At 43.0% G+C, this 57,671-nt stretch carries 55 protein-coding genes (2 of these 55 cut by a window edge); 26 read left to right on the forward strand and 29 right to left on the reverse strand.

All coding sequences use genetic code 11. The annotated features are described in order from the left end of the window. Positions 1–282: the final stretch of a SulP family inorganic anion transporter gene (locus H571_RS14890; RefSeq protein WP_051168279.1), read on the forward strand. Its footprint begins 1,530 nt before the window's first position; the window shows 282 of its 1,812 coding nt (coding positions 1,531–1,812); its start codon lies beyond the left edge, outside the window; the stop codon is at positions 280–282. 5 nt (positions 283–287) lie between these two features. Here H571_RS14890 and H571_RS16210 read toward each other — a convergent pair whose 3' ends face one another. From H571_RS16210 to ettA, 4 genes are all read right to left on the reverse strand, one after another. Further along, on the reverse strand, positions 288–419 hold the full coding sequence (locus H571_RS16210; protein ID WP_281167281.1) for a hypothetical protein: 132 nt from the start codon (positions 417–419) through the stop codon (positions 288–290). Between the two features lie 89 nt (positions 420–508). Next, a complete protein-coding gene (trxA, locus tag H571_RS0110085) occupies positions 509–1,357 on the reverse strand; it encodes a thioredoxin (RefSeq protein ID WP_027849196.1) in 849 nt (282 codons plus the stop codon). Positions 1,358–1,446: 89 nt separating this feature from the next. Beyond that, positions 1,447–1,965 (reverse strand): hypothetical protein, encoded by a 519-nt coding sequence (locus H571_RS0110090; RefSeq protein ID WP_027849197.1) that lies wholly within the window; start codon positions 1,963–1,965, stop codon positions 1,447–1,449. Between the two features lie 122 nt (positions 1,966–2,087). After that, on the reverse strand, positions 2,088–3,749 hold the full coding sequence (gene ettA, locus H571_RS0110095) for an energy-dependent translational throttle protein EttA (protein WP_027849198.1): 1,662 nt from the start codon (positions 3,747–3,749) through the stop codon (positions 2,088–2,090). A 200-nt stretch (positions 3,750–3,949) separates the two neighbouring features. Between ettA and glyA the strand changes: the two genes are divergently transcribed. The 9 genes from glyA (at position 3,950) to H571_RS0110140 (ending at position 11,875) form a co-directional block, all read left to right on the forward strand. Beyond that, entirely contained in the window at positions 3,950–5,209 is a 1,260-nt protein-coding gene (glyA, locus tag H571_RS0110100) for a serine hydroxymethyltransferase (RefSeq protein WP_027849199.1), read from the forward strand. A 164-nt stretch (positions 5,210–5,373) separates the two neighbouring features. Further along, a complete protein-coding gene (nrdR, locus tag H571_RS0110105) occupies positions 5,374–5,850 on the forward strand; it encodes a transcriptional regulator NrdR (protein ID WP_027849200.1) in 477 nt (158 codons plus the stop codon). A 20-nt stretch (positions 5,851–5,870) separates the two neighbouring features. Continuing rightward, positions 5,871–7,007, forward strand: a complete 1,137-nt coding sequence (ribD, locus tag H571_RS0110110; RefSeq protein ID WP_027849201.1) for a bifunctional diaminohydroxyphosphoribosylaminopyrimidine deaminase/5-amino-6-(5-phosphoribosylamino)uracil reductase RibD — start codon at positions 5,871–5,873, stop codon at positions 7,005–7,007. Positions 7,008–7,041: 34 nt separating this feature from the next. Continuing rightward, on the forward strand, positions 7,042–8,160 hold the full coding sequence (gene ribBA, locus H571_RS0110115; RefSeq protein WP_027849202.1) for a bifunctional 3,4-dihydroxy-2-butanone-4-phosphate synthase/GTP cyclohydrolase II: 1,119 nt from the start codon (positions 7,042–7,044) through the stop codon (positions 8,158–8,160). A gap of 26 nt (positions 8,161–8,186) precedes the next feature. Next, a complete protein-coding gene (gene ribH / locus H571_RS0110120; RefSeq protein ID WP_027849203.1) occupies positions 8,187–8,663 on the forward strand; it encodes a 6,7-dimethyl-8-ribityllumazine synthase in 477 nt (158 codons plus the stop codon). Position 8,664: 1 nt separating this feature from the next. After that, positions 8,665–9,174: a transcription antitermination factor NusB gene (nusB, locus tag H571_RS0110125; RefSeq protein WP_027849204.1), complete on the forward strand. Its 510-nt coding sequence runs from the start codon at positions 8,665–8,667 to the stop codon at positions 9,172–9,174. 5 nt (positions 9,175–9,179) lie between these two features. Next, positions 9,180–10,148 (forward strand): thiamine-phosphate kinase, encoded by a 969-nt coding sequence (thiL, locus tag H571_RS0110130; protein WP_027849205.1) that lies wholly within the window; start codon positions 9,180–9,182, stop codon positions 10,146–10,148. Then, positions 10,141–10,617, forward strand: coding sequence for a phosphatidylglycerophosphatase A family protein (locus tag H571_RS0110135; protein WP_027849206.1), 477 nt, complete (start codon positions 10,141–10,143; stop codon positions 10,615–10,617). Before thiL ends, H571_RS0110135 begins: the two co-directional genes overlap by 8 nt. A 13-nt stretch (positions 10,618–10,630) precedes the next feature. After that, positions 10,631–11,875, forward strand: a complete 1,245-nt coding sequence (locus H571_RS0110140) for a DUF945 family protein (RefSeq protein WP_027849207.1) — start codon at positions 10,631–10,633, stop codon at positions 11,873–11,875. Positions 11,876–11,949: 74 nt separating this feature from the next. On the opposite strand, the gene H571_RS0110145 is transcribed toward H571_RS0110140, so the two are convergent. From H571_RS0110145 to H571_RS0110160, 4 genes are all read right to left on the reverse strand, one after another. Next, the gene (locus H571_RS0110145; RefSeq protein WP_027849208.1) at positions 11,950–12,168 is read right to left on the reverse strand and encodes a PA3496 family putative envelope integrity protein; all 219 of its coding nucleotides are present in this window, start codon (positions 12,166–12,168) and stop codon (positions 11,950–11,952) included. A gap of 174 nt (positions 12,169–12,342) precedes the next feature. Beyond that, positions 12,343–12,810 (reverse strand): RrF2 family transcriptional regulator, encoded by a 468-nt coding sequence (locus H571_RS0110150; protein WP_027849209.1) that lies wholly within the window; start codon positions 12,808–12,810, stop codon positions 12,343–12,345. A 234-nt stretch (positions 12,811–13,044) separates the two neighbouring features. Further along, complete coding sequence (ppk2, locus tag H571_RS14895; protein ID WP_036218099.1) at positions 13,045–13,926, reverse strand: polyphosphate kinase 2; 882 nt, start codon at positions 13,924–13,926, stop codon at positions 13,045–13,047. 35 nt (positions 13,927–13,961) lie between these two features. Then, positions 13,962–14,600, reverse strand: a complete 639-nt coding sequence (locus H571_RS0110160; RefSeq protein ID WP_036218102.1) for an arylesterase — start codon at positions 14,598–14,600, stop codon at positions 13,962–13,964. Here H571_RS0110160 and H571_RS0110165 point away from each other — a divergent pair. The 4 genes from H571_RS0110165 (at position 14,599) to H571_RS0110180 (ending at position 19,610) form a co-directional block, all read left to right on the forward strand. Then, a complete protein-coding gene (locus tag H571_RS0110165; RefSeq protein ID WP_027849211.1) occupies positions 14,599–15,333 on the forward strand; it encodes an ABC transporter ATP-binding protein in 735 nt (244 codons plus the stop codon). The genes H571_RS0110160 and H571_RS0110165 overlap by 2 nt on opposite strands. After that, a complete protein-coding gene (locus H571_RS0110170; RefSeq protein WP_027849212.1) occupies positions 15,330–17,831 on the forward strand; it encodes an ABC transporter permease in 2,502 nt (833 codons plus the stop codon). Before H571_RS0110165 ends, H571_RS0110170 begins: the two co-directional genes overlap by 4 nt. Before the next feature lie 105 nt (positions 17,832–17,936). Further along, the gene (locus H571_RS14900; protein WP_036218104.1) at positions 17,937–19,289 is read left to right on the forward strand and encodes a DUF3422 family protein; all 1,353 of its coding nucleotides are present in this window, start codon (positions 17,937–17,939) and stop codon (positions 19,287–19,289) included. A 6-nt stretch (positions 19,290–19,295) separates the two neighbouring features. Then, positions 19,296–19,610 (forward strand): BolA family protein, encoded by a 315-nt coding sequence (locus H571_RS0110180; RefSeq protein ID WP_027849213.1) that lies wholly within the window; start codon positions 19,296–19,298, stop codon positions 19,608–19,610. Positions 19,611–19,636: 26 nt separating this feature from the next. Here the strand turns inward: H571_RS0110180 and H571_RS0110185 are convergent, their stop codons facing one another. After that, the gene (locus tag H571_RS0110185) at positions 19,637–19,861 is read right to left on the reverse strand and encodes a SlyX family protein (RefSeq protein WP_027849214.1); all 225 of its coding nucleotides are present in this window, start codon (positions 19,859–19,861) and stop codon (positions 19,637–19,639) included. Positions 19,862–19,978: 117 nt separating this feature from the next. On the opposite strand from H571_RS0110185, the gene H571_RS16215 reads away from it, so the two are divergent. Genes H571_RS16215 through H571_RS0110200 form a run of 3 tightly spaced genes read left to right on the forward strand, consistent with a single transcriptional unit; the run spans position 19,979 to position 21,846 of the window. Then, entirely contained in the window at positions 19,979–20,440 is a 462-nt protein-coding gene (locus H571_RS16215) for a cold-shock protein (protein ID WP_027849215.1), read from the forward strand. Between the two features lie 23 nt (positions 20,441–20,463). Then, entirely contained in the window at positions 20,464–21,213 is a 750-nt protein-coding gene (locus tag H571_RS0110195; RefSeq protein WP_027849216.1) for a hypothetical protein, read from the forward strand. Positions 21,214–21,240: 27 nt separating this feature from the next. Further along, on the forward strand, positions 21,241–21,846 hold the full coding sequence (locus H571_RS0110200; protein ID WP_169445773.1) for a hypothetical protein: 606 nt from the start codon (positions 21,241–21,243) through the stop codon (positions 21,844–21,846). A 1-nt stretch (position 21,847) separates the two neighbouring features. Here H571_RS0110200 and H571_RS0110205 read toward each other — a convergent pair whose 3' ends face one another. Together H571_RS0110205 and H571_RS0110210 are read right to left on the reverse strand one after the other, a co-directional pair. Then, positions 21,848–22,318, reverse strand: a complete 471-nt coding sequence (locus H571_RS0110205) for a hypothetical protein (protein ID WP_027849218.1) — start codon at positions 22,316–22,318, stop codon at positions 21,848–21,850. Next, entirely contained in the window at positions 22,318–23,133 is an 816-nt protein-coding gene (locus H571_RS0110210; protein ID WP_027849219.1) for a hypothetical protein, read from the reverse strand. Before H571_RS0110210 ends, H571_RS0110205 begins: the two co-directional genes overlap by 1 nt. Before the next feature lie 144 nt (positions 23,134–23,277). On the opposite strand from H571_RS0110210, the gene prfB reads away from it, so the two are divergent. Together prfB and lysS are read left to right on the forward strand one after the other, a co-directional pair. Next, positions 23,278–24,376, forward strand: a protein-coding gene (gene prfB, locus H571_RS0110215; RefSeq protein WP_156887865.1) for a peptide chain release factor 2 whose coding sequence is annotated in 2 segments (ribosomal slippage) — positions 23,278–23,352 and positions 23,354–24,376 — 1,098 coding nt in all. Because the reading frame shifts where the segments join, the coding sequence is not laid out codon by codon here. A 4-nt stretch (positions 24,377–24,380) separates the two neighbouring features. Further along, entirely contained in the window at positions 24,381–25,877 is a 1,497-nt protein-coding gene (gene lysS, locus H571_RS0110220; protein ID WP_027849221.1) for a lysine--tRNA ligase, read from the forward strand. Positions 25,878–25,909: 32 nt separating this feature from the next. On the opposite strand, the gene H571_RS0110225 is transcribed toward lysS, so the two are convergent. Further along, positions 25,910–27,439, reverse strand: coding sequence for a Ppx/GppA phosphatase family protein (locus H571_RS0110225; RefSeq protein WP_051168281.1), 1,530 nt, complete (start codon positions 27,437–27,439; stop codon positions 25,910–25,912). 157 nt (positions 27,440–27,596) lie between these two features. Here H571_RS0110225 and trxA (H571_RS0110230) point away from each other — a divergent pair, with 157 nt between their 5' ends. From trxA (H571_RS0110230) to H571_RS0110260, 7 genes are all read left to right on the forward strand, one after another. Beyond that, on the forward strand, positions 27,597–27,923 hold the full coding sequence (gene trxA, locus H571_RS0110230) for a thioredoxin TrxA (protein WP_027849223.1): 327 nt from the start codon (positions 27,597–27,599) through the stop codon (positions 27,921–27,923). A gap of 314 nt (positions 27,924–28,237) precedes the next feature. Continuing rightward, positions 28,238–29,497 (forward strand): transcription termination factor Rho, encoded by a 1,260-nt coding sequence (rho, locus tag H571_RS0110235; protein ID WP_027849224.1) that lies wholly within the window; start codon positions 28,238–28,240, stop codon positions 29,495–29,497. Between the two features lie 242 nt (positions 29,498–29,739). After that, positions 29,740–31,209, forward strand: a complete 1,470-nt coding sequence (gene ubiD, locus H571_RS0110240) for a 4-hydroxy-3-polyprenylbenzoate decarboxylase (RefSeq protein ID WP_027849225.1) — start codon at positions 29,740–29,742, stop codon at positions 31,207–31,209. 35 nt (positions 31,210–31,244) lie between these two features. Beyond that, entirely contained in the window at positions 31,245–31,967 is a 723-nt protein-coding gene (locus H571_RS0110245) for a ferredoxin reductase domain-containing protein (RefSeq protein ID WP_027849226.1), read from the forward strand. After that, on the forward strand, positions 31,939–32,691 hold the full coding sequence (gene folM, locus H571_RS0110250) for a dihydromonapterin reductase (protein WP_245562343.1): 753 nt from the start codon (positions 31,939–31,941) through the stop codon (positions 32,689–32,691). Before H571_RS0110245 ends, folM begins: the two co-directional genes overlap by 29 nt. 84 nt (positions 32,692–32,775) lie before the next feature. After that, the gene (locus H571_RS16220; protein WP_156887866.1) at positions 32,776–33,474 is read left to right on the forward strand and encodes a methyl-accepting chemotaxis protein; all 699 of its coding nucleotides are present in this window, start codon (positions 32,776–32,778) and stop codon (positions 33,472–33,474) included. A gap of 65 nt (positions 33,475–33,539) precedes the next feature. Further along, on the forward strand, positions 33,540–35,675 hold the full coding sequence (locus H571_RS0110260) for a SulP family inorganic anion transporter (protein ID WP_027849229.1): 2,136 nt from the start codon (positions 33,540–33,542) through the stop codon (positions 35,673–35,675). Between the two features lie 5 nt (positions 35,676–35,680). On the opposite strand, the gene H571_RS0110265 is transcribed toward H571_RS0110260, so the two are convergent. The 17 genes in view from H571_RS0110265 to tssC are tightly spaced (at most 42 nt apart) and all read right to left on the reverse strand, a layout consistent with a single transcriptional unit that may run on beyond the window. After that, complete coding sequence (locus tag H571_RS0110265; RefSeq protein ID WP_027849230.1) at positions 35,681–36,082, reverse strand: DUF4150 domain-containing protein; 402 nt, start codon at positions 36,080–36,082, stop codon at positions 35,681–35,683. A 10-nt stretch (positions 36,083–36,092) separates the two neighbouring features. After that, on the reverse strand, positions 36,093–36,725 hold the full coding sequence (locus H571_RS0110270; RefSeq protein WP_027849231.1) for a DUF3540 domain-containing protein: 633 nt from the start codon (positions 36,723–36,725) through the stop codon (positions 36,093–36,095). 18 nt (positions 36,726–36,743) lie between these two features. Then, the gene (locus H571_RS0110275; RefSeq protein WP_084482790.1) at positions 36,744–37,922 is read right to left on the reverse strand and encodes a pentapeptide repeat-containing protein; all 1,179 of its coding nucleotides are present in this window, start codon (positions 37,920–37,922) and stop codon (positions 36,744–36,746) included. Beyond that, complete coding sequence (locus H571_RS15565) at positions 37,919–40,702, reverse strand: DUF2169 domain-containing protein (protein ID WP_051168282.1); 2,784 nt, start codon at positions 40,700–40,702, stop codon at positions 37,919–37,921. The genes H571_RS0110275 and H571_RS15565 overlap by 4 nt, the downstream gene beginning before the upstream one ends. A gap of 2 nt (positions 40,703–40,704) precedes the next feature. Beyond that, positions 40,705–43,533 carry a type VI secretion system Vgr family protein gene (locus H571_RS0110285; protein ID WP_027849233.1) on the reverse strand — a complete coding sequence of 943 codons (2,829 nt, stop codon included), beginning with the start codon at positions 43,531–43,533 and terminating at the stop codon, positions 40,705–40,707. 18 nt (positions 43,534–43,551) lie between these two features. Next, positions 43,552–44,895 carry a TAXI family TRAP transporter solute-binding subunit gene (locus tag H571_RS0110290; protein WP_027849234.1) on the reverse strand — a complete coding sequence of 448 codons (1,344 nt, stop codon included), beginning with the start codon at positions 44,893–44,895 and terminating at the stop codon, positions 43,552–43,554. Between the two features lie 42 nt (positions 44,896–44,937). After that, positions 44,938–45,906, reverse strand: coding sequence for a type VI secretion system baseplate subunit TssG (gene tssG, locus H571_RS0110295; RefSeq protein ID WP_027849235.1), 969 nt, complete (start codon positions 45,904–45,906; stop codon positions 44,938–44,940). After that, a complete protein-coding gene (gene tssF, locus H571_RS0110300; protein ID WP_027849236.1) occupies positions 45,870–47,579 on the reverse strand; it encodes a type VI secretion system baseplate subunit TssF in 1,710 nt (569 codons plus the stop codon). The genes tssG and tssF overlap by 37 nt, the downstream gene beginning before the upstream one ends. Continuing rightward, positions 47,572–47,958 (reverse strand): GPW/gp25 family protein, encoded by a 387-nt coding sequence (locus H571_RS0110305; protein WP_027849237.1) that lies wholly within the window; start codon positions 47,956–47,958, stop codon positions 47,572–47,574. Before H571_RS0110305 ends, tssF begins: the two co-directional genes overlap by 8 nt. A gap of 2 nt (positions 47,959–47,960) precedes the next feature. Next, complete coding sequence (gene tssD / locus H571_RS0110310; RefSeq protein ID WP_027849238.1) at positions 47,961–48,452, reverse strand: type VI secretion system tube protein TssD; 492 nt, start codon at positions 48,450–48,452, stop codon at positions 47,961–47,963. Beyond that, positions 48,445–49,986 (reverse strand): type VI secretion system contractile sheath domain-containing protein, encoded by a 1,542-nt coding sequence (locus tag H571_RS0110315; protein WP_027849239.1) that lies wholly within the window; start codon positions 49,984–49,986, stop codon positions 48,445–48,447. Before H571_RS0110315 ends, tssD (H571_RS0110310) begins: the two co-directional genes overlap by 8 nt. After that, entirely contained in the window at positions 49,986–53,390 is a 3,405-nt protein-coding gene (locus tag H571_RS0110320; RefSeq protein WP_027849240.1) for a type VI secretion protein IcmF/TssM N-terminal domain-containing protein, read from the reverse strand. Before H571_RS0110320 ends, H571_RS0110315 begins: the two co-directional genes overlap by 1 nt. 35 nt (positions 53,391–53,425) lie before the next feature. Beyond that, positions 53,426–54,103, reverse strand: a complete 678-nt coding sequence (icmH, locus tag H571_RS14910) for a type IVB secretion system protein IcmH/DotU (protein ID WP_051168283.1) — start codon at positions 54,101–54,103, stop codon at positions 53,426–53,428. 4 nt (positions 54,104–54,107) lie between these two features. Beyond that, the gene (gene tssK / locus H571_RS0110330; protein WP_027849241.1) at positions 54,108–55,493 is read right to left on the reverse strand and encodes a type VI secretion system baseplate subunit TssK; all 1,386 of its coding nucleotides are present in this window, start codon (positions 55,491–55,493) and stop codon (positions 54,108–54,110) included. A 36-nt stretch (positions 55,494–55,529) separates the two neighbouring features. Next, a complete protein-coding gene (gene tssJ / locus H571_RS0110335; RefSeq protein WP_027849242.1) occupies positions 55,530–56,252 on the reverse strand; it encodes a type VI secretion system lipoprotein TssJ in 723 nt (240 codons plus the stop codon). Positions 56,253–56,259: 7 nt separating this feature from the next. Next, positions 56,260–56,775, reverse strand: a complete 516-nt coding sequence (gene tssD / locus H571_RS0110340) for a type VI secretion system tube protein TssD (RefSeq protein WP_036218109.1) — start codon at positions 56,773–56,775, stop codon at positions 56,260–56,262. Between the two features lie 42 nt (positions 56,776–56,817). Continuing rightward, positions 56,818–57,671 carry the 3' portion of a type VI secretion system contractile sheath large subunit gene (gene tssC / locus H571_RS0110345; RefSeq protein ID WP_036218112.1) on the reverse strand. It continues 595 nt past the right edge of the window, so the window shows 854 of its 1,449 coding nt (coding positions 596–1,449); its start codon lies off the right edge, out of view; the stop codon is at positions 56,818–56,820.

Consider the following 57,671-nt stretch of genomic DNA (forward strand, 5'->3'; position numbering starts at 1 on the left):
CGTCATGTTGTGCTTATGGGATCGGGGATTAATCATATTGATGCTAGTGGAGTACAAATGCTAGCTCAGTTAAATAGCCTGTTAAGCGAACAGGGAATTTATTTGCACTTGTCTGAAATTAAAGGCCCTGTGTTAGATAAGCTCAAGCTAGTGGAATTCATTGAAGCTTTGTCAGGCGAGGTGTTTTTAACTCAGCACCAAGCAATGAAAACCTTGGAAAGAGTTGAAGATGAAGGAAAAAAAAGCCTGAACTTGGTTCAGGCAAATAAAGCGGAAAACTAAAAAGTTTAATAAACAAAAAGTACGTGATACCAACCAACAACGGCAGTTAAGGCAGGCATGGCTAGAAGAACAACCAAGCCAGTTGGAATCCATAAAGGGCTGCTAGTGTCTTTAAAAACTTCGTTAGATGATGACATTTCCGTTACCTCTTAAAATATTAAAAAATTGATCTAGGTCACAATTATTTCATTCTAAGACTTATTGCAGGATTTGTCACCCACCTATATTAGTACATTAAGGTATACAGCTTGCGACGTGCTTTAACAACCAGTGGATTACCTTCACCTAGCATGGCAAAAACTTCGAGTAGGGTTTTATGTGCTACGCCTTCTTGATAGGCTCTATCATCACGTAAAAGGTTGAGCAAGCGCTCTAAGGCTTGCTCATGATCGCCTTGAAGCAAAGCAGCCATGGCTTTTAAATAATTGGCCTCACTATCTTCACGCTCACCTAGGGCGGCTAGTTGCTCTGCTGAAGGGGCAACCTCTGCAAATTTCAATCCAGCCATTAAGCCTTTCACCTGAGGTCTGGCTTTTTCAGCTTCTGGCAAGTTTTCTAATACAGCCTTAGCTTCAGTTGCTAGGTTTTTTTGTAACAACACTCGGGCTAGATCAATTTGTAAATCAGTGTCTTCTGGAAGCTGAGTAATTGCTTGCTGCAACATTTCCTGTGCTTGGTCTAATTCACCTTCGCCAATCAGCAGTTTAATCTGTTCTTTAAAAGCATCGACAGGGTTAGTTAGGTGCTGTTTTAAGAAGGCGCGTATTTCGCTTTCTGGTTTAACACCATTAAATTGATCTAGCAGCTGCCCTTCACCAACCAGCATAAGGGTAGGAACGCTTTTAACTTGAAATTGTTGGGCTAGTTCAGGCTGTTCTTCAATATTAACCTTGGCAAGAATAAATTGCCCTTGAAACTCTTCTGCCAGCTTGTGCAAGGTTGGCATGAGTGCTTTGCAAGGGGCGCACCAGTCAGCCCAAAAATCAACCAGTACTGGCTGTTGCATTGAACCTTCTAAAATAACTTGCTGAAAGTTTTCAAGGGTTACATCAATAATATACGGGGAGTTACTCATAAAGAACTTGGCTCCAGCCACTTAAAAAGGATTTGTAATAAACATGGGGCTAGAAGTTACCAATATCAAGCCCGAGTTATATAGCTGTCTTAACGCCGCTTCCAGGGTTTGGCATTAAATTCACGTGGTGGGGGCTGATTAGAGTTAGGGGCTGCGTTATCGCGAATATCGCGAAAATCTTTGCCAAAGGTGGCAGCAGGGCGAGGTGCTGTATCTTTTTGTGTGGCTGCTGGCTTGTGCCTTTCTTCATCTCGCTTAGCTGCCGCTATGGCTTTGCTGGCACTACCGGCAGTAATTCGCTTAGTTAGGGCATAGCCTTGATTTTCTAGCCTGTCACAAACCCACTGCTGGCCTTGCATACCTGCCCATAAAGGAAGCACGGCAACACCAGCAATGGCGCTAAGTGATAGCAGCGGAAACTTAAGCACTACACCACCTGCGGCAGCTGCACCCATGACAATAAAGCCAAAGAACAACAAAAAGGCTTTACCCCATAAGCTGTTAGAAGCTGCCCAGATAAAGCTTGTAATAAAAGCACTTAGGCTGAAACCCATAGGAACAGCTTTGTAGCCTTTAATTTTATGATAATAAACTCGAAAAACCTGCATCCTTTGCCTTTACGCTCTACAGTTGTAAGGGCGCAATTATCTATAATTGCAGTCTAGTTGTGCCAGTGGACTTAAGTAACATCTTGTTGCTAGCAACGTCCTTGTTGCAAAACGCACTATTTTTAAGCATCAATACGCTTATATTTCATGCGTTTAGGGGTATCGCTACCGACACGTTTTTTATAGTCTTCTTCGTATTCTTGGTAGTTACCTTCAAAGAATACAACCTTTGAATCGCCTTCAAAAGCCATAATATGGGTTGCAATTCGGTCTAAGAACCAACGGTCATGCGAAATAACCAGAGCGCAACCTGGGAAGGCTAGTAGTGCTTCTTCTAAGGCGCGGAGAGTTTCTATGTCTAGGTCGTTAGAAGGTTCATCTAACAATAAAACGTTAGCGCCTTGTTTTAGAGTTAAGGCTAGGTGCAAACGCCCTCTTTCACCACCCGATAAGTCACCGACACGCTTTTGCTGATCGTTACCCTTAAAATTAAAACGGCCAACATACGCACGTGATGGTGTTTCTACATTGCCAACTTTCAGTATATCAGAGCCATCAGAAACGGCTTCCCATACGGTTTTGTTGTCTTCTAGGCCTTCACGCGATTGATCAACCGTTGCTAAGTGTACTGTTTCACCAATAACAACTTCACCGCTATCGGGTTGTTCTTTGCCGCTAATCAATTTAAAGAGGGTTGATTTACCTGCACCGTTACCACCCACTACACCAACAATAGCGCCTTTTGGGATAACAAAGTCTAAATTTTCAAAAAGAACCTTGTCGCCAAAAGCTTTGCTGACCTGATGAAACTCAATAACCTTGTCACCTAGGCGTGGGCCAGGCGGAATGTAAATTTCGTTGGTTTCATTACGCTGCTGAAACTCTTGGCTGGACAGCTCTTCAAACTGCTTTAAGCGAGCTTTAGATTTAGATTGACGACCTTTAGTGCCTTGGCGTACCCACTCAAGCTCGTGTTGAACTGCTTTTTGGTGGGCACTTTCTTGTTTGGATTCTTGGGCAAGACGAGCTTCTTTAGCTTCTAACCAGTCTGAGTAGTTGCCTTCGAAGGGAATACCCATGCCTCGGTCAAGCTCTAAAATCCAACCAGCGACGTTATCTAAGAAATAGCGGTCGTGCGTAATGGCAACCACTGTGCCTGGGTAGTCATGTAAAAAGCGCTCTAGCCAAGCAACCGACTCGGCATCCAAGTGGTTGGTGGGTTCGTCTAGTAGCAGCATATCTGGGTTAGCTAGTAATAAACGGCAAAGTGCAACACGGCGTTTTTCACCACCCGATAAATTACCAACTAGGGCATCCCATTCAGGTAAACGCAAAGCTTCAGCAGCCACTTCTAGTTTACGCTCTAGATTATGTGCATCGGCGGCTTGAATAATGTTTTCTAAACGGCCTTGCTCAGCAGCTAGGGCATCAAAGTCGGCATCGGGTTCAGCATAGGCAGCATAAACCGCTTCTAGTTTTTCTTGCGCCTCTTTAACAACAGCTAAAGATTCTTCGACAACTTCTCTTACTGTTTTGCTAGCGTCTAATTCAGGCTCTTGAGGTAGATAGCCAATGTTAATGCCGGGCATGGGACGCGCTTCGCCATTAATTTCGGTATCGACACTCGCCATAATACGAAGAAGCGTTGATTTACCTGAACCATTTAAACCTAAAACACCAATTTTTGCGCCAGGAAAAAAAGACAAGGAAATATCTTTTAATATTTCACGCTTGGGGGGAACAATTTTGCCTACCCGGTGCATACTGTATACATATTGTGCCATGGCGAGCAAAGACTCCTAAACTAGTTTGAAAAGACATAAAATAGTCTTGCATGATAGAAGTAGCAGGCTTGGAAAGCTAGCCTGAAAAAATCTCTGTTCTGTCAGGTGTTTTTTTCATGTGAAGAGATTGGTTTACTAAGGTAGAATGGTTAACTTAAATTTAGTTTTTTCCAATTCCCTCTCACCTTGCCGGGGTAACCATGTTTAGCCGTAAAACCAAACTTGCTCAATTTGATGCCGATATCTGGTCTGCTATGCAAGCTGAAGATCAGCGCCAGGAAGACCACATTGAACTGATTGCTTCTGAAAACTACGCCAGTCCAGCGGTGATGGAGGCGCAGGGTTCACAGCTAACCAATAAGTACGCTGAAGGTTATCCTGGTAAGCGCTACTATGGTGGTTGTGAACACGTTGATATTATTGAACAGCTTGCCATAGATCGTGCTTGCGAGCTTTTCGGTGCTACCTATGCCAATGTTCAGCCTCATTCGGGTTCGCAGGCTAATGCTGCCGTGTTTTTAGCGCTAGTAGAGCCAGGTGCTACCGTTCTAGGTATGAGCCTAGCCGAAGGTGGTCACCTAACTCACGGTGCTAAGCCTAACTTCTCAGGTAAGCTTTACAACGCTGTTCAATATGGTCTTAACCCTGATACAGGTGAAATTGACTATGCAGAAGTTGAGCGCCTAGCAGTAGAGCATAAACCACAAATGATCATTGCAGGTTTCTCTGCCTATTCAAAAATTATTGATTGGGCTAAATTCCGTGAAATCGCTGACAAGGTAGGTGCTTACCTCTTTGTTGATATGGCGCACGTAGCAGGTTTGGTTGCAGCAGGTGTTTACCCTAACCCAATGCAACACGCGCACGTAGTAACCACAACGACCCACAAAACCTTGCGTGGCCCTCGTGGCGGTTTAATTCTTTCTGCTTGTAATGATGAAGCCATTTACAAAAAGCTAAACTCAGCAGTTTTCCCTGGTGGTCAGGGTGGTCCTTTAATGCACGTAATAGCCGCTAAAGCTGTTTGCTTTAAAGAAGCCATGTTGCCAGAGTTTAAAGAATACCAAGCGCAGGTTGTTAAAAATGCGCAGGCTATGGCTAAAGTGGTGATGGATCGTGGCTATGATGTAGTTTCTAATGGTACGGAAGATCATTTAATTTTAATTAGTTTAATTAGCAAAGGCTTAACGGGTAAAGATGCTGATGCCGCTTTAGGTGCTGCCAATATTACTGTTAATAAAAATGCTGTACCTAAAGACCCACAAAGCCCTTTTGTTACTTCCGGTTTACGTGTAGGTACACCTGCAGTAACAACGCGTGGTTTTAAAGAAGCAGAGTGTATTGAATTAGCTGGCTGGATTTGTGACATTCTTGATGATATGAACAACCCAGCAGTTATTGAAGAAGTGAAACAAAAAGCCACTGCCCTTTGTGCACGCTTCCCTGTTTACCGAGACTAAAACACAAGCTCTAGTCTTAACTAACCGGAGTAAGAATCTTGCTCCGGTTTTTTATTTTACTTAGCCTAGTAAAATGTGCTTTGCAACTAGAGAAGTTAGCGCCTTAGCTGTTTTGCAGGTAGAATGGCGCATTATTAGACTAAAGAGCAGGTTCGGTTGCGATTATGCATTGTCCCTTCTGTAATGCCCAGGAAACAAAAGTAAATGACTCGCGCTTGGTTGCCAATGGTGATCAGGTAAGGCGACGCCGTGAATGTTTAACCTGTGGTGAGCGTTTTACTACCTACGAAACGGTTGAACTGGTTATGCCAAGGGTAGTTAAACGTGATGGCTCTCGTGAGGTTTTTGAAGACGATAAGTTGCGTGCAGGCTTGCAGCGAGCCTTGCAGAAGCGACCCGTCGATACCGAAGCCTTAGAGGCAGCTTTAGCAAGAATTAGACAGCAATGCCGTGCCAGTGGAGAAAGGGAAGTGCCCTCCTTACGTATTGGCGAGCTGGTGATGCAGCAGTTAAAACAGTTAGATCAAGTTGCTTATATACGTTTTGCTTCCGTTTATCGTCAGTTTAAAGATTTGGAAGAGTTCCGAGCTGAAATTGATCAGCTAGCAGGTGACCCTGCGACAACTAAAAAATCAGTTTAAGATTTTATCAGGAGTTTTTCTTGACTCTTCTTGCTACTCCAAGCTCTGCAACAGAACACATGGCACGAGCGATTCAGCTTGCTAAGCAAGGTTGGTACACCACGCGTACTAATCCTCGTGTTGGTTGTGTGCTGGTGCGTGAAGGGTTGCGGGTTGGAGAAGGTGCTCATTTAAAACCGGGTGAACCCCATGCTGAAATTCATGCCCTTAACCAAGCGGGTGAATTAGCCAGCGGTGCTGATGCTTACGTTACCCTAGAACCTTGCAGTCATTATGGTCGAACCCCACCTTGTGCTGATGCACTGATTAAGGCAGGGGTAAAGCGTGTATTTATTGCTCAGCTAGATGCCAACCCTCAGGTAGCGGGACAGGGTGTTAAAAAGCTTCAAGCAGCAGGTATTGAAGTTTTTCAAGGCATATTAGAAGACCAAGCCAAAGCACTTAACCTAGGTTTTACTCAGCGCATGATGACTGGCTTGCCTTACGTCACTGTAAAACTTGCCATGAGTATAGATGGTCGTACCGCTATGGCTTCAGGCGAATCACAATGGATAACGGGTCCTGAAGCACGTACTGATGTACAAAAATTACGCGCTGCTAGCTGTGCCATTATTACTGGGGTCGATACTGTACTAATGGATAACAGCCGTTTAACCGTACGCAACCCAGACTTAACTGGTTTGTATGGTTTTCAGCAGCCACTAAGGGTAATAACCGATTCACGCTTAAGAATTGAATTAACGGCAGCTATTTTGCAGCAAGAAGGGCAAACCCTTATAGCCACTAGCCAAGTAGCAGTTTCAGCTAATCCTGCAAAGGTTCAGGCTTTGCAAGCTTTGGGTGTTGAAGTGTTGGAACTGCCCTTAAAAGAAGAACACTTAGACTTAACCCAGCTACTTAAAAAACTAGCTGAAAAGGGCTGTAATCAAGTAATGGTAGAAGCAGGTGCAACACTTGCCGGTGCTTTTATTCAAGCCGGTTTAGTACAGTTATTACAGCTTTATATCGCACCTTTATTATTAGGAGATGCTGCTAAGGGGTTAGTAACTTTACCTAACCTAACCCAGCTAGCCGCAGCACCTCATTTGCAAGTTAATGATGTACGCGCAGTCGGTAAAGATTGGCGCTTTCTACTTGAGCCACTAGCCAACAGCTAGCGGCAAACTTTATCGAGATTGAGCAGAGGACACTATGGCTTTAAATAGTATTGAAGAAATTATTGAAGATATACGTCAGGGTAAAATGGTTATTCTGATGGATGATGAAGACCGTGAAAATGAAGGTGATTTAATTATTGCGGCGGAAAAAGTTCGTCCTGAAGACATTAACTTTATGGCGCGTCATGCTTGCGGTTTAATTTGCCTAACGCTTACCTCAGAGCGTTGTGATCAATTAGATTTACCTCTAATGGTTGATAAAAACGGTGCTCAGTTTTCCACCAACTTTACGTTATCCATTGAAGCGACTGAAGGTGTAACTACTGGTATTTCTGCTGCCGACCGTGCGCGTACTGTACATGCCGCTGTCGCTCGTAATGCTAAGTCAACAGACATCGTTCAGCCTGGGCATATTTTCCCCTTGCGTGCTTTAAGTGGTGGCGTTCTTCAGCGGGCAGGTCATACCGAAGCAGGGTGTGATTTAGCTTGGCTAGCAGGTTATGAGCCAGCCTCGGTGATAGTCGAAATCATGAATGAAGATGGCACTATGGCACGCCGTCCCGATTTAGAAAAGTTTGCCAAAAAACACCAAATTAAAATAGGCACTATTGCCGACCTTATTCACTACCGCGTTGTTAATGAAGCAACAGTGCGTCGTGGTGAAAGCTACCAGCTACAAACAGACGCTGGTGAGTTTACTGCGGTTTCTTTCCATGATGATGTTCAGGGTGGTACGCACCTAGCGCTAGTGATGGGACAACCCAAAAAAGAAACACCCACCCTCGTTCGAGTGCATCAGGCCGATACCTTCCGTGACTTAATGGATGCTCGCTCAGAAGACAAAACCAGCTGGAGTCTTCGCAAAGCTATGCAAAAAATAGCTGAAGCAGGCGAAGGCGTGGTAGTTTTCTTGGATAACACCCAAGCTAAACCCAATTTAGATACTCAAATTCGTCATTTCCTTGGTTTAGAACGTGAAGTGCGTACTAATGCAACGGATGGTTCAGGTACTTATTTAACCATAGGTACGGGTGCACAAATTTTACGTGATGTGGGCGTAGGTAAAATGCGTCTACTATCCTCACCCTTAAAATTTGGTGCTTTATCAGGTTTTGATTTAGAAATTGTTGAAACCCTAAGTGCCGAAGACTAATTAACAGAATAAAGAGACAAGTAAATATGCAAGCAATTAAACAAACCGAAGGGCAACTTCACGCAGCTAAGGGTCAATTTGTACTGGTTGTTGGCCGCTTTAATAGTTTTGTTGTAGAAAGCCTGGTTGCTGGCGCGATAGACACTTTGCGTCGCCACGGCATTAGCGCTGAACAAATTGAAATAGTGCGTGCACCCGGGGCATGGGAATTACCTCTAGCGGTACAAAAAGTGCTTAAAACACGTCAGCCCGCGGCAGTTATAGTGCTAGGTGCTGTTATTCGTGGTGGCACACCTCACTTTGAATACATTTCTGGTGAATGTAATTCGGCACTTAGCCGTTTAATGATGGAATATGAAACACCCATCGCTAATGGCGTATTAACAGTGAATAGTATTGAACAAGCTGTTGAGCGCTCAGGTACTAAGATGGGCAATAAGGGTGTTGAAGCAGCTGATGCGGCACTAGAAATGGTAAACCTGCTGACTACTCTGGGGAATTAAAATGAGTTCTGGTCGAACTGGCAAACCTTCTCGAAGTGTTGCCCGCAGTGCTGCACGTCAACTTACCATGCAAGCACTTTATCAATGGCAAGTGAGTGGCAACGATATGCTGCAAGTTGAAACGCACATACGCGCTGCTTTGCCTGATGATAATTTAGAGCCCTATGAAGACATTACCGAAGTTTTGAAATTGGCAGACCTAGCTTACTTCCATGAAATAACTCAGGCTGTTCCTCGTCAAGCAGAAGCCTTAGACGCTAGCTTTGCCCCCTTTTTAGATAGGCGTGTAAATGAGTTAGACCCTATAGAGTTAGCTATTTTACGCCTAGGTGCTTATGAGCTAAGTCAGCGTTTAGATGTGCCCTACAGGGTTATTATTAACGAAGCAGTGGAGCTAGCTAAACGCTTCGGTGGTACTGCTAGCCATAAGTACATTAATGGTATTTTAGACAAGCTAGCACAAAGAGCACGCATCGTAGAAATACAAGCCAGACGTGAAAAACGGAACTAATACCCATGGATGAATTTGCAATTATAAACAGCTACTTCACTGGTCTAGGACCAGAGTTACCCGAAGTGCTTGAAGCCCAGGGTGATGACTGTGCACTTTTGCAAATTAAACATGGAGAACTGCTAGCTTTATCGGTTGATACCTCAGTAGTTGATCGTCATTTCCCTGCCCAAGCAGACCCTTGGGCTATAGGTTGGCGCTGTTTGGCTATCGCCTTGTCCGATTTAGCAGCCATGGCAGCAAGACCTCTAGGTTTTACTTTAGCAATTACCCTGCCAGAAGCCGATGAAGCTTGGTTGTCCGAGTTTAGTCGCGGTATGCGAGCACTTGCCGATAAAGCTGCTTGTCCACTGATTGGTGGTGATACTACCCGTGGGCCTTTAAGCATGAGTGTACAGGTTCAGGGTGCAGTTAAATCACAACACCATTGGCGTCGCTCAGGTGCTAGACCTGGGCAAATTATTGTTCTATTAGGTGAGCTAGGTTTAGCACATTTGGGCTTACTTTCTATGCTGAATGACCCAGTTAAAGCTAAAGACAGTAAAGCTTGGAACAAAGCTGAAAGAGCTTACATGCTACCTCAACCACTGATTACAGAAGCTTTACGCCTAGCTCAAGGTGTCAATATTCATGCAGCAATTGATGTGTCCGACGGTTTGCTAGCCGATTTACAGCACCTCTTAGCTTCTTCTGCTGTGGGTGCACAAATAGATTTAAAACGTCTACCTATTCAGCCAGAAGTGTTAAAAGCCTTGGGTAGAGAAGCAGCTTTAAAAGCAACCCTTCAAGGGGGTGATGATTACGCTTTATTACTGACCCTTGATGAAGAGGATTTTGAACTAGCAAGAAGCCTTTGCCCTAACCTTATAAGTATTGGTCGCTGTGTAGCAGGTGCCGGTATTCGAACCTTAGAAGGCAAAGTACTCGACCCGCAAGGTTTTAACCACTTCTTACCCCAGGCCTTTAATGAATAAAGCTCCTGCCAGTATTTGGCGTAATCCCGTTCATTTTTTAGCTTTTGGTTTAGGCAGTGGCGCTTCACCTTGGGCTCCTGGTACTGCCGGAACCTTGGCAGCCGTTCCACTGTATTTTTTGTTAGCCCAATTACCCTTACCCTATTATTTAGCCATGCTATTAATAACCTTTGTTATAGGGTGTTGGTTATGCGGTAAAACCTCTGCTGACCTGGGTGTGCATGACCATGGCGGTATAGTTTGGGATGAATTTGTTGGCTACTGGCTAACTATGTTGGCTTTGCCTGTTAGCTGGGTTTGGGCCTTGGCTGGCTTTGTGTTGTTTCGATTTTTTGACATTCTCAAGCCCTGGCCTATTCGTTGGATAGATAAAAAAGTAGAGGGTGGCTTTGGCATAATGCTAGATGATGTGTTGGCGGCAATTTATGCTGGTGGACTACTTCATTTAGCCTACTATTGGTTAAACTAAAGGAAGCGTTTGGATGAAAAAACTATTAATAATTGGCCTAGTTGTTTTACTTGCTGCGGCAGGCGCAAGTGTTATGACGGGTCGTGTATTTCAAGAACAACTAGCCAACCTAGAAGCAGAGATCAATAAAGATCCACGTTTAGAAGCTGTTAGTAGCAGCCTTAATAAAGGTTTGTTTAGTTCATCAGGTTCCATGACTATTTCTATGTATTTAGAAGACGATCAACGATTGATTATTCAGAACCCTTGGCAAGCAAGTCATCTACCTGGTTGGGTTAACTATCAAGGGCAAACCCTGCTAACCTTAGAAGCAGGTGATGAAGAGGTTATTAATCTTTTAGAAAAGCTTAATTTAGGCAACCTTGAATACCAAGGAAAAGCAGGATGGAAAAAAGCCACCTTTCTAATGGCTGTAGAGCCTTTCTTGTTTGAAGATGCCTATGCAAAGGTAGAAATGTCAGGTGTAGATCTTTCAGGCACTTATCATTATTCGGGTCGCCAAGAGGGTAGCCTAGTTGCCAAAAACCTAGCTGTATTAGAAAAAGGTTATGCGACTACTGAATTAAAATTTGAAGAAGTAGCCTTAAACTGGGATCAAAAAGGTAGTTATCCTTTTGTTCAGGGTGATGCCAACTTACAAGTCGGTAAGCTGTATTTTTCTAGCCCACAAGGAAAGATAGAGCTAGAAAATCCGAGTTGGAACCAAGCGTTAGTATTTAACGAGCAGAAGTTTGATTACCTAATGGCGTTAGATTTAGGTGAAATAAAAAGTCAGGGTGAAAACCTAGGTACAGGTAAATTTAGCTTAAAAACAGCCAACTTTAATGGTCGAGCTGTCGCAGATTTGCTAGAGCTTATTGCAGCTAACTCTAACTATGAACAGATAGAAGAAGATACTACGCAAGCAATTATGGCGGCTTTAGATAAACTGCTAGGTGGTTCTCCTGCCTTGCTACTAGAAGAATTTAAAGTGGATGTAAAAACCCCTTTTACTTTTGAACAGCAGGCAACGGGCGAGTTAAGTTTTGATGGTACTAATCTTCCTATTAACTACCTACAGCAGCTAGAAGAAGGACGTTTAGATTCTGATGATGCGCTAGGTCGTACACGCTTAGAGTTAAACTTTAGTAAGATTGAACCAGGTTTATTAATGTTGGTTGGCATTCCACCTTCTATGCTTAATCCAGAAGCAGACGAGCAGAAGTTAGTATTTGAAGCTGGGGAGCTGAAACTAAATGGCAACCTAATCCCCTTTTAACTAGCTGCCTTTAATAAAATGCAAAAAGCCGCTCAGCTACAAAAGTTGAGCGGCTTTTTTTATAAAGAAAAGGCTTAAAAGTCCTCATCGTCTATGTAGTCGAAGTCATCTTCAATTTGTTTGCGTAAACGACGCTCTTCCAGCTTTGCTTCAATCATACGACGCTTAGCAATAGGCGAACCATCACGGTTGGTCATGCTATCGTTCGTAATCAAATCTTCCTCAAAATCATCGTCATTACTAGCAACATCAAAGACATCGTCATCATCGTAAGTTGATTCTTCACGACTCATATATAAGGCAACTCCAATCAGTTAATAACTACAGTTGCTATATAGGACTTTTTTGAAGCTGAGACAAGGACTTTTTGAAAAATTTAGCTTTTAGCAGCTAATTTTACTGAATCTAAGCATAAAAAAAGAACAGCAGTACTAAACTGCTGTTCTTTAGTGTTAGTCACTGGCTAGTTAAGAAACAGCCATAACCTGCAAAGGCAGCTCGTTAGATTCATCTATCCCGAGTAGGGACCTTAAATCGGCCGGGTTGTTAAGAAGGTTTTGTAGTGTGTACTCATCTATTACAGCCAAAAAAGCTTCTTGTGCTTTTTGCATAATAGGTTTTAAGTCACAAGAACCAGTAATAGGGCAGGTTAGCTTTTTGCAATCGACTACATCTAGCGTGGTTTCAAAGTCCCTTACTAGCTCACCCAGCTTTATACTGTTTGGATCACGCTCTAAGCGTAGCCCACCATATTTTCCTCGAACCGTTTGGATGTATTCTTTTTGTCCAAGCCGGTGAACAATTTTCATAAGATGATTACGAGAAATGTCGAAGTGGTAAGCAATATCGCTGATTGTAACTAGACGGTCATCTTTTTGAATGCCTAGAAACATCATAACTCTGATTGCGTAATCAGTTTGACGGGTTAGCTGCATTTTACTTCCTCCGTGGATAAACAGACCCAAAACCTAGGTTCCTTTGGTTTTTAGATCAAAATACAGTTGCATGTTCGAACAACATAATAGCAAGTTAATTACATTTTCTTGTTAGGAATTAGGGTTAAAAGGTTCTAACTTTTAACGTCTTGTAAGTAACTCGCCATTTTCTCTTTCTAAAGTTGATCTAGGTAGGTAACTTATTTTTAGTAAGTTACAAAACCTGTTTTTCTGCTAAATATTTGGGTTGCTCAACACTTCAGCTGCACTGCTTACTAGGAGTGGATCAGGCTGAGTAACCACATCAGTATTTTTGTTAGTGTAGGGCATAGAGTTAAGTATTAGCTGCATAGAAGCTAAGCGTGCTCTTTTTTTGTCATCAGACTTAATAACTGTCCAAGGTGTTAAGCTTTTATGCGTGTGCATCAGCATTGCTTCTTTAGCACGGCTGTAATCTTCCCATTTATCTAGGGAAGCCAAGTCAACAGGTGAAAGTTTCCATTGTTTAAGTGGGTCATCTTGCCTTGAAGTAAAACGGTGAAACTGTTCTTTACGTGAAACAGAGAACCAAAATTTGAATAGGCGTATACCGCTATCAACTAGCATTTGTTCAAAGACAGGTGTTTGATGCAAAAACTGCACGTATTCTTCTTGGCTACAAAAACCCATAACCCGCTCTACACCGGCACGGTTATACCAAGAACGGTCAAAAAGAACGATTTCACCCGCTGAAGGTAGGTGTTGAATGTAGCGTTGAAAATACCACTGGGTACGCTCTCTTTCCGAAGGTTTTTCTAGTGCAACAACATGAGCACCACGTGGGTTAAGGTGTTCCATCATGCGTTTAATTGCACCACCCTTACCTGCTGCATCACGCCCTTCAAAAATAATGATTATTCGCTCACCTTCATCTTTTATCCAGCGCTGCAATTTAAGCAGTTCTATCTGCAACAGGCGCTTTTGCGACTCGTATTCACGACGAGTCATTTTTTTATCATAAGGATAGTTAGGGTCGCTGAAGGCATCAGCTGATTTATCTAGGGGGTTTTTAATGCTGGGGCTTACTGTTTCTGCTGGGTTTGAGCTGTTGTTTTCAATACTGCTCTCTTGTTTCATATTGACCTCCAAATGTCATAGATATTTAATACACCTTAATTCAATAGGGCTTTTAACTCAAGCCATACCGTTTCAAGAATTATTGGTTGGGCTTCGGCTGTTGGATGCAGCCCATCAGCCTGCATTAAGCTGGGTTTATCTGCTACACCTTCAAGTAAAAACGGAACTAAAGGTAGCTGGTGTTTTTTAGCCAAGTTAGGGTAGGTTTGTTCAAACTGAGCTAAATAAGCAGGGCCATAATTAGGTGGTAGCAAGATGCCAATTAGCATAACCTTAGCACCACTTTCTTGACTTAAAGTTAACATTTTTTCTAGGTTGTTAGAAATAAGTTTAGGTGGTAGCCCTCGCAAACCATCATTTGCTCCTAGTTCTAAAAGAACCAAGTCTGGCTGGTGTTGTCTTAGTAGCCCAGGTAGACGCGTGAGTCCACCACTGGTAGTTTCACCACTAATAGAAGCATTAACCACCTGCCAGTTAGTTTGGTTTTTTAATCGTTCTTCTAGCAAGCTTACCCAGCCAGCAGAGGCAGGAAGGTTATAGGCAGCACTTAAGCTGTCCCCCATTACTAAAATGACGGGTCGTTCGGCTGCTTGCAAGGAGCCAGAATTCATTAATAAGAGAAGCAAAAATGCAGCCAACCAGCTGATAACTTTGTTTTTCCATGGATAGAACATGACATCAAACCCCTTAGCAACAAACGTAACAAATAAAAGCACTGAAACAGCAAGTTTACTTCAAGCTAAAAACTTAGGTTACAGCGTGGCGCAAGATGAGTCACCACTGGTTATTCTTCATAACCTAAATTTAAACATTCATTCGGGTGAACAACTAGCCATTTTAGGCCCTTCAGGTGCAGGAAAATCGACCCTCTTAGCACTCTTGGCAGGTTTAGACACACCCACCCAAGGTGAGCTTTTGTGGCGTGGCAAGCCGTTTAGTTCCCTAGATGAAGATGCCCGTGCAGCGGTAAGGGCCAAAGAGGTGGGCTTTATTTTTCAATCCTTCCAATTATTGCCTGAACTAAGCGCGTTAGAAAACGTGATGCTGCCTTTGGAATTAAAAGGTGACCCTAAGGCCAAAGAGCAGGCGGCAGAATGGTTGGCTAAGGTGGGTTTAAGTCAGCGCATAAAACACCGCCCCAGCCAGCTTTCGGGTGGCGAACAACAAAGGGTCGCCATTGCCCGTGCTTTTGTTGCCCAGCCACAAGTGCTGTTTGCTGATGAACCCACGGGTAACCTAGATGTGGACAATGGCCGTAAGGTCGCCAATTTATTGTTTGAACTAAAAGCCAGCACAGCCCAAGCCATGACACTGATTCTAGTAACTCATGATCGTCAACTAGCTCAACGCTGCCAGCGCATCTTGCAGCTAGAGGCAGGTCAGCTAGTTGCAGAGACAAGCACATGATGGGCGATTTAAAATTTACCGCCCACCAAACCTGGCGCAGCGTTAAAGCAGGTGAATACCGTGTTTTATTAGCGTCACTTATTTTAGCCGTTGCCTGTGCCACACTTTTAGGGGTGGTGGGTGAACGCATTCAAGGTGCGCTAGGCGAAGAAACTGCCCGAATTGCCGGCGGTGATTTAATTATTTCTGGCCGCAAACCTGCCAGTTTAGAACTTAAACAAAGCTTTACAGCAGCTAATTTAAACTGGTCAGAAAAAGTACAACTTACCAGCATGGCCAGTTTTGGTAATGAATTTTTATTGGTCAGTCTGAATGGTGTCGACAGCCATTACCCCTTGCTGGGTGAAGTGCGTTTGCAGGGCCAAGACAATAAAACGTGGAAGCAAAGCCAGCCACCTGCCTTGGGTGAAATTTGGATGGAGCCCGGCCTAGCTTTGCGCTTAGGTGCTCAGCTGGGTGAAGCAGTAAATGTGGGTGGGGTTAGTTTTCAGTTAACGGCGCTGTTACTTGAAACACCCGACCAAAGTGGTGGTTTTTCTAGTTTTTCGCCTAAAGCTTTGGTGCATTTAGACAGCCTAGAAGGTAGCCCTTTGTTGGGCAGTTTAAGCCGTGCTAGCTGGCGTTTGGGTGTGACAGGCGATGCAACCCTGCTTAGTAAGTTGGCGCTTATCCTGCCAGAAAAGTTAGAAGGCCATCAGCAGTTAAGGGATTTTGAAGAAAGCCAACCGGGCATTGCCCGTGCCATGAATGAAGGGCAGCGCTACTTGGCTATGGCTGGTTTGGTCGCGGTTTTATTAGCAGCACTGGCGGTTGCTTTAGCAACCCAGCGTCAAACCAAACGCCAAGCAAAAGAAGTAGCTCTACTACGCTGCCTTGGGCAAACAAGAGCAAGGGTACAAAAGCTACTACTGCTACAACTTTTTTGGTTAGGTTTAGCAGCAGGAGGTATAGGTGGCCTGTTAGGTTATTTAGGTCACTGGGGATTAATTGAATTGCTTAGCCCAGTGCTGCCGTTAGCTTTACCTGCTGCCAGCTTTAAGCCGATGTTTGCTGCCATAATTTTAGCCTTATGGTTGTTGTTGGGTTTCTCTTTAGCCCCTTTATTAAGCTTGGGGCAGGTCAGCCCCTTGGCCGTTTTGCAGTCTCGCCCTTGGCAATTAAGTTATTCCGCTTGGCTTACCTACGGTTTGGCAGGCGTGGCAACCTTAGGCTTGGGCTGGTGGTTATCCGGCGACTGGTTGTTAACCTTGTGGACTTTGGCAGGTCTTGCGGCGGTTGGTTTATTGGTGGCAGGTTTGGGTTGGTTATTGCTGCGTTTACTGATGAGCCAGCTAGAAAACCTGCCTTGGTATTGGCGGCAAGGTTTACGCCGTTTAGGGCGCAATTCAGCAGAAACCCTGTTGCAGTTGAGCACTTTTACCCTAGCTTTTACTGCGGTTTTATTAGTGGCAAGGGGTGGTGATCAGTTGATGAATGATTGGCAAAACCAATTGCCAGCCGAGCGCCCTAACCAGTTTGCGGTAGACATCCAGCCCTATGAAAAACAAGCCTTTGCCGCAGTATTAGATGAACAAGGCTTAGCCCACAGCCAACTTTACCCTTTATTAAGGGCACGCTTAACTCATATTAATGGTAAAGAAGCAGTAGAAGCAGTGCCCGATTCAGCGGCCAGCGACAATGCACTTAGGCGTGAATTAAACCTAACTTGGAGCGAAGCCCTGCCTGAAGGCAACACCCTTAAAGCCGGAGTTTGGTGGCCTAATTTACCAGCAGCTAAAGCTGATATTTTACCTGTGTCGGTTGAAGCCGATGTTGCCAAGCGTTTGAACTTAACACTCGGCGATAAGCTCACCTTTAATATGGCTGGCAGCCCTGTGCAAACCAGCATTGCCAGTATTCGTGAAGTGAAGTGGGAAAGCTTTAACCCTAACTTTTATGTTATTTTTCCGCCCAAGGTGCTGGAAGACCAAGCGCATACCTTTTTGGCTAGCTTTGTGTTGCCAGAAGACGAAGCCGGTTTTATGCGCAGCTTAACCCAGCAGTTCCCGGGTGTGGCATTTTTAGATGTAAGAGCCATGCTAGCGCAGGCCGAAGGCATATTACGCCAGCTGAGTTTAGGCGTGCAGTATTTGCTGGGTTTTGTGTTGTTGGCCGGTTTATTAGTCACTTGGGCGCTAATGATGGCCAGCCTAGATGCACGCAAACGTGAGCAGGTATTGCTTAAAGTGCTGGGGGCTTCACGGCGCAATTTAGCCTCTCGCCAGGCCTTAGAGTTTTTACTATTAGGCGCTTTGGCTGGTACTTTGGCGGCGCTGTTAGGTGAGCTACTTTACAGCTTAATTGCTGGCAAACTGCTTAACTTGCCTTGGTCAGCTGCGCCGCTATTTTGGGTTTTACCACCGCTGGTGGGCGCTTTACTGCTGGCTGGTTTTGCGCATTTAGCCTTGCGTAAGTCGTTGCAAACAGCGCCGCACCAGCTTCTAAAAGAGCTAAGTTAGTCATTAATAAAACAAGCTAAGCCTGTGGTTTAGCGTCTCAGCTACTTGCGGTTCACCTTAGAGCCTTGCATTATGCACTACTACTAATGCAACTAAGGTGAGCCCTTGTCTGTTACTACTTCGCCCAATCGTTTAGCACTACCTAAGCTTCATCCAGCGCGTGATTCCCTTTATCACGAGCTGCATGCTAGGCCTTTTCCTGTTATTGGTAGCCCAGTGCGTGTTTCTCACCTTGCACTCTTATTAGATGAAGACGATAAACAGGCAGACTTTGACCACCTTTGTGAGCTTTGTCACCGTTATGGCGTTAACCCACCTTCGTCACAAGAAAATAGTTTTTACCAGCAGTTAGGTGATTTAAAAGTACGTTGGGAAAGGCACCTAGAGTTTGTAACCTATACTTTTATTCGTTCTGGCAAAAGTGAAGAAGCCTTTGCGCAACCCGCTTTATCGCTTCTTCCAGCCGATTGGTTAGAAAACATTCCTGGGCAACTGGTCGCAGGCTTACACCTAGAGGTTCAAGCTGCTGAAGACAAACCCCTAGATAGAGAAGAACTGGCAGACTGCTTTGAAGGTCAACGCTTGGTGAGTGGTCGATTAATGGAAGGTGCGGCAACCCTATGGAGTGCTTTTCGCTTACATGGCGACGGTTGCGGTCGCATCTTACTGCACAATCATGAGTTAAATGATAATCAAGCAGGTCGGTTGATTTTGCGTGTTTTAGAACTAGAAACCTACCGCCTAATGGCTTTATTAGGTGCGCGACCAGCAAGGGATTTAGCACCCATTTTACGTCAGTTAGATCAACAACTTGCCAATATTATAACGCGCCTGTCGGTTACAGAAGGTTTGGAAGATGAGCGCAGGTTGTTAGGTGAGCTAACCATTATGGCAGCACAAATTGAGCGACATAGCGCAGATACCATTTCCCGCTTTTCAGCCACTCAAGCCTATTATCAGCTGGTAATGCGCCGATTAGACGAGCTGAAAGAAAGTGAGAATGTTCCTAATTTCACACTTAAAGCATTTTTTGCACGCCGCTTAACACCCGCAGCCAACACTTGTGAGTCTACTAGTCGCCGTTTAGAAGATTTAGCTGCACGCATAGAGCGTGCTGGCGACCTTATTCGTACGCGAGTTGATCTTAAGTTAGAAGAACAAAACCGCCGCTTACTTGCATCTATGAATCGTCGCTCTAGAGTACAGCTACGTATGCAAGAAACCGTTGAAGGTTTGTCTATTGCAGCAATCAGTTACTATGGCGTTAGTTTGTTAGGTTATTTGTTTGGAGCATTAGAGCCGCTAGGCTTACCCATTAATGTTAATGTTGCTAAAGCAGCAGCTGTACCACTAGTGGTGGGCAGTGTTTGGTGGGTAACAAGACGCATTAAAAAATTTATAGTAGAAGCCAGTGACCCAGAAAGAGAAGGTCACCGCTCAGGATCAGAAGAAAGGTAAAAGACAATGGCAAAAGTAGAAGCAGCAATACGTAGTAAGTTAGAAACAGCCTTGCAGCTAGAATTTATAGCAATAGAAAATGAAAGTGACCAACATGCTGGCCCACCGGGTCGCGAAAGCCATTTTAAGCTGACTTTAGTTAGCGAAGACTTTAATGGACTACTAGCGGTAAAACGCCATCAAAAAATTTATGGGCTACTTGCAGAAGAAATGGCAGGACCTGTTCACGCTTTAGCGCTGCACCTGCATACACCTAAAGAATGGTTAGCCAAGGGTGAACAGCGTCCAGATTCACCCAATTGCTTAGGGGTAGGGAGTTAGTATTTTATAGCACTGGGTCAAGTGGTTTAATAATGCGGTGGCCTTTCATCGGCAGCCGTGGGCTGGTCGCCTTGCTGTTCATTTGCTTGTTGTATTTCTTTAAAGCGCTGCGCCATTAGTTGCAGTTGCTCTTGCAACACTAGGATGTCACGTTGCTGCAAAATTACCTGCTGGTTTAGCTGCTCAATTAGGTCATCTTGGAAAGCAAGTTGTGATTCTAAGCCTATGAGACGTTTTTCGTATTGCTTCATATCACTTTACCTCTTACCTTGTATAAGCATTTGTCGTCAGACGTGGTTATAATGTGTACCGGTTAATTAATGCCGTTTACTTTTTTTTCCCTAGTACCTTGGATTTAGAGAAACTATATGTTGAATAATACACTGATAAGAAATGTTCTGGTGAGCCTTCTAGTTGCTTTGCTTGCCCCTGTTTTGCTACCTCTGCTACTCGCTTCCCCAGACTTTGCTTTTGATGCTTCTGCTGCAATTAAAGTCTACCTAATGGTTTTTGCTCTTCTCTTTTTAGCAGCAACGCTTAACGAATTATTACGCGCTAAAGCGAGTCAAATTAACTACGAATCCGCCTATGCCGATAACGAAGAGCAGGATAACGATGCAAGTCGTGAAGAAGGCATAGTGAAATGGTTCAATATCAATAAGGGTTATGGCTTTATCATACGCGACAGTGGTGGAGAGGTTTTTGTCCATTTTCGTTCTATCCGTGGCACAGGTCATCGTACGCTACGTGAAGGCCAGAAAGTTAAATTCTCTTCTGTAGAAGGAGAAAAAGGCTTACAGGCTGAAGATGTTTCTATTCTTAGCCGTTAAGTCTTAAGAAAGGTCACTTTAAGTTGAATAAACTATTACTCGCTTTAGCAGCCAGCTTTTTGTTGGCAGCTGAAGCTGCTTATGCAAAGCAAGACCAGTCAGCCTTATTTTTAACGCCTTCTTTGGGTTACACCTATATCTCACAAGAAGCGAGTGATGCCGATTATGACTTAAACGGTAATATTTATATGCTTAATGTTGACTTAGAAATCATTAGCAATGGCATGGCCTACCACCGTTTAAGCCTAGGTCACAACTTTGCAGGCAGTGCTACGCAAGAATATGCAAAGGTTAAGGAAGACACAGAAATAGACCAAGCCCAAGCTTCTTATCATGTTGGAGTGATGAACTTATCCAGCTTTACGGGTGATTTTTCTTTATGGACAGGCTTAGGTTGGCAAGCAACAAAAATGACCAGCAAGGCCCTAACGGGTTTAGAACCTGAAATCACGCGTATGCATTATATGTATGTGCCTTTTGGTATTGAGCTAGCTCTGCACCATGCAGCAAGTAGTTATTGGGTTATAGGCAGTGAATACCGTTTGGTAATGCGTGGTTGGGAGAAATATCAAACGTTAGATGCCAGTCACCCGCAGCAAACCGATATGCTTGCTTATTCTGCTTGGGTTGGAATGGACTATATAACAACGAATAAACGCGCTTTAACAACCCGGTTAAGCTTTGATCAGTGGAAAGTTGATTCTGCCATGGAAGATGAGATTGCAGACAGCAACTTAAAGCTGATTAATTTTGAACTAGGCGTAAGATTCTAATTTAACTACTTGGTGTTGGAGATGGGCGTGCGTCTAGTTGCTTTTTTTAGCTTGTTTTTACTGGTTAGCCCTAGTGTGCTAGCTGAAACAGAAATGCTTAGCCGTTTTGGTGTAACCCTTTATTTACCCGACAACTGGCGCTTACTAAGCCTAGATGAGTTAAATGCTGTAGATGAAGCAGATAGCTTAAGTAAAGAGTCGGTCGATGTGCAGCTAAAAGGGCGGGAAAAGCTATCCAAAACTATGCAAGCTGGTAACTTAGAGCTTATTTTTAATACTGAAAAGGTTAAAAATACTGGCGGCTTCTATGACAATATCACCTTAATAGAAACCCAAGACCAAGTACCTGAAGCCGCAGCACAAATAAAATCAACCTGTGCCGCCTTACCAAGCCTGCTGAGTCGTACACTAGGGCGAGAAGTTAAGCTAGATACTTGTGAAGGTCGTAGTGTGCAAGACTACCCAGCATTTGTGCTTTCTTATGCTGGCGATACCGCCAACACTCGCATTATTCAATATATGTTGCAGCTAGAACAAAACCGAAGCCTTGTGCTGACGCTGACCTATCATAATGAAAGCTTGGCAGCAGTTGAAGATTTTGAATCCGCTGTACAAGGCTTAAGGTTTAACTAATCTAAAAATAAGTGCCCTTAGGGTCTTGTAGCTTAATTTTGCCCTCTTGTACTTGCTTGTCTAAATGATTAAAAAAAGGTGCTAGTACCTGTGCAAGTTCTTCTGTTGCAGAAAGCTTAGATTGTAAATAAAGCGCTTCTTCTTCTACTTGGCTAATACGGCGTTGTGATAAGTTTTCTCTTAAAGCTTTAGCAAGGGGTTTGCCTCTAAACCTGCGTAACAAACAAGCCAAGGCTTCTAAAGAAGCTTCATTTAAAAGTAATTGCCGCTCCCTGATACCTAATAACATAAGGCTTTCAAGCAGCGTAAGATAAAAGCTGTTAATGAGTTTTTGTGTTTCTTGTTCAGCTACACCTAACTGTTCATTTAGAGTTGCTGTTAGCAATAAGCCTTCATGTAAATTCATTTGTAGTGTTAAAGACTGGTCTTGCAGCTCTAGCTGACCATTGTTAACCCTAGGGACAAGGCTCATCATTTCTTCCTGTTTTTAAGTAGTTTCTTTAAATCTTTTAACTCTTGATTCAACTTAGCCAGTAGGCTTCTTAACTCTGCTTCATCTACCCTTGCTTGGCTTTTACTTTCTAGTTGTTGGTAATTTTTTTCAGGCAGAATGCTTTGTAGCTGAGTAAAGAAGCTGGTGATCTCTAGCATTCTACAAGCTGAAAATACTAAAACTAACTCTTTGCCACCTAGCCCTTTCAAAATAAGCCTTAAATTGGAGCGGGGCAGTTCACTTAGGTTGGTAAGGAAGGTGGTTGCGCGGGTGTTAAAGCTAGAACTGCTAGCAAGCGAATTAGTTGTTTCGGTTTCTTCATCAAGCGGTGTTGGGTTAAGGGCTTGGATAAGTGGCTGCAAAGCTTCTAACGCTGTAACAACTTCGGCAATAGATGAAGCAGGTTCAGTGTTTAGCTGATTAGTAAACTCCTCAAGGCTAGTAAAAATAGGCGACTGAATTTGACCTATAGCTTTTAACAGGCGTTTAGCTAATTCAGGTTGTTCTTTTTTAGTAAAACGAACCAAGGCTAACCAGTGAGGTTGGTGGCTGGCCTGAATAACTTGCATTAGTTGTTCGTTATCCAGCTCTAAAAGGTTGGCAAGAACACTTTTTAACTTTTCTAGCTTAGTTGTTAAATCTTGCCAGTAGTTAGGCTGCTCGTAGAGGGCATTTAATAACACCTCGGCAAGCTCATCTTTTAAGGCCGTGACTTGAGAAGAATTGAGCGAGGCACGGCAAGCACCAAGATTTAATTCAAACTTATCGGCTGAAGCGTTAACACTGATATCCATAGGTAACTCTTAAGTTAGTAACAACAAATCTACCACTAGTCTAACGGCTTGGTTATAGGATGCTAGCCGCTAGCAGGGGATTTGGGTAAAATAGCACGTTTATTTATATAAATTCATCTTACCCTGTTGGAGCAAGCCTTCCTTATGTTGGAAATTAACCCGCTAGTCTCCCTAATCAAAAACCTGCAAGAACGCACCCAAGTTCTTAGGGGGTATCTTTGACTATGCCGAGAAAAAAGATCGATTAGAAGAAGTCACTCGTGAATTAGAGCAGCCAGACGTTTGGAATGCACCAGAACGTGCTCAGGCACTAGGTAAAGAGCGCTCTGATTTAGAAAGCCTTGTTAATATTTTTGAAAACTTAGCTACTGGCCTAGTTGATGCTAAAGATCTGTTAGAGTTGGCTGGCGCTGAAGACGATGAGGAAACTTATCAAGCCGTTGAAGCCGATTTAAACGAATTGCAAAAACAGTTGGAAGGCTTAGAGTTTCGCCGTATGTTTTCGGGTGAAATGGACGCTAATTCAGCTTTCTTGGAAATTCAAGCAGGCTCAGGTGGTACAGAAGCCCAAGACTGGGCAGAAATGCTCTTGCGTATGTATTTGCGCTGGGCTGATGACCATGAGTTTAAGGCTGAAATAGTCGAGATTTCAGCAGGTGATGTTGCGGGTATTAAGTCTGCCACTATTAGTGTAGAAGGAAGTTATGCTTATGGTTGGTTAAGAACGGAAACCGGCGTGCACCGTTTAGTGCGTAAAAGCCCATTTGACTCAGGCGGTCGCAGGCACACTTCGTTTACTTCTGTGTTTGTTTCGCCTGAGGTAGACGACAGCTTTGAAATAGATATTAACCCAGCCGATTTACGCATTGATGTTTACCGTGCCTCGGGTGCAGGTGGACAGCACGTTAACCGAACCGAATCAGCGGTGCGTATTACTCACCTGCCCACCAATACCGTAGTGGCTTGTCAGGCTGGGCGATCGCAGCACCAAAACAAAGACTTTGCTATGAAACAGCTAAAGTCACGTTTATTTGAACTAGAAATGCACAAGCGTAATGCTGAAAAGCAAAAGCTTGAAGATTCAAAATCAGACATAGGTTGGGGCAGCCAAATCCGCTCCTATGTTTTAGATGATTCACGTATTAAGGACTTGCGTACCAATATAGAAACACGCAATACCCAGGCCGTGTTAGATGGTGACCTGGATAAATTCATTGAAGCCAGTTTAAAGCAAGGTCTATAAAGCTATGACAACCCCGACTACCCCTGATTTAGAAGAAGAGAATAAGCTAGTAGCAGAACGCCGCACTAAGTTAGCGGCGCGACGCGAACAGGGTAATGCTTTTCCTAACACTTTTCGCCGTGATGCCTACGCTGGTGACTTACAGCGCGAGCTAGGTGAGAAAACCAAAGAAGAATTAGCCGAACTAAATAAGCGCGTTAAGGTTGCTGGCCGCATTATGCGGATGCGTGGCCCTTTTATTGTTATTCAAGATGCCAGTGGTCAAATTCAGCTTTATGTTAATAAAAAAGGCTTAGCAGAAGAACAGCAGCAAGACATTAAAACTTGGGATATTGGTGATTTAGTTGCTGCTGAAGGTGTTATGCACCTTTCAGGTAAAGGCGATTTGTACGTCTTTATTGAAGAAAGCCAGCTACTCACTAAAAGCTTGCGTCCGCTGCCCGATAAGTTTCATGGTTTGTCCGATACCGAAATTCGCTATCGCCAGCGCTATGTTGATTTAATCGTTAACCCAGAATCACGTGCTACTTTCAAAGCCCGTTCTAAAATTATTAGCGGTATTCGCCGCTTTATGGAAGACCACGAGTTTATGGAAGTAGAAACGCCCATGCTGCAAGCCATTCCTGGTGGTGCTACGGCACGTCCTTTTGTAACTCACCATAATGCGCTAGACCAAGATATGTACCTACGTATTGCACCAGAGCTTTATTTGAAGCGTTTGGTGGTGGGTGGCTTTGAAAGGGTTTATGAAATTAACCGCAACTTCCGTAACGAGGGGCTTTCAACCCGCCATAACCCAGAATTCACCATGATAGAGTTCTATTGGGCTTATGCCGATTACCAAGAGTTAATGACCTTTACCGAACAGCTATTAAAAGCGCTAGCAGAAGAAGTGTTAGGTACTACGCAAGTACCTTATCAGGGTGAAGTTTATGACTTTGGCAAACCCTTTGAGCGCCTAACCATGAAAGAAGCCATTATTAAACATGGTAAAGGCATTAGTGAAGCAGATTTAGCGACCCGTGAAGCAGCAGCGGCAGTAGCAAAAAGCCTGAAAATTGAAGTGCAAGCCATTTGGGGCTTGGGCCGTATTATTACCGAAATTTTTGAAGAAGTAGCGGAAACTCAGTTGCGACAGCCAACCTTTATTACTGCCTACCCAGCTGAAGTATCGCCCTTGGCACGCCGTAATGATGAAGACCCAGAAGTAACCGATCGCTTTGAATTCTTTATTGGTGGCCGTGAAATTGCCAATGGTTTCTCGGAATTAAACGATGCAGAAGACCAGCGAGACCGTTTCTTAGAACAGGTAGCCGAAAAAGAAGCGGGTGACGATGAAGCCATGTTCTACGATGCCGACTATATACGCGCCCTAGAATACGGTATGCCGCCGACAGCAGGTGAAGGGATAGGTATTGACAGGCTAGTGATGATTTTCACTGATAGCCCGTCGATTCGTGATGTATTGCTTTTCCCTGCCATGCGCCCAGAAGTTGATTAGGTGTTAGCTTTAAGTAGCAAATAAGAAGCAGGCTAGCTAAAACCTAGCTCAAAGCCTGCTTCTTCTAAATAAGCTGCTTCTGCTTCTAAATCATTTCTTAATAAAGGTTGTTCTTCCAGCCAGCCCTCAGCAAAGGTTAGCTGCATGGCTTCCTTAGAATTACTGTTATCGATACTGATACGAAAATCTAAAAAAGGCGTTTCAGGGCGGCTAGGGTGGAGCAATACAGCTAAGCGCAATAAGCGTGCTAAACGCTGTAGTTTTAATTGATCTTCAGGTGTAAAAATACTGAATTCCGCTAAAGGGAATTTACGGCGGTGACAACGAATTAAAACAGAAACCATTTGTTGTTGTGGGCGGGTAAAACCGGCTAAATCGGCATAGCGCACCAAATAAGCCCCGTGTTTATGGTATTGCGTATGGGCTACACTTAAACCAATTTCATGCAAAATACTTGCCCATTCCAGCTTGTTGCGCCATTTTTGACCAGCTAAGCCCCAAGTGTTGGCAACCTGATCTAAAGCATGAAGTGCCGCAGTGGTTACTAGGTGACTTTGTGAGTTATCTATTTGAAAACGCTCAGACACAGACCTAACAGTACGAACACGCACATCTTCATCTGTACCATTGCCTAATAATTCGTAAAGCACCCCTTCACGTAGTGCACCATCGGAATACTCCATGCTACTAATGTCTAGGGCTTCAAAAAGTGCAAGGCAGATAGCTAAACCAGCAGGTACAAGACTGACTCTTTCTGGGCGAATGCCATAGACAACCCATTGTTCTGGGCTACCTGTTGCTAGCAGGTCTTGGTAGAGCTGTTTTAAACCAGCTAAAGTAAGGGTGGCGAACTTACCCTTGCCAAGAATAAGTGACAGGGTTTTCATGCTGCCAGAGCTACCGTGTGCTAGTTGCCAGCCTTTATTGCAAAAGCGTTTTTGAATATGCAGCAGTTCGCCACGCGCTGCTAGGTAAGCTTTTTGGAAGTCGATAGCGTTAACTGTTGGACTAGTAAAATAACGGCTTGCATAACTAACACAGCCCATGTGCAGGCTTTCAAGTAGTAGAGGGTCTTTGCCTTCACCGATTATAAATTCAGTACTGCCACCACCTATATCAACGACTAGGCGCCTTTCAGTTACCTTGGGATTAGAGTTAACCACACCAACATAAATTAAACGCGCTTCTTCACGGCCAGCAATAATTTCAATGGGAAACCCTAAAATTTCTTCTGCCCTAACAATAAACTCTTTAGCATTGTGCGCCGCTCTAAGGGTATTGGTGGCCACTAGTGTGACCTGGCTTTCGTTTAGTCCTTGTAAGAAAGGTGCCATTAGCTTCAAACAGGCTAAGCCACGCTGCTGAGCTGCTTCACTTAAGTGGTTGTTGGCATCTAAGCCCGCAGCTAGTTGAACCTTTTCGCCCATACGCTTAATAACACTGAGTTCACCTTTTACTTTACGTGCTAGTAACAGGTGGAAGCTATTAGACCCTAAATCTAATGAAGCAACCAAGTCGCCTTCTGATAGGGTATCTAAGCTAGTTGTGGGCTTGTTGGTCATAAAAATTATCCATAGCGCAAGGATCAAGGGAGTCGTTTGAGCGCAAAGATAACATCAAAAGACTTAAGTTTATATTCTTACGGCTTCAGGTGAGCTAAAGAGGGTGATATGATGCATTATATTATTTGATGAATAAGTTCCCAATGGAGAACCGACTATGAGTGCTAACATCCTCAATACTAGTGATGCAAACTTCGAAGACGATGTAGTAAAAGCAGAACTTCCCGTTCTGGTTGACTACTGGGCAGAATGGTGTGGTCCATGCAAAATGATCGCTCCTGTTTTAGAAGAAGTTGCCAGCGAGTACGAAGGCCGCTTAGCTGTTTGTAAGCTAAATATTGATGAAAACACCGATACCCCAGCACGTTTTGGTATTCGTGGCATTCCTACCTTAATGATTTTTAAAGGTGGTGAGATAGTAGCAACCAAGGTAGGCGCACTATCTAAGTCTCAGTTATCTGCTTTTGTAGACGCTAATCTATAATTGCAATAATAAGCTCTGCACGCAAAAACTCTAATTAAAGTGTTGCGTGCAGAAACAGCTTAAGGCAAGATAGACCTCGCTTGGTGCAGCAAGGCTTTATTCAGCACCGTTTTTAATTTTCTTTCCGCATCAAATCGTACCAAACGAATGTTACGGAATAGCCGACCTGCCCTTAGTGCTTCAATAGCAACCAATCAGAATGAGCAATAAGCGCCTCGCTCAATCTATTAATCTTTTGTGCAAGCTCGGTAAATTACTTATCCACCGCCTTACACGGACATTATCTTCTAGTAAGATCACCTATATAAAAACCCATGAATCTGACCGAACTCAAGCAGAAATCCGTTACTGAACTAATGGACATAGCCAACGAGATGGGCATCGAACACGTTGCGCGTACTCGTAAACAGGACATCATCTTTGGAATTCTTAAGCGCCATGCTAAAAGTGGTGAAGATATCTACGGTGATGGCGTACTGGAAATTTTGCAGGATGGCTTCGGCTTTCTGCGCTCATCAGACTCCTCTTACTTAGCTGGGCCCGATGATATCTATGTTTCACCCAGCCAAATTCGCCGATTTAATTTACGTAAAGGCGACAGTATTGCAGGTAAAATACGACCACCTAAAGACGGTGAACGTTATTTTGCACTACTTAAAGTTGATTCCATTAATTTTGACCGCCCAGACAACGCCAAGCATAAAATCCTCTTTGAAAACCTAACCCCTTTATTTCCAGATGAACGCATGATTATGGAAGTGGGTAACGGTTCTAGCGAAGATTTAACTGCTCGAATTATTGATTTAGTTTCACCCATAGGTAAAGGTCAGCGTGGCTTAATTGTTTCTCCGCCTAAAGCCGGTAAAACATTAATGCTACAAAATGTAGCCAATTCAATTAAACGTAATAATCCTGAATGCCATTTAATTGTTTTATTAATTGATGAGCGCCCAGAAGAAGTAACTGAAATGCAGCGCACTGTGCGCGGTGAGGTGGTTGCTTCTACTTTTGATGAACCACCAGCGCGTCACGTTCAAGTTGCTGAAATGGTTATCGAAAAAGCTAAGCGTTTGGTTGAACACAAGCTAGACGTTATTATTCTTTTAGACTCGATTACCCGTTTAGCGCGTGCTTACAACACGGTTATTCCTAGCTCTGGCAAGGTTTTAACCGGTGGTGTTGATGCACATGCTTTAGAAAAGCCTAAGCGTTTCTTTGGTGCTGCACGTAATATTGAAGAAGGCGGTAGCTTAACCATTATCGCTACAGCTTTGGTTGATACTGGCTCGAAGATGGATGAAGTTATTTTTGAAGAGTTTAAGGGTACGGGTAATATGGAAGTACACCTAGACCGTAAAGTAGCTGAAAAACGTATCTATCCTGCTATCAATATTCGTCGTTCTGGCACACGCCGTGAAGATTTACTAGCCACTGAAGAAGAGCTACAGCGTATGTGGATTCTACGCAAGCTGCTTAATCCTATGGAAGACGTGGCTGCCACTGAATTCTTGGTTGATCGCTTAAAAAGCACTAAAATCAATATGGAATTTTTTGAGGCGATGAAGCGTAAGTAACTAAGCAGCTAAATTTAATTTAGAGAAGCCATTTTCAGGGCGCTGTGAATACTTCCATGTAAGCTCTACTGCAGCATCCCTGCTGCAGAAGCCTGAAAACTAGTCTTCTCTAACTTACTACCTGCGATTGGTACGGAAGACACAAGCATTAAAGCTTATGCCTACTTGAGCGGCAGTAAATAAGTAATTTTAAGGCAAGCCTTCTGGCTTGCCTTTTGCACATTAAGAGGTTTTAAATCCAGATGATTTATAAGGATTTACGCGACTTTATCCAGCAGCTTGAAGCAAGGGGCTTGTTGAAGCGGGTTCAGCAGGAGGTAGATCCTTATTTGGAAATGACCGAAATTGCCGACCGTACTTTGCGTGCTGGTGGCCCTGCTATTTTGTTTGAAAACCCCAAAGGCCATACCCTGCCAGTTTTGGCTAACTTGTTTGGTACAACTGAACGAGTGGCTTTGGGTATGGGTGCTGAATCGACCGAAGCGCTGCGTGAAATTGGTAAGTTATTAGCCTATTTAAAAGAGCCAGACCCGCCCAAGGGTTTGAAAGACGCTTGGGAAAAACTGCCTATTTTCAAAAAAGTACTCACCATGAGCCCTAAGGTGCTAAAAAAAGCACCCTGCCAAGAAGTAATTCTTGAAGGCGATGAGGTGGATCTTTATAAACTACCCATCATGCACTGCTGGCCAGGCGATGCAGCGCCGTTAGTAACCTGGCCTTTGGTGATTACTCAGGGTAAAAAAGATGGTCGTGAAAACCTGGGTATTTATCGCCAGCAATTATTAGCCAAAAATAAGCTAATTATGCGTTGGTTAGCCCACCGTGGTGGTGCGTTAGACTTCCAAAAATTCTGCCGTGAAAACCCTGGCAAGCGCTTCCCTGTTTGTGTGGCTTTGGGCGCAGACCCTGCCACTATTTTAGGTGCGGTAACGCCTGTGCCCGACACCCTGTCTGAATATGCTTTTGCTGGTTTATTACGTGGCACTAAAACGGAACTGGTTAAATCCATTGGTTATGACTTGCGTGTGCCTGCTTCAGCAGAAATTATTTTAGAAGGTTATATCGAGCCGGGTGAACTAGCGCCTGAAGGCCCTTTTGGTGACCATACTGGCTATTATAATGAAGTGGATGACTTTCCTGTGTTTACGGTGGAACGCATTACCCGCCGTAAAGATGCTATTTATCATTCTACCTACACTGGCCGTCCACCCGATGAGCCAGCGATTTTAGGTGTGGCACTCAACGAAGTGTTTGTGCCTATTCTGCAAAAACAATTCCCAGAAATTACTGATTTTTACCTGCCGCCGGAAGGTTGCTCTTACCGTATGGCCGTAGTGACCATTAAAAAACAATACCCAGGCCACGCTAAGCGGGTGATGTTGGGTGTGTGGAGTTTTTTACGTCAGTTTATGTACACCAAGTTTGTAATAGTCACAGACGATGATATTAACGCCCGCGACTGGAAGGATGTGATTTGGGCGATTACTACACGGATGGACCCTTCTCGCGATACGGTATTAATTGATAACACACCCATTGATTATTTAGATTTTGCTTCACCTGTTTCTGGCTTGGGTTCAAAAATGGGTATGGATGCTACCAATAAATGGCCGGGTGAAACCGACCGAGAATGGGGTACTTGCATAACTATGACCGAAGAAGTGAAAACCCGTGTTGATAGTATTTGGGATGAGCTAGGTTTAGATAGCTAAGTTTGGACAGTTAGTTAAAAAGATAAGGAAGAAGAATGAATCAAGTTGTTTGCAGTGCAAGCCTTCACCAGTTGCAAGCCTTAACAGATAACGTTTACCGAGTAATCTTACAGCTTGAAAGCGCTGCTAACTTTCAGCCAGGCCAGTACATGGAAATTCAGGTAGCTGGCAACCACTGGCAAGCGTTTTCATTGGCCTGCTTACCGGGAAGCAATCAAGTTGAGCTACACATTCAGCATTTGCCAGAACGTGAAAACTCAGTAGCACTGTTTAAGCAGCTTAATTCAGGTGAACCCCTTCAAGTTCGTTTGGCTTCTGGTGAATGCACTTTACAGGGTAAAGATCGCCCACTGACGCTAGTGGCAGCTGGTACGGGCTTTGCACAAATTAAAGCCTTGGTAGAAAGCTTAATAGAAAAAAACTGGCAGTCAGCCGTTAATTTTTATTGGGCGGCTAAAAACCCAGCAGGGCTTTATGATTTAGAAACAGCCTTAGCTTGGCAAAATAAACTAGCAGATTTTACCCTGATTGCTATTGTCGAAGAAGCACCCGAAGGTTGGCAGGGTGAAGTAGGGCGAGTAACCGATGTACTAGCCAATGATTACGATGAAGCCAATTCAGCCGCAACGCTTGAAGGTTTTATTTGTGGTTCACCTAATATGGTTTACGCCGTTGAAGACTTGTTAATGGAACAGGGTATGCCAGCGCGTGGCTTGCTTAGCGATGCACATGCCTATGCACCTAGAAGCTATGAATAGTAATTCTCCTGTTTTAATTACTGGTGCAGCCCAACGCAGCGGTTTACACCTAGCCAAACATTTACTAGCGGCTGGACAGCCGGTTATTTTTAGCTACCGCAGCCATAAAGCGGGCGTTGATGAGCTTATTGCTTTGGGCGCACAGGGCATTCAAGCCGATTTTGCGACTGATGAAGAGATACTGGCATTAATTACTTCGGTAAAAAAGCAAACGCCTAGCTTAAGGGCGGTTATTCATAACGCTTCAGATTGGGCTGCTGACGAGCAAGACCTAAGTGACGCTGCCACGGTTTTTAGGCAAATGTTTCAAGTTCACCAACAAGCCCCTTTTTTAATTAACCTAGGGTTAGAGTCTTTACTTTTAGCTTGCGCAGAAAAAACTGGGCAGATGACGGATATCATTCATTTAACCGATGATGTCGTGCGACGAGGCTCAAAAAAACATGCTGCCTACGTTGCTAGTAAGGCGGCTTTACAAAATTTAACGCTATCCTTTGCAAGTCGTTTTGCACCCAAGATAAAAGTAAATGCTATAGCACCTGCATTACTAGCTTTTAACGAAGGTGATGACCTAGCCTACCAAAAAAAAGCGTTGGCTAAGTCACCTTTAGGCATAGCACCAGGCTTTAATGCACTAACTCAAACTGTCGAATTTCTACTAAATCAACCCTATATGACCGGTGCCGTTTTACCCCTAAATGGCGGTCGACATTTGCAAGCTTAAATTAATGAATTGCATTGCTGTTAATCCAGTAGCGGTGTACATTTAATCATGGTTTTTATCTAAACTTTTAAGGTCTTTTTTGACATGAATTCAGAATATAAACAGCAGGACATGGACTACAACACAACAGAGGATACTGCACGAATTTATGAGAGTATTGCTAACCGCATGAACGGCTTTCTTTACCGTAGCCGCCATGACAAAAGCTTTACCATGCTTAATTTAGCGGGTGTTGTTAAAAAAGTAACAGGTTATTCTGAAAAAGACCTATTAGATAATAATCGTCTTTCCTATATGTCACTGATACACCAGGATGACACAGAACGCTTAGATAGAGTAATCGCTCAAGGAATTAAAAATAAAGCTAACTGGAATGTCGATTATCGCATTAAGCGTGCAGATGGCACGATTCAGTGGGTTAATGAGCACGGCGGCCCTGTTTTTAATGACCTAGGCGAGGTTGCTTTTATAGAGGGCGTAATTGCCGATATTAGCCAGCGTAAAGCTGAAGAAAACGAACGCCATAAAAAAATGGAAGATGTAGGCGGAACGAGCAACCAAATCATCAACCAAACACAAAAAATTCTGCAGGTACTAAAAACCTTAAAAATGCTGAGTTTAAATGCCAGCATTGAAGCTGCACGCGCTGGTGAAGCTGGTCGTGGCTTTGCCGTAGTAGCAGACCAAGTAAAAGAGCTAGCCGATGAAACAGGCAAGTCAGCACAATCCATTACCCAGCTAATGGGCGAGTTAGAAGCAAAATTAGTAGAAGCCAGTGACTAGTCAGTAGCTGTATAAGAGCAGTTAAATAACAATAAGACAAAAAAGACTGATAAAGGGAGATTATTATGCTCATCAATAAACGCAGCCTGCTGCAAATAATTCCTGCAGCATTATTATTGAGCTTAATAAGTACCGTACTAGCTTTCTCCTTCGCAGCGATGATGACCCAAACCAATCAGGCAGTTTTATTGCCTGATATGGTTGTGGCTATGTTATTAACTGCTATGATTTCTGCGTTACTTGTAGCCTGGAAAGGAAGCATCGCAGGGCTTATAGGTATCCCCCTCCCAAGTGCTGCCGCCATGTTTGCAGACCTGCTACAAGGCGTTGATCCTTCTGTAGAACAGTTCTGGCTGCTACTTATGCTAAATGGCCTAATGACAGCTGGTTTTATGTTGTTGATGGGAAGTTTAAAACTGAGCCGTATTGTTCGCTATCTGCCTTTGCCTGTACTTGCTGGTTTTTTAGCAGGCATAGGTTGGTTATTTATTAAGGGTGGCTTAGGTTTAACAGGTTTTGATAGCCTAGCGATTAATCAGCTACAAGATACTGCTTTGTGGGTGGCTATTATCTTTGCATTCACTTTATGGTTTTTGCGTGAAAGAGTGCAACCTGCACATTTATTACCTATAGCAACTTTGGTGGGTGGTGTGATAATGGTCACTCTAGCCCCTATGTTGCAGAATCAATCAGCTTGGTTCTTCCAACTAGAAGCCAGCGGCAGCTTGCCCGTGACCGGATATCAATGGATAAAAAGTGGTGCACCTAAGGTAGATTGGGTGCTACTGCCTTGGGGTGCTTTATTAACGCTGGCCTCTATCTCCGTTTTATCTATGCTGTTACAAGCAACTTCTATCGAACTCTTAGCCAAAAAAGATTTAAACCTAGACCAGGAGTTAAGGTTGGCTGGTGGTATGAACTTGCTAACAGCCTTAACCGGCGGTGGTATCGCTTCCTTGTCGCTAAGCCAAACGAGTATGGCAAGGCAGATGCAAGCTAACTACCGGTTAACTGGCATTTTAATAGCTTTACTTCTTCTTGTTGTTATCTTTATACATGAGCATTTGTTGCGCTGGTTACCCTTGCCGCTGGTCGCTGGCTTGCTGATCTTTCAAGGTATGCAGTTTATAAACCAGTGGCTCATTACTTCAGGCCAACGCTTTCCCCGAGCAGATCAAACCGTTATTGCTGTTATTTTTGTAGTAATTGTTTTTCAAGGGTTTTTGGGAGGCGTTTTATTAGGCCTTTTATTGACAGTCTTGCTTTTTATTCGTGAATACAGTCGCTTACAAGTAATCCAGCTAAATACTAACCTTATAGGTTTAACCAGTGGTGTAGAGCGTACTTCCCAAGAGCAGGATTGGTTAGAGTTACAAGCTAATAGAGTAAGAGTTTATCGCTTGAGGGGTTTTTTGTTTTTTGGTACTGCCAACACCTTGATTGAACAAATTAAAAAAGATGTAAAAGATAAGAATGCTTCAATAGAAGCTCTCTTGTTAGACTTTTCACAAGTTAGCAATGCGGATTCCTCTACCGCAAATAGCTTATTACGCTTAAAACAATTTTGTGATGAGCAGAAAATTGGTATTTTTATTACGGGGTTAAAGCAGGTTATTCAACAAAGACTGCAAGCAACGGGCATGGTGTTTAACCAGCCCTCACAAGCTGGAAGCTTACGCTTAACCGATACGCTTGAAGAAGCGTTAGAAACACTTGAAAACAAACTCTTGGAAGAAGCTGATTTAGATGAACAATCACCAGTAAAAATGATGCTACAGCACCGTCTTACCCTAGAAGATAAAGACGTACACAAGCTTTTAGCTTATTTCAAAGAAGAGCACTTTGTTGATGGTGAATGGGTTATCCAAGAAGGGCAAAAAGAGCAGGTTCTTTATATTATTGCCTCAGGCAGTATTGAGGTTGGTTTTGAAGACCCTGCATCAGCACAATGGGTTCGCATTAAAAAAATGCGCCCAGGTACTCTCTTAGGTGAAATGGGGTTGTATTTAAATGAACCTAGGTCTGCCTCTGCAAGAGCCGTAGGCACCACGAGTGCTTTATCTTTAACGCATGTTAGCTTGTCGCAAATGGAAGCGAGGAACCCTGAACTAGCTTTAGTTTTCCACCGCTTTGTTGTGCTAATGCAATCGGAAAGATTAAGAGAAAGCAATCAGCGTATCTACTCGCTATTACAAGATTAATAAAACTAGGTTAGTAGCATTAATTTCACTTGTGAAGGCGCTAGAGTGACGCCAGGTGCGCCTGGGGTAAAACCATTTTGGCCAGACATCCCCAGCATTTTATTCGCTGGCATACCACCAATAAAAGTTTTTAAACTCCCTAACAATTGGCGTTGCGGCCCCATAACCATGCCCGATAAAGGATTCATCATTACACCTGAGTTGTCGCCATTACTCATGGGCGTAAGCGTCATCATATTATGGTTAGGCATTGCCAAGGTTAATACTTTAAACTGTGACGGTACTGCTGTAGTTGGTATGGCTAAATTAGGATAAGGAATGGGTGTAGGCACAGGCCCTACAGGTGTAATGCAGACATCAGGAAAACCCAAGTTCATCCCGCCCATTTGTGTTGTTGCAAAAACCATAATGCTCTCCTTAACCCATGTGAATGCGTTCAGCATCTATTCGTAAATCTTTATTACTGGTAATGCTTGCCTGCTCACTGTTAAGCGACATGTTTCCTCTAGTACGCTGAATAAAGTGACCTGAATCTTTTTGTTCTACTTCATCAACACGGCTAATGGATTGACGCACCTGCTGCCAAAGCGTTTGACCTGAGTGCCAAAAATCTTTAATTAAATTATGTACCTGCTGCCAATGTTGGGTAAGTTGGTTACCGCTTACTTTTCCTGTATTGGTGGTTAATTCGGCGTGTTGGGTTAAAATTTGGGTGGTTTCCGCTTCTACTTGCCATAACTTAGCATTTTTCCATTCGCAGTCTTGGCCACCTAAATCGAAAGATAAGCCTTGCTTAGCATTAATCTGCATGGCCAGTGGTTGCTGGCGCTCAAGAATGGCTAATAAGTAAGCTGTTTTGCCAACACTTTGTAGCAGCACCTTGTCACCTAATACAGGTTGAACTAAGCAAGAGTAAGCTTGGCAAGCTCTTACCAAGCCCTGACTAGTTGTTACTAACCAATAGCCGTCTTTACCGCCTTGCACATAACCTTCTGTTGCTGAAGCTGCTGTTGGTGTTATTGAGTCTTTAGGTTGTGTAAGTAACGTCATGGTTTGTTTTCCTATTAATTATTGCTTAGCCATTTTTTCTGCTTTTTCTCTTACTGAATCTGTTTCTAGAGCAGCCGATCGATTTGCACCTTCCCATAGTGAACTAGGATCAATAATGCAATGCAGGTTAGTGCGGTCCAGCTTAGCGTTTCTAAAATCAGCCTTAGTTAAGAGTGCATGGCTAAAGTCGGCATAAGTAAGGTTGCTTTCAGTAAAAACTGCTTCAGTTGCATTGCATTCAGTAAACTGAGCTTGTTCTGCTGCCACTTTATAAAATACGGCTTGCTGTAAACTAGCTTTAATTAATAGCGCCATATTCATTTCACAGTGGTTAAACACTGCTTTATCTAGCTGGGCTTCTATTAGATTGGCTTGGTTCAGTTTAGCGCCAGAAAAATCACAGCCAATCGCTAAGGCTTTCATCATGCCCATTTGTGAAAGATCCATGTTTTTAAAATTGCAGTAGCTAAGGTCGCATTCTTGGAATTGTGGTTTAATAAGCCCTGACTGAGTAAAATCACGTTTGGCTAGATTTGCTTTTTGAAAAAAAGCCAACTCAATAGTGGTGTTATGGAGCTGCATACTTTCTAGCTGGCATTCAAGTAAATTAAGTCGAAAACCTGTCAGTTCAGTTAATTCAGCATTTTCAAGTGTGCAGTTAATAAAGCTACATTGATCAACAAAACTTTTTTGCCAACGGCTAGTATTTAGATTGCTATTAATGCAGCTAAAGTTTTTAAACTTTGCTTGAGTTAACTGACCATAAGCAAGGTTAGTATCAATCAAGCTTACTTGTTCTGCCTTCACACCCTGCCAGTTACTTTGACTTAGATCGGTTTCAACAAAGCTCGTTGCCTTGTGGGTGCTGTTGGTTATATTGAATTTTTCAAACTGACAATTAACAGCAGATGTATTTTGCCATTGGCTCGCTTCAGCTTGAATACCAGCTCCTTTACATTCAATAAAGTTGGTATAGATGAACTGAGCATTTTTAAAGCTAGTAGCATTAAAAATACACTTATTAAAGGTACACTCTTTTATTAGGGCGCTATCTAAGCAAGCATTGGAAAAATCAACGTCTTGGAAGGCCCCTCCACTTAAGTCTATACCTGTGAAATCACCAGTAATTACTTGTTCTTCAAGAACAAAAGTATCACCTTTTTTTATCCATTCTTGTAAAGTTGTTTTATTCATCATGGTCGCCAGTCCTGCAGCAGGGTACGATCTAAATTAGCAAAATCAAATTTTGTATTACCTAGCTCCATGTAGAGTAAATTAGCGGCATAGAGGTTAGCACCTCTGAAGTCTGCATTTTTAACCTGGGCGTGATAGAGAATACCTTCCATTAGGTTGGCATCTTCAAGCTTGGCTTGAGTGAAGTTGGTGTTAGCCATATTGGCACGGTGCAGGTTGGCTTTTTTTAAACTAGCACCTGTTAAGTTAGCAAACTCTAAGTCGGCTTGTTCTAAATGGGCGGCATCAAAGCAAGAGTTTACTAATGAAGCTTCTCGAAAAGAGGCCATATAAAGCTGTGCCTGACTAAAATTACTGTCATCTAGCTGGCAGCCTGCTATAAAGCGGGCATTGTTTAATTTGGCTTTAGTAAAACTAGATGCTGTTGCCTGCATGTTAATAAAGTTGCTACTTTCTGCGTTAAGCGAATCGAATTTACAATCACTAAAAATTGGGTTTACTAGACTCGATTGGCTGAGGTTAGCTTCCGTAAAGTTACACGCTTCAAAAGTAGGGTCGATCAGGTTAATTTGCATTAGGTTGGCTTGAAAAAAGTTACAACCTTTAATGCTGGCTTGCATCCACTGGGTTTTGACTAGGTCTGCTTGAGTAAAGTCATTGCCTACTAGTGTTGCTTTATTAAAACTTACCTCGGTTAGTAAAGCACTTTTAAAAATACAAGCTTCAAGGTTAGATGAGCCAATATTAGCGCCGGTTAAGTCGGCATCGGAAAAATCGGTTTTTTGTAAATCGGCATAAACCATAATTACACCCTTTAGGTTGGCACCTTTCAGGCTGCTTCCACTTAGGTTAATACCTTCCATATAGCACTCGCTAAAATCGACTCCATCAAGAAATTGATTTGATAAATCCAAGTCGGCTAGGTCGTCGGTGGGTAAAGGTTGTTTAAGTGCAATGGCACTCAAAACTTGTTGGCGTAACTTTAAGCGCTCTTTACTGCTAAGTAGTGGCGAGCCGCGTTCAGAATATTCTGCACCCATGCGGTAGGTGGCTTTAACTTTTGCTGGAAGCGTTGCAAGTTGTAATTTTGCTTCTTCAACTTTATTTATACTTGCTGCAAGTTTTTGTTGAGTTTCTTTAAGTTGTTCTTGTGATAACGCTGTGTTTTTTAACTCTAATGCTTCTTTTTCAAGCTGATCAACTAGGTTATCGAGGGTTACATCTATTTCTAACCTAGGCCAACTGGGTTTAGGCGGATTAGAAAGTAACGCAATTTTATTACGAATTTTTGGGTGGTGATCTTTTAATTCAGGAGTCGCCAACATAGCTTCTAGCTGTGGTAACAGCGCTTGTTGCGCTTTTACAGTTTCTTGAGCTTGGATACCTTCAACAAGTGGGCTAATTTCCTTCATAGCATCAAAGTCGATTTTTGCTAAATCTGGGCTACCATTAGGCTTTTTAGGTAGTATTTTGTTCTGTAAAGCTTCTAACTTTGCCTGCCATTCAGGTGGTGTTTCTGGTTCTGCTATAGATGGGAGGTCTGCACCTGTTTTTGGTAAGTTTAAACTTTCTGTTTCAATTTGCTGCCTAGCATTAGCTTTTATTTCTTCTGCTAGGTGTTGTGCTTTATCTATTTGAGGTAAATCGAGTGAAGGCGCTTCCCCGTTTTGCGCCATCATTAATGCCATACCACAGGTAATTTGTGTTGGAAGCAAAGGTTGAGTATCTAATAAATAGCGCCAAGCATTGTTTTGATCAGAACGTTTTTGTAATTGGTCTAGGTAATGGGTGTCTGGCTTAATTGCTTTAGGGTCTTCTAGTGCTAGCAGCAAGGCTTTAATATCACGGGCATCATCACGGTTAACCTTGATTTTTCCGCGGTAAAGCATAATGCCTAAATTCTGATTAGGTAATAAAATTAGGGTTTCAGCTTTTAACAGCACCTGCTGAGGTGTGGGTTTTAATTCATCAGTTTGCTGCTGTAATAACCAAGCCACAGCTTGCCAACTGAGTAAGTTTCCTTCAATTAGTGGTGCATCAGCATTTAGGTTTTGTAATTTGTAGGGGGCATTGCTTGGCAAGCTGGCTTCTTGAAAGCGCTGATCAGGCAAGGCATCTTGGCAAAAAAGCCAATCAAAATCATCGGGTAAACCGGGCATGGCTTTTTGCATATAAGTAGAGTTATAAGTGCCTGCGTATTGCTGCCTTTGAGGCGACATAAAATCCATTGCACCAGTAAAAGCTAAGGGTAGAATTTGCCCAGGCTTTTGGGCAGGTGTGTTTAATAGTTGCACTTGGGTAAGAGGGTAAAGGCTCTCACCGGCTTCAGTGGTTATGGCTTGAAAACCCTTACCTTTGGGGTTGTCTGCAAAGCCTTCACCGCCAAAAGCATAGTCATGGCTCAGTGGTATGCGGGTAAAGGTTTGGTCAACTTTTTGTTGCTTAAAGCCGGGCAAGCCACGCCAGTACCCTTTACCTTGTAGATACAGTTGTTTGTTAAGGTTGCCCACTGTTAAGCCAGCAGACAACGCTGTTCTAGGTTCACTTTTAGGTGTTTCTGCACAGCCATAGACTAAAACCTCTGCTTGAGGCTTCGGAAAGCCTGCATCTAAAATTTGAACTTCTGGTGTAGCAGCAACTTTTTCCCATAAGTTTTGCTCTAGCACTGGTTCGCCTGTTGTAAGGTCAAAACCCAGCAAGCTACCAATCGAACAAAAATGTTGGCGCTGATAGGTAAAAGAGCGGATTATAGCGCTTAATTGTAAGGGTTTAATTATCTGCATGATTAATTAATCAGGGTTAGAATAGCACTAGATATTTTTGTGGCGGCTGTGTTTCCAATATTAACAGTGCTGTTGTTTACTTTATTTAATAAATTATCAACAGAGCTTAGCTTATTCTTTATTTCTGTAATATTCTGTTCTAGCTTTGTTCCCGACATATTTGTTTCAACAACTGCATTTAATTCATTTTTGAATCCCAATGCAATTTCTGTTGTTGAGCTAAATGAAATATCCATTCTCACTCCAAAGAACATCTCATTTGCAAGGGCTAAAGCAATTCCATTTGTAGCACCTAGGTATATTTCATTTGCTACACCTACAGTTATGTCACTTGTTGCGCTCAAATTAATGGACTTTGTTGCTGCAAAAGATGCTTCAAATGTTCCACCCATAAAATAATCTTCTGCACGACCATGGTGAGTGCTTTTTGTTAGGCCGTAAGTTTCTTCATAACTATCGCCATGCTTATAACTCCAAGAAGTACCGTGATGATGCTCTTCAGCTTCACCTACATGCACTTCTAACATTTTTCCATTACGGTATTCGTAAGTATCACCATAGGTTTTTTCAATTAATATATCACCGGGTTCAGCATAGGTAATATTGTTTCCTGTAATACTGCTGAGGTAAGGGCCACCAGTATCTACTTTATCGTTATCAAGTTTTTGGTTGATGCCACCAGCAACACTTTCATCAATATGGACTTCTTCATAGCCATTGCCAAAGTCATAATCAGCGGTATCACCCCAAGTGTAGTTATTGCCCATTTGGTAGTTAAAGGTGTTACCCCAGAGTTTCTCAATATAATGGTTATCAGCTGACCAAGCTGTGTCTTTACCCTTAACTGAATCATCAAACGCCCATTCTTTCGCTCCCTTTAGTTTTTTAGGTACGTCCCACTTCATTTTTTTATAGCGTGTATCACTCGGTTCAACAAAGAAGGTTAGCGTTTCATCGCCACCACCGAAGTTAAATTCGCTACCATCCCCACTAAAGTTATAAACATCACCGTCTTCCCAATTGTATTGATGCCCAGCTTTACGAGAAATAAGGTAGTTACCTGACAGTTCTTCTTTTTTGGTTAAACTACTGTCACCGTAGTCCCCACTATCAAGTTTTGGAAAGGCAAAGAGGGCTTGTTCATCGAAGGTATCACCATCTTCACCACCATGCTTTTTAACAGTAAATGCGTCTGAATTTTTATCGTCTACGCTGTGAGAACGAGCAAATACTAAGGTTTGTTTACCACCTAGCATTTCATAACGATATAGTCCATCACTGGTTAAGGTGAAACCATCACCTGAATGATTAGGTGCACCTAAGTGAAGGTAGGTATTATTGGTAGGTGAAAAAAGCTTTAAACGACTAGAACCTTCTTCATCTTCTAGTTCTATACGGTTACCGCTGGCGCTGCGTAATAGGCTACTAGTTTTATTGGCATCCTTAACCACACTAGGGTAGGCGGCATTGGGTAGTGCACCAGAAATAATCGGACGGTCTGGGTCACCACCAATAAAGCTAAGTAGTACTTCTGTACCTGCTAGCAGTGGAAAGTGCATACCGCCACCTTTGCCTGCTGAAGGTTGCATCATGGGTATCCAGCAAGAAGCCTTGCCTTCACCAGCGGACCGTTCACGGTCAAAAGGTAAGATAACTTTATAACGGCCTTCTGTATCTAGGTTTGCATAACCATCATCGGAGTTGGTGTCAATAATGGCATTTAACACACCAAAAAAACGTGGTTTTTCTGTAGTAACGCTGGGTCGAAATTGTAAATTGGTGCGTAAGGCTTGTATTCTATTTTTATAGGGAGCTTGGCTAGTACTTGCATCATTAAAACGCTGGAAAGCTGAGTTAAATCCTTGGTGCTCAAGAATAAAAGGATAAAATTCACCATTGTCATTTATTCTAAAATGACCTTCTACAGAAAAAATTAAGCCGGTTTCTAAAGTGATATCGCGGCTTTCACCATGAAAAACTTCACTTTTCATTTTTAATTCTTCTGCTCTAACTTCAGCAATTTTTTCTGCTTCATCTGAATTAATTAGGTTGTCGCAGTAACGATAAATAGAACCAAAGCCTTGCTCATCTATGGTTGCCTGCCCTTCTATTTGCGATGAAGGGGTATTGCTGTTGTAGTCTTTAAGTGCAATGGTTTTAGGTAAAGGCTCCCCATGGCTTATCCATTGCGTTAAGAAGCTGGTTTCAGCCGTAGGTACACGCCCAGTTTCTGGCAGGTAATAAAGGGTAGCAACTGAATCGGTAAGGTGTTGAGAACTGGCATCATAAAATACAACTTTTTCTTTGTCTTCCAGCTGGTGAAAGCGGTAATAAATGCCCTCGCGCTCAGTAATACGGTGTAAAAAATTTAGATGGCTTTCCCCAAACTGGCAGCGAAAATCCCAACTACGGTATTCTCCAAGCTTGCTTAAATCATAATCCTCACTGGTAAACTCACCTTCTTCTAGTACCTTTTCAAGCGTCTCAACTAAGGTTTCATCAAGGTAAATTTCATTGGTTTGAATCATTTCAAGCCTAGCTAAGCGCGGTACCATCTGTAATTGGTAAAGGTAGCCGTTTTCTATTGGATGCAGAATACGGCAGTAGGCCACTCTGCCATGAATTTTTCTACTTTTACCCAGAACCTCAAGTGTGAAGTTAACTTTTTTACCTAAAAGCTGACGAACATTTAAATCAGAATTTTCACTGTAGAGTTCAAAATTGAAGTTAAAAGGTTTGCTTAAAGCTTCGTAACCTTTAAAACTAACGACTTGAAACTCAAAACCGTCATTTTCTGGTAATTCTAAGGTGTAGTGGGTATCGCTACTCATGGAGTCAACCTCTTACTCTTAGTTAAGTGCTGCAGCTTTGGCTTGCTGTTTAGACATTTCTTGTACTTGTAACCCTGCTAGTCGCCATTCTATTTGGCGCATTACATCACTGCATTGCTGCAGGGTTGTCAGTAATAGAACAGAATCATTTAAGTGGTTACCCTGAGCAAGTGAAACAGCTTGGTTCTTTAAAGTGAGTGCTTCATTTAGCTGCTGATGAAGTAACCGAATGTCTTTGGCAGATTTTTGTGATCTTTCTAGCTCAACGGCTTCACGGAAGATTTTTTCTAACCCTGTTTCTAGGTGGTTACGTTTGCGTAAGTCACGTAGGCGTTGCATGTATTTGATTTGTAACCAGCCTGCGATAATTGCAATGAGTAGACCAAAAACTAACCAACGGTTTTGAGAGAACCAAGAAAGGCTTCGAGAAAGCTCATCGAAACCAGCATAGGGGTTGTAATAGCGTGCGCTGGCTGGGTGCATGGGCATATAACGCAACAAGCGATCTTCCAAAGGATTTAAGTCAACCATAACTGGGGCTTTACGTCGGAGTTCTTCAGAAAACAGAACCGTATGTAACTTGTCGATTAAATCATCTGGCAAGCCTGGGCGGGCTGCTAATACAGCTAGAGTGCCTATAGTTTTAACACCCTCCGTGGGTAAAGGCCCTGCTGCGCTGGTATAGGTGCCTGGTTGAATAAGCGTGGTGCTAATTTGGCTATGGTTTAGTGAGTAGCCTTCAGCGAGTTCAATAGGTAGGAGTTTAAATTCACCACTCATTAATACATCGCGCAAATCGGGGTTAAGCATACCTGTTGTAACTATGGCGCCTTCTAATTCAGGGGTATCAAGTAGCCTAGAAAAGTAAAACTCATTCATTCCAATGGTGTTTTCATTGATGCCTAAATGATTAAGTAACATCATGGATTGCGCACGATAACCTGAACCTTTTGAGCCAAGCGCAATGTTGTGCCCTTGAAGATCCATTATGCCTTTAATTTTGCTGTCTTTACGTACAATTAAATGCATATAGTCTTGCCATAAAGGTGCAACTAGTTCTAAGTTTCGAAGGGTTGCGGACCCAATCATGATAATGGCTAAATCTGCTTCTTCTTTTAATAACCTGCCACGGTTATCGACAGAGCCTTTGGTTTCTATTAGTTCCACATCGTATTTTCCCTGCTGTTCAATCATTTCTTTGAGCAGAGCACCATATTGATGGTAATAACCACCAGATGAGGCTGTAGCAATACGAATAACTCGGGTTTGCCCAGCGTGCTGTATACCCCAATAAATAATTAAGATGGCGGCTGTAGCCACTAGTATCCAACTTAACCACCAGCGAGTTTGAAAGCTCAGCATCTTTGTATCTCCAATTTTTCAGCCAGTTTCTCAGACTTAGGTTTAAATTAATGGCATCAACGCCTGCAGACTGGCTGGCGTATCAGTAGTTTGTTTGTTTAATAACCAAGCATTACGACCTAGGTGACCCCATTGCAGTCCACCTAGGTTGACTGCATCTAACTGTTTAGGTGCATCTAAGGAAAACTCTAGCTCGCACTCATAAGGTGAGCGAAGATAAACGCTAATCAGGGTTCTAAGGGTTCGCCAAGTTTTTCTGTTCCTTATTAGTTCACTAAAACTTTCATGTGATAAAGGGCCAATTTTTATTCGTAGTTTACTGTTGCGATCAATGATCTGATTACCTAAAAGTGAGCTCTTACCTAGGCTATTATTTGCTTTACCTAAGCTTGTTAGCGAGTCACGACCAACTTGAACCTGCCTTATTACACATTCTTCTACTGCTACAGGAAAATCTTCTAACCAGCTGCTAACTAGTTGAGTTAAACCTTGAGCGGTAGGGTAGGGATGAGTCAGCAAATGATAGTGACGAAACAACCAAGCTTTACGAGGCAAAATAGCTAAGCGTTCACTGGGTAACCCCAAAAGACGTGTTGCCAGTTCTAGCCACTGGTTGTTTTTTTCTTCCAGTTGCTGAATAGCAGGATGACTTTTACCTTCTATTTCAATTTTTAGTTCATATAATCTTTGATTCAGTAAATCTAACAATTGGCGTGGCAGGGTGTTTTCTTGCTGCGCTTGTTCAAGTAATAGCTCAGTAAAATAGCTAGGCAAAGGCGAACTGCTGCCGTAAAGCCCAGGTAGATTAACGTCTATACACCAGTCATCCCCAACTTGTGTGGCTTGAAAAACTTCACCTTGCAAAATACTACGATGCAAAGCAGGCCGAAGTTGTATTTGGCTAGTAGGGTATTCAGCTTTTATTTGGCGAATAAGCTGAAAAAGGCTGTACTGGGAAGCGTTAAAGCTGTTTTTTAGCCTAATATCTGAGTGTTCAGCTTGGGTGACCATGTAAAGTCTTCTCCAGAATTAGCATCAATTACGTACAAGGCAGAAAAATGATTGATTGGTGTCATTTGTGCTAAAAATCTATCTAGCCGACTGCAAAAACCCAAGGCATCACCTTTACTATTAAAGGCTTGAAAATTAATACTCAAGCTCATTTCAAGGCCACGAAATAGCGACTGTTCGAGTAATTTTTCTGTAGCACGAACCGTTACTTTTTGAATGGCATCTAGCTTTTTTTGATTAATGGCTAAACGTGAGTCATCGGGGCTAATCCGTTCAGCCATTTCTTGAAGGCGTTGCAGCAAACCATTACGACTAAACAAACTGGTATTGCCTCGGCTTAATTCTGCAACCTGCTGGCGCTCACTTGCAGGGTCTAATTTAGGTGCTTTCCAAGCAGTGCTAGTAGTTAAATTAGTAAAGCTAACAGTTTCTGGTGTGGCATTTAAATGGGTAGACAAATCACCTGGTAATAGTTGTGCAGCAGCTTGTCCGTTGCTACACCAAGCAGAGACACGAATCACTTCATCTTTATTGCTAAGCTCGTCTTGGCTTTGTGTCAATAAAAGGCGATAAGTTGGTAAGCCAGTTAACAGGTCTTGTTCTGAATGCAGTTGGTAGGCATGTTTATCAGTTGCCTCTTCTACCTCCCAGTAGGGTAGGTAGGTATGGCTTTGGTCTTCACTGGCGTACTGTCCTTCAATTTTTTGTATGGAGTGGACTAACAGTGTTTCTTGCTTTTTAGAGCGAGGTAAGAGGGGTTGTAATAGCTGTCTAGCATCTTTTAAAAAGGATGGTAACTGCCTTAAAAACTGGTTGTTTGCAGCAACACAATGCAGTTGAAAATACTCTTTTTTTACTTTTGGTAGGCTAAGCTGAGATTCATCTAACCAAAAATTAAGGGTTAGCTCTTGCGCTTTATTGCGCTCATCTAGGCCATCAAAGTGAATAGCAAGTGCCATCGCTGCTTCGGGTAGGTGTAAGTAGTTTAAGATAGCTGCCTCACCTGGTAGGTGTTCTTCTTGTAAGGGCAGGTCTAACGGTTGGGCTTTGCTAACCACTCCTTCTATTATTTGACCATCAAATAAAACTTCTAGTTGGCTAGTGGCGTGAAGTAATAACCAGTGTAAATCTGCCCCTACATTTAGAGGTGCAACTAAATGAAGGTTTAAAGGGTGATCTGCTAAAATTGCTCCCAGACCACCAGCCAAGCAATTTAGTTTTAAACTTAAGCAGCGGCTGTTTTGTTTATTTGCTTGCTGGTTGCTAACAGTGCATTCAGTAATTTCTAAAGGGCTTACACGGCAAGCATGACGACTAGTGAATTCAACTAACTTACCCTGATTGGGTTGATTACCTAGAGGCGTACCTTTAGGTAATACTTCTGGTGCTTTCAAACTAGGTCGAGGTGTGAAACCGACAAGCGTTGTAGAAACGAGTGCCTGTAAACGTGTAGGGTCTAAAATCTCTAATAGATTACGGGTGAAACGTGGTGCTTCACGGTCAAGTTGATCTCTAAGCCCAGCGGTTAGAAAGGCTACACCTTCCAGCAAGCGCTCTACATCAGGGTCGCTACCGGGTATTAAGTGGCGGGCAAGCTCTGGTTCTTTATCTGCATAGTTAGTTGCTAATTGCCTTAATCGATGCAATTCATCACGGTAATGTTGATCAAACATGGCTCAAAACCTCTCGATTAGAAGGCGTGACCGGCTGAACTTTTAACAGCAGATTTTTATCTAGTTGAAATAAAAGCTGTGTCGGTTTTCCGTTAGTTAACTCAGCAAGAAGCAAAAGGTTTTTATCTTCCTGAATAAACCTAGGGTGTTTAAGCCTAGGTTCAAAGTTTTTGATTTGTTCCAAAATGGCTAGAGCCAACATCTCCATTAATTCAGGGTCATTTTGCGTACCTAGGCTTGGCAATCTATCTAAGCCTAAATCCTTGTTTTGTGGTGTGGTGCCACAGCGTGTATTCAACAAGCGCTCTAAATAAAGTGCGATATCTTCTTGCTGAGTTAAATAGTTAGCTGGTTTACCTAAACGGTCCAATATAGGCATGTTTAGTTGCCCCCTGTTTCTACGGTTGCTTCAAATTCTTGTTCTCCACCAGCACCGTAACGCCAAATAATGGTTTGATAAACTAACCTAACCCTCTCTAAGTATTGCCAACTATCTTGTTGAGGTAGAGTGCAGTCTGGCATTTCAGTAGTGACAGAAAGTAGCTGAGCACCTTTCATTTCTATTTCATAAATAACGGAAGGCTGGCCTTCTTCATCTGGTTGATACCAAGTAAGCAAAACTTCTAAACTGTCTTGCTCGCATAAAGCTTGATTTAAAAGTGGTGAAGAAAAATCTATAGGTTTTAATAGTTCGGCGGGTCGATGAACAACACTGCCGCCTAGAACACCACCCTGGCCTTCGCCATGACGATCAAGGCTATGTTGGAAGGCCAAAACTTTAATTAACCCCTCGCCTATGCGGCTATCCTTAAAGCTACCTTCTATGGCTCCAAGGTTTTTTCCGGTAATTTTCATATAGCCAGGTCTAGCCATGAATATCTCCTGCTAAGGACGAAGTTAAGTTAAGCGTGAAGCTTTGACCCTGGTGTTTTAAATGGGGTGTTAGCTGCAAATGGATTTCTGGCAGCTGGCTGTTTGGAGTAATAATTTGCAGTTTAGCTTCACGAAAAGGTTTGCGGTGCATGACTTCAAGCGAAGGTTTTTCTTGTGCTGAAACACTGGTTTGTAGCCATTGGTTTAGGCGTGTTTCTAAGCTGTTTAAAGTATCACTGCTACCTAATTGCTCACGTAGCACCAGTTTTAAATAGTGCGCTACTCTACTTAAAGTCAACAAATAAGGTAGCTGGTAATCTGGGTCAACTTCTTGGCTGGTATGGCTACCTAAATGAAAAGACACGGGTTGCTCAAAAGCCACTCTGTTATTTTTACCTACGCCAGCTAAGGTAAAACCTTGACGTGTAAAAGCTGAAATAGTCTCTTGTGACCAGCGAGCTTCTAAGGGAGCAAGTGAAGGTGAGTAGGGGTTAAGCTGATAAGGCGGAGCTAAGGTGTCTTCGTCGCCTGGTGAATTTAACATCCCTGTATAGCCACCATGGCTTTGGAAGCTATGTAACACCAAGCTAGCTAAGGAGTAACAAGGATTCCCCCAAAGTAAGCTGCTTTCACCTTCGGCTGCTTGCTCTTGAAATAAGCCAGCTGACATTTGTAATTCGTAGGGTGGTCTAACCAGAACTCTGGGCAAAAGGAGGCTTAAATAACGACTAGCAGGCTGTTGCATTAGTTGACGCAGTTTAATAAACCGCTTATTGCCGGCTAGGTCTAAAGCCTGCTCTGCAGTAATGTTTTGGGTAAAGGAGTTTAAGCCAAATAAACTAGCGCAGACACCCGTAAGAACGGGAGCATGGGCTAGTTGTCCTAGACTGGCTAAGGTGGCTAAGTCATCTAGGTCTTGTTGGTTATTTGACCAAGCATGATCTACCAAGATTAGGCTAAAAGGTGTGCCACCATACTGGCCCAGCTCTTCAGCATAAATCTTTTGGAAGAGAGGGCTTTCTTCTATTAGCGTGGTGCTAAGGTTCTGATGCAACTCAGCTCGACTTTGGTGAATAAACAGAACTTCTGTTGCAGAACTCGTAGCAGCTTTTTTTATTAAACGGTCAATATTTCGCCAAGTTGCCTCTAATTGACGAATATAAGAAAGTTGCAAAAGCTTATTGACCAATTGCATAGCGAGTTTTTTTTGCTTTAACTGCTGAAAGTCATCACTAGTTAAAACTTGGGGAAGCTGCTCTAAAACACAGTTAAAAAGCTGTGAAGGGTGCAAATCATCTAGGCTTTTAATAGCAAGTGTTAACTCGCCTAACTCAGGTAAGTCTATTTTAAACTCAAGCTGCTGATGCGCTAACCACTGACTAAAACTGGCATAATGTTGGGCGTTATAAACTACCAAGTTTTCTTTAGTTAAGCCTAAATCAGCCAAGATTAAAACCTTGCAGGGTAGTGGCGCTGCTTTACTGCTGCCCAAAGTTGCATCAAAAGGAAGGCTAGTGCGAAGGACAGCATTCATTAGAGTAGATCTCCACGAACTATGTGCCTAGGAAGGCGCTGACGACTGGCTGTGAGAACATCAATAACCTTGGTGTGCCCTCTTAAACCAAATTGAATATCAAAGTATTGAATATTCCATTCTGCTAAGCGTTCCTCATAGAGTGGAAACTCAGAACGATTAAAGCGCCGTGAACCTTGAGCAAACTCTTCTAAAAATCTAGGGAAGCCATAGTGACCAGAGTAATTCTTTACTAGCTGATAGTTATCTACCTGAATGGTTAAACGTACATGAGTGCAGTTAAGTGACCAATTAAACTCAGCTGCTTGACGATAATTTAGGTTTTCTAGTTCTTGTAAACCATTTTCACATTGCATTTCTAATAAAGTGCGACTCGGCAGCTTTTTGGCACCTGAATTAACAGTGATGGGACGTGTATTAAGAATGACTGAGTAGTTGTCACGGTTTTGTTTGCGGTATTCATCCGCCTTACTTAAAAAGCCAAGTAACTCTCGATTAACTGGGTAGGGAACACCAAAAGCTGAGCGGCTTGCATAGCCAGCACCAAAGCGCCTTTGTACAAAGGGGCTGAGTTGTTCATCAAAAAAAGACCAAAGCAATCCACCTTCAGAATAAAGAAAACCAGCCATACGATCTTCAGGTACGCCTTCTGAAGCAGCTAAAAACTTTTCTTCCCATACGGTTTGCAGTTGATTAGAAGACTCTTGAACTAAAAAACGACGAAACATATTTAAAGGGCCACGAAATACCGCCCAAAAAGGTTCATTAAAGTTGGTGTTGCGGCCAAGTAATCCCTGAATGTCTTGTAACTGACGGTAGCCAGTTGCTAAAGCGGTTTGCCCTTTGGCAGGGTCATCAGGGTTGTTATACAAATCTTGCATACTTAAATGTGCAATGGATTTAATTTGTGATTCTTTAGTTAGCTCGCGGATATTGGCACGATATTCCGCTAATAGTTTGGCTGCACGCTCAACCATTAAAGCCTGCTCATCTTTTATAGCTTCACCAGTACCCACCTTCTTACCAGCTTTGGCGGCCATTTTTCCGACCTTGCCTGCACGCTTAAGAATTTTTAAGGTGATTTTTTTTAAAGCACCTGTATCGGTTTCGTTTGGCGCTAAGGCATTCATATCTGCATAAAGCTCTAACATATAAACCCACTCTGGCGAGTTTTCATCCATAAAAGGCTTTAACTCACTTGCCATACGGTCAAGCACTAAAAAGTGCTGGTTGCGACTCGTTGCTTGTAAGTCTATTGCTTCGCGCCAAGAGTTAGGACCTTCTAAAACATCAACACCATTTTGGAAGGCCAAGGCAAATTGTTTCCAAGCATCTAGGTAACGTGCACGGTAGTTTTCTGCAAAACCAGGAATCAGTGTATTAACTTGATCAGCGATATCTTGGGTTTCTAAGAGTTGCTCAATAAAGTCGTCAATTTTTGTTTTTCCAGCAACGGTGAAGGCGGCGGGTACTCGTACATTATTGGATGCGCGAATGCCCCGCCAGTACTCCCCCAAGCGTACTTCATGCTCCCCTGCAGAAAGGTTGCCCCAATCTATCAGCCAATCGATACTGCCAGGGCTTTGTGCCAAAATACGCTGTAGGTAAACACGCTTACTTTTTAAACGTGCTTCCATGCGTTCAGGATTTTCATTCCAAACTAGGTGGAGTAAATGAAGGCGATTGAGTGTCGTGAGTTGCGACATGTTTAAAGCAGCTAAGCTTGCATCATCCTGTTGAGAGTAAGCAGGAGGCATAGCCGCTAAACTATCTAAGGAAGCTCCATCGATATAAGCTTGCAGCAAATTGATTTCACGCACTAGCTGACTAACAAACCTTGCCATTTCTTGGCCTAACTCATTGCCACTAAGGTTGCTTTCGAACAGTTTTTGTTCAGCACTCAGTTGCAAGCGCCTATCGAGTAGAAGCATTAAGTTTTGCTCTACACGCTGTACAAAAATGCGCTGCAAACGTTGCATAAAGTCTGGCGTTGCTGTGACGTCATTTATCCAAGGTAAAAAGCTACGGTTCTCTAGCTGTTCAATTAGGGTAGAAAACTGCTGATTAACCTTAATGTTGCTTGCAAAGTCACTTTGCTCTACTAGGTTGCCAGCATAGCGTTGACTAATATCGTCTAAAAATAAAACATCCTGCCTGTAAATTAAGCCTAGGCTACCGACAAGCAATAAACAGATTAATGCATAACCACTTATCCAAAGGTTGCGAACTGCTCGCTCGGCACGTACAGCAGCAGGCAGGCGTGTGACATGCGTTCGTTCATTGGGCAGCACACGGGTTAAAAGATCGTGACAGAAAATTCCTTCAGTTGAGGCCCCGTTATTTAGGCTACCAGCTAAATAAAAACCACGCAGGTTAGGTAACTCTTCAAAAACACTTTCTTGGAAAATGCCACGAGTAAAGTTGCGTAATCTAGTTGAAAGTTCACCAAGACGGCTAGGCAAAACGAGGGCATCAGGGTCTACCTTGCCACCTCTTAATACAAAAATATTAAGGTCTTTTAATCGTTCAGCCAGTTTTTGTATGCTTTCTTCAACAAAACTCTCGGCATCAGCCTTTTGCACATTTAAGCAACCAAAGGCTTGCTCTTTAAGGTGTTGTGGTAAATAGGTAGCCCAGCTGTGAGTACCTTTTAATTGGTCTAATCCTGTAATTACTAAATAAACAGGGAACTGAGTTTTTAGCTGTTTGACTAGCTGGCCTAATAAGTCTCGTAGTTTAATACCCTGCTCATAAAGCTCTTCTTCACTTTGGTTTTCTAATTCTTGCCAGTCGATAGGTAGCACTAAGCCATTGATAGGCTCTTCTTGGCGGTTAGCAACTAAGAGCTGTAATAAACGACGACCTTCTGGTGCATGATTACCTTCTTTGTTGTAGAGGTTTCTGGGTAATTGCATTATTAGGCTTTCGTTATAAGGCCAAAAAGTTACTTCGCTTTCTGGGCCGGTAAAACGGTTTTCTGCATCGGTTGGCAGAGTAACTTTTGCAGCTTTTATCCAGTTAGAAGCAAGGCTAGCGTTACTTAATAGTAAAAACCAAGGCAAAGCATAGTTAGGGTGTAGGCGTCTATCTTGTAACGGACTATTGCGTAAAAAGCTAAGCACGTCTTTAAAGCGAGCATCTAAGGCATTGGTATCGGTGGTGATAGACTGCTCATCACCTGCGGCACCGGCTTCTTTTAAAAGTCGCTTGGCTCTTGCTCTGGCCTGAAGACGAATAATTAACTTTTTACCTAAACGTAAGGTTAACCAAGCTGCAAACAATACAAAGGCTAAAATAACCCCGTTTTCAAGCGAGTAGCCAAGTAGTAGAGCACCAAAAATTGCGGCTGTGGTTATTAGGCCCCAAATAATAATAAGTAAGAGAACTTTAAATAGAGTTTTCACAGAATAAGCCCTTTAATGGAAAGTCTGCTGATGCGCTAAATTAACGCCACCAGTCGTTGAACTAACGACAAAACCTCAACCCGCATGACTACATAAAGTAATAAAATACCCAGTAGTGGAGCACCTACGTAAAAAGGATATAGGGTGTAGCGTGAGTATTTAGGTTGTTTAGTTATGAGGTTGGGAGGGTAGGCCTCTGGGGTTAAAACAGCGCGTTCATCTGTCCAAGGTAACTTTTGGCCTTGCGACAACAACTCAAAGTTTTCTAACCGCATACTGTCAAGCTTACTTCTTTCGCTAGGAGAGAAATAACGCCCAGAAAAACCCAGTGCTAAGCAGTAGTAATAAACTTCACGTACGTCTCTATCTGCTGGGTCAATTAAGGTTAGTTCACCTAGTCGATTAAAAAACTCTTCCCCTGCTTTAGCTGTGTCGTAGTAGCTTTTTTGTAGTTGGTTGGCATTCCAAAGGTTGGCTTCTTGCCAATTACAAGAAAGTAACACTTCGTCTATGTAAGCAATAATGGCAAAGCGTGCTTGTTCGTAGTGTTCGCGGCGGTATCCTAAGGATGCATAAACCAGAGCTTTATCTGCTAAACGCCGTTCGACTTCGGTTTTTACATCCTTATAACTTGGCTGCTCGCCTTCAGAAATGCTTTTTTGTAGTTGTTTGACGTAAGCTAGTACATCAATAAAACAGTCGATTAGTCGCATGATTTCACCCCTTTAATGCGACTAGTTCAAGTGTTAAGTCATCTGGCATATCAGGCCATGCCAGCTCAATTACTCCTTCTCTTTCTATAGGTAACCAAGCTTCATCTTGGGTGCTTAAAGAAAAATAGGTTGAGTTAGGGCGTTGTGGTAAGCCCTCGGGACGAACTTCCAGTAGGTTTTTTTCTACCCCTGGTAAAGCCCTAGACTGATAAACAGGAACTAGTGTTGGTGTGCCTAATTTTGAATATCTAAGGAAGCTTTCTAGCCACTTTTCACGACTTAATTGAGTTTTAACAACCAAGAAGAGCTGTTGCCCTACTTCTAAGAATTTTCTTGGTAGTTCTAAAACTAAATTGCCATTTTCTTGCTGGTTAAACCTAGCTAAAGATTCAGAGCCTATGGCTATTTCATTAATTAGTCGGTTAATGATTTGTCGAGCTGTTGTAAAGCAGCGACCTAAATCTAAGTGATCATAATTTGGTAGCTTAAGGTTAGATCCTGATATTTCACCTCGTATATTAGCTGTTACTGAAAAGCAACTCAGTTCAGCAACTAGCATTCTTGCTTCCTGATAAACGCGCTCAGGTGCAACGTTTCCTAGCTCTAAGAGGTGAGTTAAGGTTTGAATTGTGCGTCCTATCGTTTGCAACGCCATGCGGTAGCGAAGTAACTGGGGATTGAACTCTGAGCCACGGTAGTTGGTTGGTGACAATTTATAGTCTTCTAACTGAGTGCCACGGGATAAGAGTTCATCACGCAAGTTTCTTACCCAAGCTGTCATTTCAGGTAGCGCATTAATCCTTAACAAGGGGGGTAAGTAATCTGGGTCTGGGCAAACCTGTTCATTGAGTAAGACAAGCCTAGCAACAGGTAAGCTTTCAACTCCAGTCATACCATTAAGCTGCTCAGTGGTTACTAAGCTGGCATTAAATGTGAGCAAAGGTGTTTGTACGGAATCGCCCGCTTGGTAATAGTCAGTTAAGGATTCTGGTCTATCATTTAGGCTATAACGAGGTGACTGATGTCGGCTAGGCGTGTTAGTACTTTGAACAGCATGGCGCTGGTTTTTTGAAGCAACAACCAAGTGAATTTGCAAGGGTTCACGGTTATCTGGCCAAATGTCATCTTGCAAATATAAGTCTTTTAATTGCGCATTCTCAGGAAAACTTAACCAACTACCATCGCGTAATAACACTCGAAGGTGTTTGAAGCTAACCTTGCCAGCCGCTAATGCACCTGTGTCTAGATCGCTAAAAGCAACCCCCCAAGGTAAGGCTAAGAGGTTTTCACGTATAGCCTGCTGTGTGTCTAGGTGAAAGGCATCTAGGTACTGGAAATGATGCGGCTGTAAAAACAGTCCTTGATGCCAGTAAATTGGTTTGTTGGTCAAGGTTATTTTCCTTTGTTCTTCTAGGGTTACTAGGGATTAGAAAGCTCTGGCACGTAGGCTATCAATACGCTCTTCGCCTATTTCTAGCCAAATTTTTAGTCTTGCAGCATCCCCTGCTGGAGAAGTAACTGGCCCTTTAAAAGGTCGCCAAGCAAAAGGCCACCACCAGCGCTTTTTATTCACATAAGAAACTGTGCGCCCTGTAACAGCTGGAATAGAAACTAAACGAACACTGGCGTCATCGGTCATTTGAAAATAACCTGCCAATACAACTAAGTAGGAAGCCCCTTTAACTCTATCTAAAGCAAGGCTTTTAGTTTCTCCAGGTGCCAAGATAACGCTACTTTCTCTTAAGAAATCGCCACTTAACTGAGTGGAATCTGCAGCCATTAAGTCTGCAAGACGAAATGAAGAAGAACGGTAGTTATCAAGTTCAGCTGGGCTACTCATTTGTATAAGTTTAAGTACCAGTGTGCGTGCTTCACCTGCCTGAGTATTGAGTTGGTTACTTGCCTTAAGGTGGAGAGCAATAGATTTAGGCTCATAGCTTGCTGCACCTACTGGAAGGTGGGGAGGCGTCCATTCCTTACCTTCATATTCCCACTGCTGTCTAGCGGTAACCCACTCCCAGTTAGACAAGCTATCTGAAGCCTGATACTCAGGCTCGATATAACCTGTCCACTCATCCACAGGTTTACCTGCACAGCCTCCTAGCAACAGAGCAATGAACAGATAAATTAGCCAAGAATGAGCTTTCATGGTTTGTTTACTCACCAGCCCAGTTATCTATAGCAGTACTTGAAGCGGTTTCATGGTTCCAAGTAATGCTGCTGTAAGTTAAGCGCACTTCTTCGTAGGCACTAATAGAGTCATTAGCTGGGTCTAAAAAGTCAGGTGAAACAGTGATAATGCTAACAACCTTGGCGCCTTCTAAATCAATGGTGTAATAGTGCACCGGTTGACCATCACTACCGGTATCTGCGCTACGGTAAAAATTTAGGCTGCAGTTAAGTGACTTTGGCTCAGCCAAGCATTGAAAAAGTAGTGGTGAACTTTTATCAATTAGCTTACGAACTTGTAGGTACTCGTGTTTACGGTTGCCCGTTACTTGGCCTGTTAAGCGATCGGTAGGTACGCTTACTTTTTGTTCAAAGCCAGTTACAAAAATTTCATCTTCATGACCCGATTTGAAAAATGCACCAATACTTTCTTGGCTAGATGCGCCTTCACTTAGGTTGTCACCATCAGCAGTTTCAATCGTCATATAAATAACATTTGGCATGGTTGTATCCTCTTTTTATTAATCCTAATGGGTAAGCAAGCTTTAAACTCTATCTAGCAAACCTGTTAAAGAAAGGGTGAAATTAGCACCCATAAACTTGAAGTGGGGGGTTACTTCTAGGCTAACCTGATACCAGCCAGCATCACCGTCAACCTCGGTAACTTGAATTAAGGCGCGTCGTAATGGGCGTTGACTGCGAGTGGCAGGCGATGGGTTCTCTTGGTCGGCGACATACTGGCGAATCCATCGGTTTAGCTCGCTTTCAAGGTCGGAACGGCTTTTCCAGCTACCTAAGTTTTCACGCTGTAAAACTTTTATGTAGTGGGCTAAACGGTTAATGATGAACAAATAAGGAAGCTGAGTACCTAGACGGTAATTCAACTCAGCAACCTTCGCTTCAGGATCAGTACCAAAATACTTAGGCTGCTGTACCGAGTTAGAAGAAAAGAAGGTTGCGTTGTCTGCATTTTTTCTTTGAGTTAGGGGAATAAAACCCAACTCAGAGATTTCATATTCTTTACGGTCAGAAATAATGGTTTCTGCTGGACCATTTAGTAGCGGCGTTCCTTCTAGTTCAGTCAGGTGAATAGGTAGGTTTAAAACAGCGCCGCCAGATTGAGGGCCAATAATATTAGGGCACCAGCGGTAACGTGCAAAGCTATCCATTAAGCGGGTTGCATAAGCGTAACTTGCATTAATCCAGAGGTAGTCTGAATCACCAGCGCTGACTTCTTCTTGATAAACAAAACTGCGTACTGGCTTGTCTTCACCAAATAAGGGGCGTCCCATTAGGCGAGGTAAGGTTAAACCTAGGTTGCGAGAGTTATCTTGTTCACGTAAGGCGCGCCATTTAATGTACTGGGGTCCTTCAAACATAGACTCTACTTCATTTAGGT

The organism is Marinospirillum minutulum DSM 6287 (assembly GCF_000422325.1).
Taxonomy (GTDB): Bacteria; Pseudomonadota; Gammaproteobacteria; order Pseudomonadales; family Halomonadaceae; genus Marinospirillum; species Marinospirillum minutulum.

What these genes read in the sequence shown, in the direction of transcription:
- thiL (WP_027849205.1), top strand. Translation starts at nt 9,180, where the DNA reads ATGGATGAATTTGCAATTATAAACAGCTACTTCACTGGTCTAGGACCA.
- nusB (WP_027849204.1), top strand. Translation starts at nt 8,665, where the DNA reads ATGAGTTCTGGTCGAACTGGCAAACCTTCTCGAAGTGTTGCCCGCAGT.
- glyA (WP_027849199.1), top strand. Translation starts at nt 3,950, where the DNA reads ATGTTTAGCCGTAAAACCAAACTTGCTCAATTTGATGCCGATATCTGG.
- H571_RS16220 (WP_156887866.1), top strand. Translation starts at nt 32,776, where the DNA reads ATGAATTCAGAATATAAACAGCAGGACATGGACTACAACACAACAGAG.
- H571_RS0110160 (WP_036218102.1), bottom strand. Translation starts at nt 14,600, where the DNA reads ATGTTCTATCCATGGAAAAACAAAGTTATCAGCTGGTTGGCTGCATTT.
- H571_RS0110145 (WP_027849208.1), bottom strand. Translation starts at nt 12,168, where the DNA reads ATGAGTCGTGAAGAATCAACTTACGATGATGACGATGTCTTTGATGTT.
- H571_RS16215 (WP_027849215.1), top strand. Translation starts at nt 19,979, where the DNA reads ATGTTGAATAATACACTGATAAGAAATGTTCTGGTGAGCCTTCTAGTT.
- H571_RS15565 (WP_051168282.1), bottom strand. Translation starts at nt 40,702, where the DNA reads ATGCAGATAATTAAACCCTTACAATTAAGCGCTATAATCCGCTCTTTT.
- H571_RS0110315 (WP_027849239.1), bottom strand. Translation starts at nt 49,986, where the DNA reads ATGAATGCTGTCCTTCGCACTAGCCTTCCTTTTGATGCAACTTTGGGC.
- ribBA (WP_027849202.1), top strand. Translation starts at nt 7,042, where the DNA reads ATGGCTTTAAATAGTATTGAAGAAATTATTGAAGATATACGTCAGGGT.
- H571_RS0110275 (WP_084482790.1), bottom strand. Translation starts at nt 37,922, where the DNA reads ATGATGAATAAAACAACTTTACAAGAATGGATAAAAAAAGGTGATACT.
- nrdR (WP_027849200.1), top strand. Translation starts at nt 5,374, where the DNA reads ATGCATTGTCCCTTCTGTAATGCCCAGGAAACAAAAGTAAATGACTCG.
- H571_RS0110180 (WP_027849213.1), top strand. Translation starts at nt 19,296, where the DNA reads ATGGCAAAAGTAGAAGCAGCAATACGTAGTAAGTTAGAAACAGCCTTG.
- H571_RS16210 (WP_281167281.1), bottom strand. Translation starts at nt 419, where the DNA reads ATGTCATCATCTAACGAAGTTTTTAAAGACACTAGCAGCCCTTTATGG.
- H571_RS0110305 (WP_027849237.1), bottom strand. Translation starts at nt 47,958, where the DNA reads ATGCCTATATTGGACCGTTTAGGTAAACCAGCTAACTATTTAACTCAG.
- trxA (WP_027849196.1), bottom strand. Translation starts at nt 1,357, where the DNA reads ATGAGTAACTCCCCGTATATTATTGATGTAACCCTTGAAAACTTTCAG.
- H571_RS0110185 (WP_027849214.1), bottom strand. Translation starts at nt 19,861, where the DNA reads ATGAAGCAATACGAAAAACGTCTCATAGGCTTAGAATCACAACTTGCT.
- tssJ (WP_027849242.1), bottom strand. Translation starts at nt 56,252, where the DNA reads ATGAAAGCTCATTCTTGGCTAATTTATCTGTTCATTGCTCTGTTGCTA.
- trxA (WP_027849223.1), top strand. Translation starts at nt 27,597, where the DNA reads ATGAGTGCTAACATCCTCAATACTAGTGATGCAAACTTCGAAGACGAT.
- H571_RS0110245 (WP_027849226.1), top strand. Translation starts at nt 31,245, where the DNA reads ATGAATCAAGTTGTTTGCAGTGCAAGCCTTCACCAGTTGCAAGCCTTA.
- H571_RS0110265 (WP_027849230.1), bottom strand. Translation starts at nt 36,082, where the DNA reads ATGGTTTTTGCAACAACACAAATGGGCGGGATGAACTTGGGTTTTCCT.
- H571_RS0110090 (WP_027849197.1), bottom strand. Translation starts at nt 1,965, where the DNA reads ATGCAGGTTTTTCGAGTTTATTATCATAAAATTAAAGGCTACAAAGCT.
- H571_RS0110225 (WP_051168281.1), bottom strand. Translation starts at nt 27,439, where the DNA reads ATGACCAACAAGCCCACAACTAGCTTAGATACCCTATCAGAAGGCGAC.
- icmH (WP_051168283.1), bottom strand. Translation starts at nt 54,103, where the DNA reads ATGCGACTAATCGACTGTTTTATTGATGTACTAGCTTACGTCAAACAA.
- tssG (WP_027849235.1), bottom strand. Translation starts at nt 45,906, where the DNA reads ATGGTCACCCAAGCTGAACACTCAGATATTAGGCTAAAAAACAGCTTT.
- H571_RS0110135 (WP_027849206.1), top strand. Translation starts at nt 10,141, where the DNA reads ATGAATAAAGCTCCTGCCAGTATTTGGCGTAATCCCGTTCATTTTTTA.
- H571_RS0110140 (WP_027849207.1), top strand. Translation starts at nt 10,631, where the DNA reads ATGAAAAAACTATTAATAATTGGCCTAGTTGTTTTACTTGCTGCGGCA.
- tssD (WP_036218109.1), bottom strand. Translation starts at nt 56,775, where the DNA reads ATGCCAAATGTTATTTATATGACGATTGAAACTGCTGATGGTGACAAC.
- ppk2 (WP_036218099.1), bottom strand. Translation starts at nt 13,926, where the DNA reads ATGAAACAAGAGAGCAGTATTGAAAACAACAGCTCAAACCCAGCAGAA.
- tssF (WP_027849236.1), bottom strand. Translation starts at nt 47,579, where the DNA reads ATGTTTGATCAACATTACCGTGATGAATTGCATCGATTAAGGCAATTA.
- H571_RS0110205 (WP_027849218.1), bottom strand. Translation starts at nt 22,318, where the DNA reads ATGAGCCTTGTCCCTAGGGTTAACAATGGTCAGCTAGAGCTGCAAGAC.
- H571_RS0110165 (WP_027849211.1), top strand. Translation starts at nt 14,599, where the DNA reads ATGACATCAAACCCCTTAGCAACAAACGTAACAAATAAAAGCACTGAA.
- ettA (WP_027849198.1), bottom strand. Translation starts at nt 3,749, where the DNA reads ATGGCACAATATGTATACAGTATGCACCGGGTAGGCAAAATTGTTCCC.
- H571_RS0110285 (WP_027849233.1), bottom strand. Translation starts at nt 43,533, where the DNA reads ATGAGTAGCGATACCCACTACACCTTAGAATTACCAGAAAATGACGGT.
- tssD (WP_027849238.1), bottom strand. Translation starts at nt 48,452, where the DNA reads ATGGCTAGACCTGGCTATATGAAAATTACCGGAAAAAACCTTGGAGCC.
- ribH (WP_027849203.1), top strand. Translation starts at nt 8,187, where the DNA reads ATGCAAGCAATTAAACAAACCGAAGGGCAACTTCACGCAGCTAAGGGT.
- H571_RS0110290 (WP_027849234.1), bottom strand. Translation starts at nt 44,895, where the DNA reads ATGCTGAGCTTTCAAACTCGCTGGTGGTTAAGTTGGATACTAGTGGCT.
- ubiD (WP_027849225.1), top strand. Translation starts at nt 29,740, where the DNA reads ATGATTTATAAGGATTTACGCGACTTTATCCAGCAGCTTGAAGCAAGG.
- rho (WP_027849224.1), top strand. Translation starts at nt 28,238, where the DNA reads ATGAATCTGACCGAACTCAAGCAGAAATCCGTTACTGAACTAATGGAC.
- lysS (WP_027849221.1), top strand. Translation starts at nt 24,381, where the DNA reads ATGACAACCCCGACTACCCCTGATTTAGAAGAAGAGAATAAGCTAGTA.
- H571_RS0110260 (WP_027849229.1), top strand. Translation starts at nt 33,540, where the DNA reads ATGCTCATCAATAAACGCAGCCTGCTGCAAATAATTCCTGCAGCATTA.
- H571_RS0110150 (WP_027849209.1), bottom strand. Translation starts at nt 12,810, where the DNA reads ATGCAGCTAACCCGTCAAACTGATTACGCAATCAGAGTTATGATGTTT.
- H571_RS0110270 (WP_027849231.1), bottom strand. Translation starts at nt 36,725, where the DNA reads ATGACGTTACTTACACAACCTAAAGACTCAATAACACCAACAGCAGCT.
- folM (WP_245562343.1), top strand. Translation starts at nt 31,939, where the DNA reads ATGCCTATGCACCTAGAAGCTATGAATAGTAATTCTCCTGTTTTAATT.
- H571_RS0110210 (WP_027849219.1), bottom strand. Translation starts at nt 23,133, where the DNA reads ATGGATATCAGTGTTAACGCTTCAGCCGATAAGTTTGAATTAAATCTT.
- H571_RS0110170 (WP_027849212.1), top strand. Translation starts at nt 15,330, where the DNA reads ATGATGGGCGATTTAAAATTTACCGCCCACCAAACCTGGCGCAGCGTT.